Origin of the sequence: Rubellimicrobium roseum (genome assembly GCF_006152145.1) — a bacterium.
Lineage (GTDB): Bacteria > Pseudomonadota > Alphaproteobacteria > Rhodobacterales > Rhodobacteraceae > Rubellimicrobium > Rubellimicrobium roseum.
This window is the reverse complement of record NZ_VDFV01000012.1, coordinates 1-54,304: the sequence shown is the minus strand read 5'-3', so window position 1 is coordinate 54,304 and position 54,304 is coordinate 1. Positions and strand designations below refer to the sequence as shown.

54 protein-coding genes (1 of these 54 cut by a window edge) are annotated in these 54,304 nt (G+C 69.4%); 28 read left to right on the top strand and 26 right to left on the bottom strand.

Annotation, left to right across the window (positions count from 1 at the left end):
- The 4 genes in view from FHG71_RS10760 to FHG71_RS10745 are tightly spaced (at most 59 nt apart) and all read left to right on the top strand, a layout consistent with a single transcriptional unit that may run on beyond the window.
- A protein-coding gene (locus FHG71_RS10760; protein ID WP_139081682.1) for a GNAT family N-acetyltransferase crosses the window boundary here: on the top strand, window positions 1–419 show its 3' portion. 55 nt of this gene lie to the left of the window's left edge; 419 of the gene's 474 nt are visible here — the last part of the coding sequence; its start codon lies beyond the left edge, outside the window; it ends in the stop codon at window positions 417–419.
- Between the two features lie 26 nt (window positions 420–445).
- The gene (locus FHG71_RS10755) at window positions 446–1,126 is read left to right on the top strand and encodes a molecular chaperone DjiA (RefSeq protein ID WP_139081681.1); all 681 of its coding nucleotides are present in this window, start codon (window positions 446–448) and stop codon (window positions 1,124–1,126) included.
- Window positions 1,126–2,130, top strand: a complete 1,005-nt coding sequence (locus tag FHG71_RS10750; RefSeq protein ID WP_139081680.1) for an endonuclease/exonuclease/phosphatase family protein — start codon at window positions 1,126–1,128, stop codon at window positions 2,128–2,130. Before FHG71_RS10755 ends, FHG71_RS10750 begins: the two co-directional genes overlap by 1 nt.
- Window positions 2,131–2,189: 59 nt before the next feature.
- Window positions 2,190–2,573: a hypothetical protein gene (locus FHG71_RS10745; RefSeq protein WP_246045418.1), complete on the top strand. Its 384-nt coding sequence runs from the start codon at window positions 2,190–2,192 to the stop codon at window positions 2,571–2,573.
- 162 nt (window positions 2,574–2,735) lie between these two features.
- Here FHG71_RS10745 and FHG71_RS10740 read toward each other — a convergent pair whose 3' ends face one another.
- The 4 genes from FHG71_RS10740 to FHG71_RS10725 are packed head-to-tail and all read right to left on the bottom strand — an operon-like array spanning window position 2,736 to window position 8,356.
- Window positions 2,736–4,298, bottom strand: coding sequence for a Ppx/GppA family phosphatase (locus FHG71_RS10740; protein ID WP_139081678.1), 1,563 nt, complete (start codon window positions 4,296–4,298; stop codon window positions 2,736–2,738).
- Between the two features lie 60 nt (window positions 4,299–4,358).
- Window positions 4,359–6,521, bottom strand: a complete 2,163-nt coding sequence (locus FHG71_RS10735; protein WP_139081677.1) for an RNA degradosome polyphosphate kinase — start codon at window positions 6,519–6,521, stop codon at window positions 4,359–4,361.
- Between the two features lie 24 nt (window positions 6,522–6,545).
- Window positions 6,546–7,301 (bottom strand): P-loop NTPase family protein, encoded by a 756-nt coding sequence (locus FHG71_RS10730; protein ID WP_139081676.1) that lies wholly within the window; start codon window positions 7,299–7,301, stop codon window positions 6,546–6,548.
- Entirely contained in the window at window positions 7,298–8,356 is a 1,059-nt protein-coding gene (locus FHG71_RS10725) for an AI-2E family transporter (protein ID WP_139081675.1), read from the bottom strand. The genes FHG71_RS10730 and FHG71_RS10725 overlap by 4 nt, the downstream gene beginning before the upstream one ends.
- A gap of 183 nt (window positions 8,357–8,539) precedes the next feature.
- Between FHG71_RS10725 and FHG71_RS10720 the strand changes: the two genes are divergently transcribed.
- Window positions 8,540–8,911: a cupin domain-containing protein gene (locus FHG71_RS10720; protein ID WP_139081674.1), complete on the top strand. Its 372-nt coding sequence runs from the start codon at window positions 8,540–8,542 to the stop codon at window positions 8,909–8,911.
- A gap of 133 nt (window positions 8,912–9,044) precedes the next feature.
- The gene (locus FHG71_RS10715; RefSeq protein WP_139081673.1) at window positions 9,045–9,482 is read left to right on the top strand and encodes a cupin domain-containing protein; all 438 of its coding nucleotides are present in this window, start codon (window positions 9,045–9,047) and stop codon (window positions 9,480–9,482) included.
- Between the two features lie 18 nt (window positions 9,483–9,500).
- On the opposite strand, the gene FHG71_RS10710 is transcribed toward FHG71_RS10715, so the two are convergent.
- Entirely contained in the window at window positions 9,501–10,460 is a 960-nt protein-coding gene (locus FHG71_RS10710) for a LysR family transcriptional regulator (RefSeq protein WP_246045417.1), read from the bottom strand.
- Between the two features lie 96 nt (window positions 10,461–10,556).
- On the opposite strand from FHG71_RS10710, the gene FHG71_RS10705 reads away from it, so the two are divergent.
- The 4 genes from FHG71_RS10705 to FHG71_RS10690 all read left to right on the top strand — a co-directional run bounded on the left by FHG71_RS10705 (window position 10,557) and on the right by FHG71_RS10690 (window position 13,830).
- Window positions 10,557–10,997, top strand: a complete 441-nt coding sequence (locus FHG71_RS10705) for a cupin domain-containing protein (RefSeq protein WP_139081672.1) — start codon at window positions 10,557–10,559, stop codon at window positions 10,995–10,997.
- Between the two features lie 174 nt (window positions 10,998–11,171).
- Window positions 11,172–11,597, top strand: a complete 426-nt coding sequence (locus FHG71_RS10700) for a hypothetical protein (protein ID WP_139081671.1) — start codon at window positions 11,172–11,174, stop codon at window positions 11,595–11,597.
- 106 nt (window positions 11,598–11,703) lie between these two features.
- Entirely contained in the window at window positions 11,704–13,044 is a 1,341-nt protein-coding gene (proS, locus tag FHG71_RS10695) for a proline--tRNA ligase (RefSeq protein WP_139081670.1), read from the top strand.
- A 75-nt stretch (window positions 13,045–13,119) separates the two neighbouring features.
- Window positions 13,120–13,830, top strand: coding sequence for a ThuA domain-containing protein (locus tag FHG71_RS10690; protein WP_139081669.1), 711 nt, complete (start codon window positions 13,120–13,122; stop codon window positions 13,828–13,830).
- A 4-nt stretch (window positions 13,831–13,834) separates the two neighbouring features.
- Here FHG71_RS10690 and FHG71_RS10685 read toward each other — a convergent pair whose 3' ends face one another.
- Complete coding sequence (locus FHG71_RS10685; RefSeq protein WP_139081668.1) at window positions 13,835–14,476, bottom strand: Rho termination factor N-terminal domain-containing protein; 642 nt, start codon at window positions 14,474–14,476, stop codon at window positions 13,835–13,837.
- A gap of 160 nt (window positions 14,477–14,636) precedes the next feature.
- Between FHG71_RS10685 and FHG71_RS10680 the strand changes: the two genes are divergently transcribed.
- The 3 genes from FHG71_RS10680 to FHG71_RS10670 are packed head-to-tail and all read left to right on the top strand — an operon-like array spanning window position 14,637 to window position 17,048.
- Window positions 14,637–15,920 carry a lipoprotein-releasing ABC transporter permease subunit gene (locus FHG71_RS10680; protein ID WP_139081667.1) on the top strand — a complete coding sequence of 428 codons (1,284 nt, stop codon included), beginning with the start codon at window positions 14,637–14,639 and terminating at the stop codon, window positions 15,918–15,920.
- The gene (locus FHG71_RS10675; protein WP_139081666.1) at window positions 15,913–16,593 is read left to right on the top strand and encodes an ABC transporter ATP-binding protein; all 681 of its coding nucleotides are present in this window, start codon (window positions 15,913–15,915) and stop codon (window positions 16,591–16,593) included. Before FHG71_RS10680 ends, FHG71_RS10675 begins: the two co-directional genes overlap by 8 nt.
- A 53-nt stretch (window positions 16,594–16,646) precedes the next feature.
- Window positions 16,647–17,048, top strand: coding sequence for a c-type cytochrome (locus tag FHG71_RS10670; protein ID WP_139081665.1), 402 nt, complete (start codon window positions 16,647–16,649; stop codon window positions 17,046–17,048).
- Here FHG71_RS10670 and FHG71_RS10665 read toward each other — a convergent pair.
- From FHG71_RS10665 to FHG71_RS10655, 3 genes are read right to left on the bottom strand one after another with little or no spacing between them, the layout of a single operon-like run.
- Window positions 17,045–18,196 carry a coiled-coil domain-containing protein gene (locus tag FHG71_RS10665; protein ID WP_139081664.1) on the bottom strand — a complete coding sequence of 384 codons (1,152 nt, stop codon included), beginning with the start codon at window positions 18,194–18,196 and terminating at the stop codon, window positions 17,045–17,047. The genes FHG71_RS10670 and FHG71_RS10665 overlap by 4 nt on opposite strands.
- Before the next feature lie 47 nt (window positions 18,197–18,243).
- Complete coding sequence (locus tag FHG71_RS10660) at window positions 18,244–18,930, bottom strand: hypothetical protein (RefSeq protein WP_139081663.1); 687 nt, start codon at window positions 18,928–18,930, stop codon at window positions 18,244–18,246.
- A 39-nt stretch (window positions 18,931–18,969) separates the two neighbouring features.
- Window positions 18,970–19,662 (bottom strand): winged helix-turn-helix transcriptional regulator, encoded by a 693-nt coding sequence (locus tag FHG71_RS10655; protein WP_218014076.1) that lies wholly within the window; start codon window positions 19,660–19,662, stop codon window positions 18,970–18,972.
- A 132-nt stretch (window positions 19,663–19,794) separates the two neighbouring features.
- On the opposite strand from FHG71_RS10655, the gene FHG71_RS10650 reads away from it, so the two are divergent.
- On the top strand, window positions 19,795–20,943 hold the full coding sequence (locus FHG71_RS10650) for an acyl-CoA dehydrogenase family protein (protein ID WP_139081662.1): 1,149 nt from the start codon (window positions 19,795–19,797) through the stop codon (window positions 20,941–20,943).
- A 652-nt stretch (window positions 20,944–21,595) separates the two neighbouring features.
- Here the strand turns inward: FHG71_RS10650 and parE are convergent.
- The gene (gene parE / locus FHG71_RS10645; RefSeq protein WP_139081661.1) at window positions 21,596–23,548 is read right to left on the bottom strand and encodes a DNA topoisomerase IV subunit B; all 1,953 of its coding nucleotides are present in this window, start codon (window positions 23,546–23,548) and stop codon (window positions 21,596–21,598) included.
- Window positions 23,549–23,625: 77 nt separating this feature from the next.
- Window positions 23,626–24,291, bottom strand: coding sequence for a glutathione S-transferase family protein (locus tag FHG71_RS10640; RefSeq protein ID WP_139081660.1), 666 nt, complete (start codon window positions 24,289–24,291; stop codon window positions 23,626–23,628).
- A gap of 101 nt (window positions 24,292–24,392) precedes the next feature.
- Between FHG71_RS10640 and FHG71_RS10635 the strand changes: the two genes are divergently transcribed.
- The 4 genes from FHG71_RS10635 to FHG71_RS10620 are packed head-to-tail and all read left to right on the top strand — an operon-like array spanning window position 24,393 to window position 27,889.
- The gene (locus FHG71_RS10635; protein WP_139081659.1) at window positions 24,393–25,271 is read left to right on the top strand and encodes an NAD-dependent epimerase/dehydratase family protein; all 879 of its coding nucleotides are present in this window, start codon (window positions 24,393–24,395) and stop codon (window positions 25,269–25,271) included.
- 44 nt (window positions 25,272–25,315) lie between these two features.
- Entirely contained in the window at window positions 25,316–25,837 is a 522-nt protein-coding gene (locus tag FHG71_RS10630; RefSeq protein ID WP_176559374.1) for a P-loop nucleotide/nucleoside kinase family protein, read from the top strand.
- Between the two features lie 56 nt (window positions 25,838–25,893).
- Entirely contained in the window at window positions 25,894–27,279 is a 1,386-nt protein-coding gene (locus FHG71_RS10625; RefSeq protein ID WP_139081658.1) for an MATE family efflux transporter, read from the top strand.
- Between the two features lies 1 nt (window position 27,280).
- A complete protein-coding gene (locus FHG71_RS10620; RefSeq protein WP_139081657.1) occupies window positions 27,281–27,889 on the top strand; it encodes a DedA family protein in 609 nt (202 codons plus the stop codon).
- Here FHG71_RS10620 and FHG71_RS10615 read toward each other — a convergent pair.
- From FHG71_RS10615 to FHG71_RS10605, 3 genes are all read right to left on the bottom strand, one after another.
- Window positions 27,886–28,302 (bottom strand): hypothetical protein, encoded by a 417-nt coding sequence (locus FHG71_RS10615; protein WP_139081656.1) that lies wholly within the window; start codon window positions 28,300–28,302, stop codon window positions 27,886–27,888. The genes FHG71_RS10620 and FHG71_RS10615 overlap by 4 nt on opposite strands.
- Window positions 28,303–28,311: 9 nt before the next feature.
- Window positions 28,312–29,145, bottom strand: coding sequence for a TIGR02587 family membrane protein (locus tag FHG71_RS10610; protein WP_218014075.1), 834 nt, complete (start codon window positions 29,143–29,145; stop codon window positions 28,312–28,314).
- A gap of 71 nt (window positions 29,146–29,216) precedes the next feature.
- Window positions 29,217–30,419: a pyridoxal phosphate-dependent aminotransferase gene (locus tag FHG71_RS10605; RefSeq protein ID WP_139081655.1), complete on the bottom strand. Its 1,203-nt coding sequence runs from the start codon at window positions 30,417–30,419 to the stop codon at window positions 29,217–29,219.
- Between the two features lie 79 nt (window positions 30,420–30,498).
- Here FHG71_RS10605 and FHG71_RS10600 point away from each other — a divergent pair, with 79 nt between their 5' ends.
- Both FHG71_RS10600 and FHG71_RS10595 read left to right on the top strand, forming a co-directional pair.
- Window positions 30,499–30,771, top strand: coding sequence for a succinate dehydrogenase assembly factor 2 (locus FHG71_RS10600; RefSeq protein WP_139081654.1), 273 nt, complete (start codon window positions 30,499–30,501; stop codon window positions 30,769–30,771).
- 96 nt (window positions 30,772–30,867) lie between these two features.
- The gene (locus tag FHG71_RS10595; RefSeq protein WP_139081653.1) at window positions 30,868–31,374 is read left to right on the top strand and encodes a MarR family winged helix-turn-helix transcriptional regulator; all 507 of its coding nucleotides are present in this window, start codon (window positions 30,868–30,870) and stop codon (window positions 31,372–31,374) included.
- Here the strand turns inward: FHG71_RS10595 and FHG71_RS10590 are convergent.
- Genes FHG71_RS10590 through FHG71_RS10575 form a run of 4 tightly spaced genes read right to left on the bottom strand, consistent with a single transcriptional unit; the run spans window position 31,371 to window position 34,946 of the window.
- Window positions 31,371–32,075, bottom strand: coding sequence for a DUF1194 domain-containing protein (locus FHG71_RS10590; RefSeq protein ID WP_342777514.1), 705 nt, complete (start codon window positions 32,073–32,075; stop codon window positions 31,371–31,373). The two genes, FHG71_RS10595 and FHG71_RS10590, sit on opposite strands and share 4 nt — an antisense overlap.
- Window positions 32,072–32,500 (bottom strand): VOC family protein, encoded by a 429-nt coding sequence (locus FHG71_RS10585; RefSeq protein ID WP_139081652.1) that lies wholly within the window; start codon window positions 32,498–32,500, stop codon window positions 32,072–32,074. Before FHG71_RS10585 ends, FHG71_RS10590 begins: the two co-directional genes overlap by 4 nt.
- 57 nt (window positions 32,501–32,557) lie before the next feature.
- Window positions 32,558–33,946 (bottom strand): hypothetical protein, encoded by a 1,389-nt coding sequence (locus FHG71_RS10580; RefSeq protein ID WP_139081651.1) that lies wholly within the window; start codon window positions 33,944–33,946, stop codon window positions 32,558–32,560.
- A complete protein-coding gene (locus FHG71_RS10575; protein ID WP_139081650.1) occupies window positions 33,936–34,946 on the bottom strand; it encodes a thymidylate synthase in 1,011 nt (336 codons plus the stop codon). Before FHG71_RS10575 ends, FHG71_RS10580 begins: the two co-directional genes overlap by 11 nt.
- Before the next feature lie 170 nt (window positions 34,947–35,116).
- On the opposite strand from FHG71_RS10575, the gene thyX reads away from it, so the two are divergent.
- The 3 genes from thyX to FHG71_RS10560 all read left to right on the top strand — a co-directional run bounded on the left by thyX (window position 35,117) and on the right by FHG71_RS10560 (window position 37,595).
- Window positions 35,117–36,022: an FAD-dependent thymidylate synthase gene (gene thyX, locus FHG71_RS10570; protein WP_139081649.1), complete on the top strand. Its 906-nt coding sequence runs from the start codon at window positions 35,117–35,119 to the stop codon at window positions 36,020–36,022.
- Between the two features lie 2 nt (window positions 36,023–36,024).
- Entirely contained in the window at window positions 36,025–36,744 is a 720-nt protein-coding gene (locus tag FHG71_RS10565; RefSeq protein WP_176559373.1) for a DUF3800 domain-containing protein, read from the top strand.
- A gap of 203 nt (window positions 36,745–36,947) precedes the next feature.
- Window positions 36,948–37,595: a CHRD domain-containing protein gene (locus FHG71_RS10560; RefSeq protein WP_139081647.1), complete on the top strand. Its 648-nt coding sequence runs from the start codon at window positions 36,948–36,950 to the stop codon at window positions 37,593–37,595.
- A gap of 557 nt (window positions 37,596–38,152) precedes the next feature.
- Here FHG71_RS10560 and FHG71_RS10555 read toward each other — a convergent pair.
- The 3 genes from FHG71_RS10555 to thrS form a co-directional block, all read right to left on the bottom strand.
- Window positions 38,153–38,359 carry a cold-shock protein gene (locus FHG71_RS10555; RefSeq protein ID WP_139081646.1) on the bottom strand — a complete coding sequence of 69 codons (207 nt, stop codon included), beginning with the start codon at window positions 38,357–38,359 and terminating at the stop codon, window positions 38,153–38,155.
- A 173-nt stretch (window positions 38,360–38,532) separates the two neighbouring features.
- Window positions 38,533–40,176: a YsnF/AvaK domain-containing protein gene (locus FHG71_RS23535; protein ID WP_176559372.1), complete on the bottom strand. Its 1,644-nt coding sequence runs from the start codon at window positions 40,174–40,176 to the stop codon at window positions 38,533–38,535.
- A gap of 101 nt (window positions 40,177–40,277) precedes the next feature.
- The gene (thrS, locus tag FHG71_RS10545) at window positions 40,278–42,224 is read right to left on the bottom strand and encodes a threonine--tRNA ligase (protein WP_139081645.1); all 1,947 of its coding nucleotides are present in this window, start codon (window positions 42,222–42,224) and stop codon (window positions 40,278–40,280) included.
- 127 nt (window positions 42,225–42,351) lie between these two features.
- Here thrS and FHG71_RS10540 point away from each other — a divergent pair, with 127 nt between their 5' ends.
- Together FHG71_RS10540 and FHG71_RS10535 are read left to right on the top strand one after the other, a co-directional pair.
- Window positions 42,352–43,080 (top strand): alpha/beta fold hydrolase, encoded by a 729-nt coding sequence (locus FHG71_RS10540; RefSeq protein WP_139081644.1) that lies wholly within the window; start codon window positions 42,352–42,354, stop codon window positions 43,078–43,080.
- The gene (locus FHG71_RS10535) at window positions 43,077–43,934 is read left to right on the top strand and encodes an alpha/beta hydrolase (protein ID WP_176559371.1); all 858 of its coding nucleotides are present in this window, start codon (window positions 43,077–43,079) and stop codon (window positions 43,932–43,934) included. Before FHG71_RS10540 ends, FHG71_RS10535 begins: the two co-directional genes overlap by 4 nt.
- Here FHG71_RS10535 and phaZ read toward each other — a convergent pair.
- Window positions 43,931–45,223: a polyhydroxyalkanoate depolymerase gene (gene phaZ / locus FHG71_RS10530; RefSeq protein ID WP_139081643.1), complete on the bottom strand. Its 1,293-nt coding sequence runs from the start codon at window positions 45,221–45,223 to the stop codon at window positions 43,931–43,933. The two genes, FHG71_RS10535 and phaZ, sit on opposite strands and share 4 nt — an antisense overlap.
- A 94-nt stretch (window positions 45,224–45,317) precedes the next feature.
- Here phaZ and phaC point away from each other — a divergent pair, with 94 nt between their 5' ends.
- From phaC to phaR, 3 genes are all read left to right on the top strand, one after another.
- Entirely contained in the window at window positions 45,318–47,135 is a 1,818-nt protein-coding gene (gene phaC, locus FHG71_RS10525) for a class I poly(R)-hydroxyalkanoic acid synthase (protein WP_139081642.1), read from the top strand.
- Between the two features lie 147 nt (window positions 47,136–47,282).
- On the top strand, window positions 47,283–47,744 hold the full coding sequence (locus tag FHG71_RS10520) for a Phasin (protein WP_139081641.1): 462 nt from the start codon (window positions 47,283–47,285) through the stop codon (window positions 47,742–47,744).
- Window positions 47,745–47,882: 138 nt separating this feature from the next.
- Window positions 47,883–48,374, top strand: a complete 492-nt coding sequence (gene phaR, locus FHG71_RS10515; protein ID WP_139081640.1) for a polyhydroxyalkanoate synthesis repressor PhaR — start codon at window positions 47,883–47,885, stop codon at window positions 48,372–48,374.
- Between the two features lie 424 nt (window positions 48,375–48,798).
- Here phaR and FHG71_RS10510 read toward each other — a convergent pair whose 3' ends face one another.
- The 4 genes from FHG71_RS10510 to FHG71_RS10495 all read right to left on the bottom strand — a co-directional run bounded on the left by FHG71_RS10510 (window position 48,799) and on the right by FHG71_RS10495 (window position 53,661).
- Complete coding sequence (locus FHG71_RS10510; RefSeq protein ID WP_139081639.1) at window positions 48,799–50,166, bottom strand: aminotransferase; 1,368 nt, start codon at window positions 50,164–50,166, stop codon at window positions 48,799–48,801.
- Window positions 50,167–50,318: 152 nt separating this feature from the next.
- On the bottom strand, window positions 50,319–51,632 hold the full coding sequence (locus FHG71_RS10505) for an NAD(P)/FAD-dependent oxidoreductase (protein WP_139081638.1): 1,314 nt from the start codon (window positions 51,630–51,632) through the stop codon (window positions 50,319–50,321).
- Window positions 51,632–52,981 (bottom strand): glutamine synthetase family protein, encoded by a 1,350-nt coding sequence (locus FHG71_RS10500; RefSeq protein ID WP_139081637.1) that lies wholly within the window; start codon window positions 52,979–52,981, stop codon window positions 51,632–51,634. The genes FHG71_RS10505 and FHG71_RS10500 overlap by 1 nt, the downstream gene beginning before the upstream one ends.
- Window positions 52,978–53,661, bottom strand: coding sequence for a type 1 glutamine amidotransferase (locus FHG71_RS10495; RefSeq protein ID WP_139081636.1), 684 nt, complete (start codon window positions 53,659–53,661; stop codon window positions 52,978–52,980). Before FHG71_RS10495 ends, FHG71_RS10500 begins: the two co-directional genes overlap by 4 nt.
- Between the last annotated feature and the right edge of the window lie 643 nt (window positions 53,662–54,304).

The following is a 54,304-nucleotide window of genomic DNA, read 5'->3' as shown; positions in this document are numbered from 1 at the left end:
CGGTGATCCGCGAGACGACCCACATCTTCCACACCACCGAGCGGACCGAGGCCGAGATCGCCGCCCTGACCGAAGGGACCGACCCCTTCCTCGTCTGGGACGAGGGCGGGCAGATCCTGGGCTTCGCCCGCTGCTTCCCGTTCCGCGCCGGCAACGGCTACACCCACACCGTCGAGCACACGATCCTCCTCGCGCCGCAGGCGCGGGGCCGGGGCGTCGGTCGCGCCCTCATCGACGCGCTCTGCGCCGCCGCAAGCGCCCAAGGCAAGCACACGATGTGGGGCGCCATCAGCGCCGAGAACGCCGGGGGCCTCGCCTTCCACGCCGCCTGCGGCTTTCGGGAATATGGACGCCTGCCCGAGGTGGGCTACAAGTTCGGCCGCTGGCTCGACCTCGTGCTGATGGGCCGCCGGCTATGACCCAGGAACCCCGGAGGCTGCTCCTCATGTCGATCTGGACCCGCGTCACCGACCTCCTGGCCCTCCTGACGCGGAACGAGCCCCTGTCCTCGCTGTTCGAGCGGCTGCGCACCCCGCCGGAGAAGACCGTGGGCTTCGCCATCGCCACCGTGGCGCTGGGGGCCAAGATCGCCAAGGCCGACGGGCTCGTGACCCGCAACGAGGTCGCGGCCTTCCGCGAGGTCTTCATCATCCCCGAAGGCGAGGAGTCGAACGTCGCCCGCGTCTACGACCTCGCCCGGCAGGACGTGGCCGGCTTCGAGGACTACGCCCGCCGCATCCGCGCGATGTTCGGGGACGGGGCCGCGCAGCTTCCCGACCTGCTGGAGGGCCTGTTCCACATCGCGGTGGCCGACGGCGACTACCACCCCGAGGAGAACCGCTTCATCGCCCGCGTGGCCGAGATCTTCCACGTGCCCGAGCACGAGTTCCAGCGCATCCGCGCCGAGTTCGTCCCCGACGCCGAGCGCGACCCCTACGACGTGCTGGGCGTCCCCCACGGCGCCCCTCTGACCCAGGTCCGCGCCGCCTGGCGGGCGCTGGTGCGCGAGACGCATCCCGACCGCCTGATCGCCCATGGTCTCCCCGAGGAGGCCATCCGGCTGGCCGAGAAGCGGCTCATCACCGTCAACCGCGCCTGGGAGCAGATCTCGGACAGGGCGGCCTGATGCGCCTGGCCACCTACAACGTCCAGTGGTTCGACTACCTCTTCGACGACCGGGGGCGGCTGCTTGAGGATGACGGCCGCGGCGGGCGCGAGGGCGTCACGCGGGGCGAGCAGGCGGCGGCCCTGGGCCGGGTCTTCCGCGCGCTCGACGCCGACGCGGTGCTGGTGGTCGAGGCCCCCGACGCCCGCCACCGCTCGCGCGACGGCGCGCTGGCGCTGGCGGGCTTCGCGCGCCGGTTCGACCTGCGGGCGCGCGAGGTGCTGCTGGGCTTCCCCAGCCATTCCCAGCAGGAGATCGCGCTCCTCTACGACCCCGACGCGCTGGAGGCCGGGCACGACCCGCAGGACGACGGGCCGCCCCGCTTCGACGGCACCTTCCGGGTGGATCTCGACGACGACGGCCAGCCCGAGCCCGTCACCTGGTCCAAGCCGCCGCTGGAGGCGGCGCTGCGCACCCGCGCCGGCACGTCCCTCCGCCTCATCGGCGTCCACGCCAAGTCCAAGGCCCCCCACGGCGCGCGGACCGAAGCGCAGGCCCGCCGCATCGCCATCGAGAACCGCCGCAAGCAGCTCGCGCAATGCGTCTGGCTGCGGGCGCGGGTGGACCGCCACCTGGCCGCGGGCGACCCGCTGGTCGTTCTGGGCGACTTCAACGACGGTCCCGGCCTCGACGAGTTCGAGAAGCTGTTCGGCCGCTCAGGGATAGAGATCGTGCTGGGCGAGAACGGCGAGCCCCGCCTCCATGATCCCCACGCCGCGCAGGCGCTCTCGGGGCCGCTCGTCGCCGCGCCCGCCACCGCGCGGTTCCGCGTGCCGCCCGACGGCCGGTGGCTCTCGGCGCTGCTCGACTACGTCATGGTCTCGCCGGACCTTCGGACGCGGGGCGCGCGCTGGCGCATCTGGCACCCTTTCGACGACCCCGCCTGCTGGAAGGACGAACCCCTGCGGGACGCGCTCCTTCACGCCTCGGACCATTTCCCGGTCACGCTCGACCTCGACATCTGACGGCCGGTCGGCGTGGGCCCGGCCCTTCAACAAGGCGGCGGGCGTCCTATATGCGGGACATGAAACCGCTTGTCCCCCTCGCGCTCGCCGCGGCGCTTCTCGCGGCCCCGCTCCACGCCCAGGAGGAAGGCCCGAGCCTTCTCGACCAAGGCCGCGATCTCTTTCTCCGCGGCCTGACCGAGGAGATCGCCCCGCAGATCGAGGGGCTGTCGGGCATCGCCGCCGAATACCTCCCGACCTTCACCCTTCTCGCGCGCGAGATGGGCCCCGCCTTCGTCGAGGTCTTCGGCCGGATCGATGCGATCGGCAACTACGAGCCGCCCGAGATCCTGCCCAACGGCGACATCCTCCTGCGCCGCAGCCCCGACGCCCCCGAGTGGACGCCGCCCGAGGCCGATCCCGGCGCCGTGCCCGACCCCGAGGCTCCGCAGGTCGAGCTCTAGGGCGGGCTCCGGCCCGCTTTCCGGGGTGTTGCGCGAACCGGCCCCCCACCGTTCGGTGGTGTCAGGTTTCGTTAACTCCTCTGCGGCACCCTGATTCCATGCGCCCCTGATGTTGGGGGCCTCGGAGGATTAGGACCCATGAAGGCGGAAGGACGCGCCCGTTCAGTCGTCGGTGAAGGCGACCTTGCCCGTCGCGCCCATGGCCTGCGCCAGCGCGTCGAAGCGCGCCTTGGCCACCTCCCCGAACAGGGGCCGCGCCCGCGCCTCGACGGTCAGCGTCAGCGCCTTCTTCTCGGGCTTCCAGCGGAAGGACCCCGGCGCGTCATGTGCGCCCAGCCAGAGCATCGCCCCCAGCCGCAGGGCGCGGCCCAGCACCTCGGCCTCGCGCGCGTCCTCGTCCGACAGGAGCCCGAACAGCGCGTCGAACCGCGTCCCCTCGCGCCGCGACGAATAGCGGAACATGAGCGCGAGCCCCAGGTAGACGCGCTCCTCGTGCTTGATGCCGCCCAGGTTGGCGCGGGTCGCCGCGTCCACGCAGGTCTCGGCCCGGTAGTCGGGATGCGCGCGCCAGTTGACGTCGTGCAGCAGGCAGGCCGCCTCGATGATGCGCCGCCGCTGCCAGTCCGCATCCGGGAACAGCGGCAGCACGAAGGTGTGCAGCACCCGCCCGAAGCCCGGCAGCCGCGCGTCGCGCCGCTCCTGGAACCGGCAGGCCTCCAGCAGCGGGTCGCGCTCGCGCAGGGCGGGGGGCATCCGCTCGTAGAGCATGCCTTCGCGGATGCCGTAGGACGACACGGCGATGTCCTTGGGCCGGAAGACCCGGCACAGTTCGTCCAGCACCTGCACCGCCACGGGCACCAGCGCGATCCGGTCGGCCGAGATGCCCAGCCGCTTGCCCAGGCCGCCCACCTCGTTCGCCTCGATGAAGGCGCGCGTGGCCGACACGGCGGCGGGCGTCATGCGGTATTCGTGCAGCACGGTCAGCGGCCAGCCGCGCCGCTCCATGTCGATGCGGGCGATGGCGCGCCAGGAGCCGCCGACCAGGAACAGCCGCATCCCCGTCTCGCGGTCCATCTGGTCGTGGAGCCGCGCCATGACCTCCTGGATATGCTTGGTCAGCGCCTTGGGCCCGCCCTTCACCTCCTGGAGCTTGAGGCCCCCCAGGGGCGAGGTCACGCGCCGGCCCACCCGCCCGTTGGCGATGTCGGCCAGCTCCATCGAGGCGCCGCCGATGTCGCAGACCAGCCCGAAGCTGCGCGGCCAGCCCAGCAGCACCCCCTGCGCCGAAAGCCGCGCCTCCTCGTCGCCGGGGATGACGTCCAGCCGCAGCCCGGTCCGGCGCTCGACCTCGGCCACGAACTCGGGCCCGTCCTCGGCCTCGCGCACGGCGGCGGTGGCTACCGCCATCATGGTCTGGAGCCCCATCCCGCGCGCCAGCGCGGCAAAGCGGCACAGCGCGTCCATCGCCCGCAGCCGCCCCTTGGGGTTGAGCCGCCCCGTGTCGGACAGGCCCGAGCCCAGGGCGCACATGATCTTCTCGTTGTAGAAATAGGCGGGGCTGCGGGCCGCGCCGTCGAACACGACGAAGCGCACCGAGTTCGAGCCGACGTCCACCACCCCGACATGCAGGGTCTGGGCGGCGCTGTCGTCGAACATCGGCCGGCTGTCCTCCCAGGAGGGCGGCGCCGCGCCGGCGAAAAGGTCGGTGTCGGGGGCGCTGGTCATGGGCGTCCGGCTCCTGCTGCGGGCCAAGGTGGGGCAGAGGCCGCACCGGTCAACGCCGGCTCACGCCTCATGGGTCAACTGGCGCACGTCCGCCGCCCCCTTGGAGCCCCGCCCCGAGAGCGAGGGGTTCTCCATGAAGAAGCGGTGGCACGAAAAGCCGCCGTCCTCGGGCTGGCGCGCGCGGGCGAAGCTGCCGTCCGGGGCCATGACCCAGCTCTGCGCCACGTCCGCGAGGTTCGCGGCCATGATCTGGTCCACGATCTGCGCCTTGACGGTGGGGTTCATCGCCTCGACCAGAGTCTCGACGCGGCGGCTCATGTTGCGCCCCATCCAGTCGGCCGAGGACAGGAACACCCGCGCCCGCCGCGCGGGCAGGCCGTAGCCGTTGCCGAAGCAGACGATGCGCGAATGCTCCAGGAACCGGCCGATGATGGACTTCACCCGGATGTTCTCGCTCAGCCCCGCGATGCCGGGGCGCAGCCCGCAGATGCCCCGCACGATCAGGCTGATCCGCACCCCCGCCTGGCTCGCGGCATAGAGCGCGTCGATCAGGTCCTCCTCGATGAGCGAGTTCATCTTGGCCCAGATCGCGGCGGGCTTGCCGGCGCGCGCGTGGTCGGCCTCGGCCGCGATCATCTCCAGGAGCCGCCCCTTGAGCGACAGGGGCGAAATGGCGAGGTTCTCCAGCCCCTCGGGCCGGGCGTAGCCGCCCACGTAGTTGAAGAGCTTGGTCGCGTCCCGCCCCAGCCGCGCGTCGGTCGAGAAGAGCGACAGGTCTGTGTAGATGCGCGCGGTGATCGGGTGGTAGTTGCCCGTCCCGAAATGGGTGTAGGTCACGAGCCTGTCGCCCTCGCGCCGCACGACGATGCTGACCTTGGCATGGGTCTTGAGCGCGGTGAAGCCATAGACGACATGCGCGCCCGCCCGCTCCAGCCGGCGGCTCTGGCGGATGTTGGCGGCCTCGTCGAAGCGGGCCTTCAGCTCCACCAGCGCGGTGACGGACTTTCCATCCTCGGCCGCCTCGCAGAGCGCGTCCACGATGGGCGAGTTGCGCGAGGTGCGGTAGAGCGTCTGCTTGATCGCCACCACGTCCGGGTCCCGCGCCGCCTGCTGGAGGAAGCGGATCACCGAATCGAAGCTCTCGTAGGGGTGGTGCAGAAGCATGTCCTTCTGCCGGATCGCGGCGAACATGTCGCCGTTGTGGTCCTGCACCCGTTCGGGCACGCGCGGCTGGAAGGGAGGCCAGAGCAGGTCGGGCCGTTCGTCCAGCACCAGCTCGGACAGGTTGCCGATGCCCAGCAGCCGGTCGATCTCCACGACCTCGCCGGGCTCGACGTGCAGGTTGTCCATCACCAGCGCTCGCAGGCTGGGCGGTGCCCCGGTTGTGATCTTGAGCCGCACGACCTCGCCGCGCCGCCGCCGCTTCAGCGCCGTCTCGAACTCGCGCACCAGGTCCTCGGCCTCGTCCTCCACCTCCAGGTCGCTGTCGCGCAGCACCCGGAACGCGCAGGAGCCGGTCAGGCGGTAGCCGGGGAACAGCCGGTCGAGATGCAGGAGAAGCAGCTCCTCCATCGGCAGGAAGCGGTGCGCGCCCTCGGTGGGCAGCGGGATGAAGCGCTCGATCTGCGAGGGCACCGGCAGCAGCGCCCGAAGGCTGCGCCGCTCGCCCTGCCGCTCCAGCGCCAGCGCCAGCGCGAAGCCCTCGTTGGGGATGAAGGGAAAGGGGTGGGCAGGGTCGATCGCCAGGGGCGACAGGATCGGGAAGACCCGGTTGAGGAAGAACTCCTCCAGGAAGGGCCGGTCCTCGTCGGGCACCTCGGCGCGCGTGAGCAGGGTGATCCGCTCCTGCGCGAGCTTGGTCTTGAGCACCTCCCAGGTCGCCTGCTGACGCGCGATGAGCCGCCGCGCCTCCGCGTCGATGAGCTGGAGCTGCCGCGCCGGGATCAGCCCGTCGGGCGAGGGCGTGACGTTCCCCGCCCGCGCGAGCTCCCTCAACCCCGCGACCCGCACGGTGTAGAACTCGTCGAGGTTGGTGGCCGAGATCGACAGGAAGCGCAGCCGTTCGAGGAGCGGCACGCGCGGGTTCTGCGCCTCCTCCAGCACGCGCCAGTTGAAGCCGAGCCAGCTCAGCTCGCGGTTGAAGAAGCGCGCGGGCCCGGCCATGTCGGCCGGCGGCGCGACGGGGTCGGCGAAGGGCGCCTTGAGGAAGTCGGCGTCGGGCATCGGGAATCTCCTGGCGCCGGCAGGCTAGGGCGCGCTGTCGGCGCTGTCGAGGACCCGGCGGGCGAGAGCGAGGCTCACGCGGCGTCCCTCGGACAGGCTGGCGCGGTCGAGCGCGGCCACTGCGGCGGCGGCGGCGGCGTGCGACCGCTCGATGCGGCGGGCGACAAAGGCCAGCACGCCCGGCGCGGGAAAAAGCTGCCGGTCGGCGAACTGCTTGGCGATCAGCGCCTCCAGCAGCATGTCGTCGGGGGGCTCCAGCCGCACGACCGTCGTGGCCTGCATCCGCGAGGCGAGGTCCGGCAGCCGCACCCCCCAGCGCGCGGGCGGCCGGTCCGAGGTCAGCAAGAGCCGTCCCCCCGTCGCCAGCAGGTGGTTGTGCAGGTGGAACAGCGCCGTCTCGGATTCGCGGGGCAGGGCCTCCAGATCCTCCACGGCGACCATCGAGCCGGGCGCGGGAAGATCGGGCGACAGCTCGCGCGCGTCGCGCCGCTCGGCCCCGGCCAGGCCCTGCCAGATGCGCACCAGATGCGTCTTGCCCGATCCTTCCGGCCCCACGAGCGCGAGCTTGCCCTCGGGCCAGCGCAGGCCGCCTGCGACCATCGCATGGGCGTCCATGTTGGAGTCCGAGACGAAGAAGTCCTCGGGTCCCAGCGCCACGGGCAGGTCCCAGTCGAAGGGAAGCTGCTCGGCGTCGATCGCGGGGGCGGTGGTGCGGGTCGTCCGGCGCGGCTTCTCGGGCCAGTCCTCGCCCGCGAAGAGGCTGAGCTGTTCGTCGTTCATGCGGAGGGAGAGCCCTGGTAGAGGCGGCTTTCCTTGTACTTGGTGATGGCGAAGCGCGCGAGCACGCCCAGCACGGCCGCCACCGGCACCGCCACCACCACGCCCAGGAAGCCGAAGAGCGCCCCGAAGGCCGAGAGCGCGAAGAGGAGCCACACCGGGTGCACGCCTACCCGCTCGCCCACGAGCTTCGGCGTCAGGAAGTTGCCCTCAACGAACTGGCCCGACTGGAAGATCGCCCACACGGCGATGACCCAGGCCCACTCGCCCCAGAACTGGTAAAGCGCGAGCCCGATGGCCAGGAGCCCGCCCACCAGAGCGCCCACGTAGGGGATGAAGGTCAGCACCCCGGCGATGGCCCCCACCACCAGACCGAAGCTCAGCCCCACCGCTGCCAGCGCCACCGCGTAGTAGGTGCCCAGGATGAGGCAGACGAGGCCCTGCCCGCGGATGAAGGCCGCGAGCCGTTCGTCGCATTCGCGCAGGAGCGCGCGGATCGTGGGGGCGTGCTCGCGCGGCAGGAGGTCGTCGATCCGGGCCACCATCGCGTCCCAGTCGAGGAGCAGGTAGAAGGTCACCACGGGCACGACGACGATGAGCAGCAGCCAGTTCAGCACTCCCACCGCCGAGGTGATGAGCGTGTTCAGAAGTTGCCCGCCCCGCGCCTGGAGCCCCTGCGCGATCTCGGTGACCTGCCGGCGCAGGGCGCTGCTCTCGTCGGCCAGCTCGGGGAACCATTCGAGGAGCTTCGCGCTCAACTGCTCGCCCAGCGTGGGGGCGATCTGCACGAGCGCGGTGGCTTGGTTCACCAGCGTCGGGATGACCAGCAGCACCGCCAGCACCATGGCCAGCACGGCCGACAGGGTGATGATGACGACCGCCCAGGTGCGCGGCATCCCGGCCCGCTCCAAGCGGTCGGCGACGGGGTCGAGCAGATAGGCCAGGATCGCGCCCAGGACGAAGGGCAGGAGCACGTTCCCCAGGAACCACAGGAGCAGGAAGAAGACGAGGGCGGTCACGCCCCAGATCCTCGCCTGCTGCCCGACCGTCACCGCCATGCCGGCCCGTCTCCCCTTCCGTGCGGCCCAGATGTGACCGAGCCCTTCGGGCTTGGCAAGCTTGGCCCAAAGGGCGGCGCTCCGCCGGGTGGGGATATCCCGACTGGAGCGGGGTCCGGCCCGGGCCTAGGCTCGCGGACATTGAGCCTTTTTCACGGTCCCATTCCTCTTCCGGAGTTTCCGATGAACGCCTTGCTTCGCGATCTCGCCCCCGTTCTTCCCGCCGCCATGGCCCGCGACCTCATGGGCGCAGCCGGGCCCTTGCCCTCCCGGATCACCTATCACGCCATGCTCTCCTCCCGCGACACCGGCGCCCTGGGCGTCACGGACTGCACGACCCCGGCCGAGACCCTCGTGCCCGCCCACAGCCACGCCGAGGAGGACGAGCTCTGCATCGTGCTCTCGGGCCTTCTGGAGTTCCGGCTGCCCGGCCGCATCCTGCGCCGCCGGGCGGGCGAGTCGCTCTTCATCCCCCGCGGCACCGAGCACGAGGTCCGCGCCCTGACCGAGTCCCGGCACATTGCCGTCCTGACGCGCCGCAGCCTCGAGTCCTGACGGACCCGGATCCGCCGGAGCCCATCCTGCGCCGGACTCTGGCGCGCGGCCGATGCCCCGCGTCGCCGGCCCGCCTTCCACTGCCCGCGGCCCCGCGAAGCCGCCGGGTTCCCCCTTTCCCTTGGAGACGACCATGAAGGACCTTCCCGACCCTGCCGCCCCTTCGCTCGACTGGAACGGCACGACCTACCGCACGATCCTGTCCACCTCCCAGACGAGCGGCGCGATGTGCATCGTCGACAGCACCTCGCCCGCCCTGTCAGGCCCCCCGCGCCACGTCCACGCCGCCGAGGACGAATGCTTCGTCGTCCTCACCGGCGAGGTCGAGTTCTGGGTTGCCGGGGCGATCTTCCGCAAGGGCCCGGGCGAGGCCGCCTTCATCCCCCGCGGCACCGAGCACACCTACCGCTCGGTCACCGAGTCGCGCCACCTCGTGATCCTGACCCCCGGCGGCTTCGAGGGCTTCTTCGCCGAGATGGCGCGGAACGCCTACCGCATCCCCGAGGACATGGGACCGGTCCTGGAAAGCGCCGCGCGCCATAACCTCAGCTTCACCGGCCCGCCGCTCTGAGGCTCCGGGCGGGCCGCCTCAGAGCGGCGGGCCGCCCTCGTCCAGCAGCGCCAGGATCTCCGCGATCCGCCCCCGCATCCAGCGATGGGCGGGCGCGGCCGCGTCGCGCCGATGCCAGACCATCGCGATGGGCACGGGCGGCAGCTCGACCGGCGGGACATGGGCGCGGAGCGTTCCCCGCCCGATCCCCGCCCGCGCCGCGTGGCCGGGCACCAGCGCCACGAGGTCGCTCGCCTCCACCACCCGGCAGACGCCCGAGAAGTTGGGCAGCGTCATTGCGACATGGCGGGCGCGCCCCAGCCGGGCCAGCGCGGCGTCGCCCATCCCCTGCATCCGCCCGTCGGGCGAAGCCAGCACGTGCCGCAGCCCGCAGAACAGATCGAGCGGCACCTCCGCGCCGGCGGCGAGCCCCGCCAGCTCCGGGTGCCCGCTCCGGGCGATCATCGTCAGGCGGGACACGAAGACGCGCCGGCCCTCGGCCCAAGGGGGCAGGTCCATCTCGGGCAGGATCGCCAGGTCCGCGTCGTCCCGCTCCAGTCGGTCCAGGAACCCCGGGGTCCCCAGCTCCAGCAGTTGCAGCTGGATGCCGGGCGCCACCCCGGCCAACTCGGCCGCGAGGCGCGGCATCAGCAGGTCCGCCTGCGACTCGCTGCCCGAGATGCGAAAGGTCATCTCCGCTCGCCCCGGGTCCCAGTCCTCGGGCCCCGCCAGCACGGCGCGCAACCTGTCCAGCGCCTCGCGCAGCGGTCCGGCAAGGCCGCGCGCGTAGTCGGTCGGCACCAGCCTTTGCCCCTGCCGCACCAGGAGCGGGTCCCCCAACGCGTGCCGCAGCCGCCCCAGTGCCGCCGAGACGGCGGGCTGCGACAGGCCCACCCGCTCGCCCGCCCGCACGGTCGAGCCCGTCTCGAGCAGCGCTTCGAGCACGCGCAGGAGATTGAGGTCGAGCGACTGGAAATTCATGGAACGAATAGATGCCATACCATCAATCAATTTTCCATATGCCCGCGCCTCGTGGCAGGACAGGCGCAACGGCCAGGGCCGGGATTTTCATCAACTCATCGAAAGGCGAAGATCATGAAGGACATCGTTGAACGGCCGCGCCGCGGCTCGGTCGGCCCCTCGCAGGTAAGCATCCTCGCCACCGCCGAGGAGACCGGCGGCCGTCTGGGACTCGTGGAGATCATCAGCCCGCCCCTGGCCGGACCGCCCCGCCACACCCACGCGAACGAGGACGAGGTGATTGCCGTGCTCGACGGCGCCATCGAGGTCTGGACGCCCGCGGGCCTGACCACGCTGGGTGCCGGCGAGTCGGTCTTCGTCCCGCGAGGGGTGGAGCACGCCTTTCGCGTCCTTGGCGAAGGCCCGGCGCGGATCCTCGCGGTGCTCACCCCCGGCGGCTTCGAAGGCTATTTTCAGGGCCTCCTCGCAGGGCAACTCCAGATGCCCCGCGACCGCGACGCCATCGCCGCCCTGGGCGCGCGCTTCGGACAGGTCATCACCGGCGGCCCGCTCTGACAGGGAGGTCAGGTATTCCTGACCTCCCCCCTGCGGCGGCTTGACGCAAGTCGCCGGGCTGGTCATCAATTCCTTCAGAACGGGCCGCATTTCGCATCCCATTTCACGGAGCCGGCACATTCATCCGGCTCCGATCATGAATTTAGACGCCGTGCCATTCGAAAGGATCGCCTCATGCGCGACATTGCATTCGTATTCTTCCTCGCCGCCGCGCTCTGTGTCACGGGCGGCATGATCTGGGGCCTCCAGATGTCGGCCACCCACGATCATGCCATGTCCGGGGCCCATGCCCATCTCAACCTCGTGGGCTGGGTCACGCTGGCGCTCTTCGCGGTCTACTACCGCCTGACGCCCCAGGCCGCGCGCGGCTGGCTGCCCAGGGTCCACGCCGCGCTCGCCATCCCCGGCGTTGCCCTCATGGTGCCCGGCATCGCCATCGCCATCGCGGGCGGCGCGCCTCTGCTGGCCATCGTCGGCTCATTCCTGACCTTCGGCTCGATGCTCGTCTTCCTCTTCACGGTGATCCGCCACGGCTTCGGCGCGGCCCCGGCCGACGCCCGCGGCAACCGGATGGACGCGCTCCTGACGCCCGCGGAGTAACCAGTGCGGTTGTGACCAGTGCGGCCGGGCAGCCCTTGGCTTGCCCGGCCCGTTGCCTTGCCCTAACACGGCGCGGCCCAAGAAACCCGCCGCGAAGGACACGCGAATGCGCCTGACCCGCTACTTCCTCCCCGTGCTCAAGGAAAATCCGGCGGAGGCGCAGATCGTGTCGCACCGCTACATGCTGCGCGCGGGCATGATCAAGCAGCAGGCGGCGGGGATCTATTCCTGGCTCCCGCTCGGCCTCAAGGTGCTGCGCCGGATCGAGCAGATCGTCCACGAGGAGCAGCAGAAGGCGGGGCACATCCCGCTCCTGATGCCCACGCTGCAACCGGCGGACCTGTGGCGCGAGTCGGGGCGCTACGACGACTACGGCCAGGAGATGCTGCGCATCCGCGACCGTCAGGATCGCGAGATGCTCTATGGCCCCACGAACGAGGAGATGATCACCGACATCTTCCGCAGCCACGTGACCAGCTACAAGGAACTGCCGCTCACGCTCTACCACATCCAGTGGAAGTTCCGGGACGAGATGCGCCCCCGCTTCGGCGTCATGCGAGGGCGCGAGTTCCTGATGAAGGACGGGTACAACTTCGACGTGGACAAGGAATCGGCGATCCACGCCTACAACCGCCACATGGTCAGCTACCTGCGCACCTACGAGCGGATGGGCCTGACCGCGATCCCGATGCGCGCGGCCTCGGGCCCCATCGGCGGCGACAACACGCACGAGTTTCTGGTGCTCGCCTCGACCGGCGAATCCGAGGTCTTCTACGACGAGGCGGTGACGACGCTGCGCCTCGGCGGCATCGACATCGACTACCACGACCGAGAGCAGGTCGCGGGCATCGTCCAGAAGTTCACCAGCTTCTACGCCCGCACCGACGAGACGCACGATCCCAAGGCGTTCGAGGACGTTCTTGAGGTGCATCGCAAGGTCGGCCGCGGCATCGAGGTCGGACAGATCTTCTACTTCGGCACCAAGTATTCCGAATCCATGGGTGCCACCGTCACCACTGCCGACGGCCGCAAGGTGCCGGTGGAGATGGGCTCGCACGGGATCGGCGTGAGCCGCCTCCTCGGCGCGATCATCGAGGCGTCGCACGACGACAAGGGCATCATCTGGCCCGAGGGCGTGACCCCCTTCCACGCGGCCATCGTCAACCTCAAGCAGGGCGACAGCGAGGCGGACGCCGCCTGCGAGGCGATCTACAAGGGGCTCCAGGCGCGCGGCCTCGACCCGCTCTACGACGACCGCGACGCGCGGGCGGGCGAGAAGTTCGCGACCACCGACCTGATCGGCCTGCCGTGGCGGATCACCGTGGGCCCGCGCGGGCTCAAGAACGGCGTGGTGGAGCTGACCTCGCGCCGCACCGGCGAGTCCGAGGAGATGTCGCCCGAGGCCGCGATCGACCGCGTGGCGCAGATCTACGCGGCCCATCCCTGACCCGGGCTCGGCCGGGGTGGCTTGACCCTCCCGGCCGAATCCTGTCCCGTCCCCCAGGCCAAGGGAGGACGACACATGAAGGCACTCATCACCTGGGGCGGCTGGCCCGGCCACGAGCCCGACCGCGTGGCCGAGATCTTCCGGCGGATGCTGGAGGCCGAGGGCATGGAGGTCACCGTGACCGACTCCCTCGACGCCTTCGACGACGCCGAGGGGCTGCGCGCCCTCGACCTCATCGTCCCTGTCTGGACCATGAGCGAGCTTTCGCGCGAGCGGGCGACGAACGTCTCCGAGGCGGTGGCGCGGGGCACCGGCATCGCCGGCTGCCACGGCGGCATGTGCGACGCCTTCCGGGGCAACCCGCTCTGGCAGTTCATCACCGGCGGCCAGTGGGTTGCGCATCCGGGCGGCGACGGCCAGCGCTACGCCGTCCGCATCACCCGCCCCGAGGACGCGCTGGTGCGGGACATCCCGGATTTCGAGGTCGAGACCGAGCAATACTACCTGCACGTCGACCCGGCGAACACGATCCTCGCCACCACGCGCTTCCCGACCGTCACCTGGTACCACTCGCCCAACGGAGAGGTGGAGATGCCCGTCGCCTGGACGCGGCACTGGGGCCTTGGCCGCGTCTACTACAACGCGCTGGGGCACAAGGCGAACGTCATCGCGGAGGGCGCCCCCTACGAGATGCTGCGCCGTGGCATGATCTGGGCGGCCCAGGGCAAGGGGCTCGCGGCGGGGCAGGGGGTGGACCAGTTCCAGAGCCCCGGCAGCCACTGGTAGGGGCTCAGCCCCCCAGCGCCCGCACGAGGTCGTCCTTCGACATCCTCGAGCGCCCCTCAAGGCCGCGCTCCTTGGCCATGCCCAGGAGGTCCGCCTTGGTCATCGCGCCCAGCGCTCCGGCCCCGCCCTTGGCGCGGCCGTTCGCGTCGGTCGTGGCCCCAATGGACTTGAGCAGGGCCTCCTTGCTCATGGAGCCGCGCCCCTCGATGCCCAGTTCCGCCGCGCGCTCCTCCAGCATCTCCTTGGTCGGCCCGTCATCTCGGATGCGCGACACCTTCTCGCGGACATCCTTGGGCTGGTCCACGAACTGCTCCCTGGCTCCCCGTTTCCTGCGCGTCGTGCGGGCGTATTCGTCCTCTGTCAGCAGCATGCGCACCTCGCGCGGCAGGTAGCGCTCGCCCGTCTCGCCGCTCTCGCCGCCCGACTTCGTGCCCCAGTCCTCCTCGGTCCAGTGGTGCAGCGAGGTGTCCTCCTTCTTCGGCCCCTTCGTCTCGTCGTAGCCGCCACCGCGCTTCTTGTACTCCTGAACGGCCATCTGCGCCTTGCGGGCCGACCACTCGCCCGGGTCGCCTCCCTTGTCGCCCTTGGTCACCTCGGCCTTCACCTTCTCCCACAGGTCCGGGTTCGTCCGCTTCGCGTTCGCCATGTCACGCTCCTTCCGGCTGACGAGACCGGAACGCAGCGAGCCGCAGGACGGTTGCGCCGCAGGTCAGACGGTCACCGGAACGCGACGCCCCGTCAGCGGCCCTCGCGTTGACCTTCCCTGCCACCCTCGCCATGGTCCGCGCGACCCGGAAGGACCCCTCATGGCCCGCACGACCCCCTTCGCCCCGTATGAATGGATGATCGCCTGGCGCTACCTGCGCGCCAAGAGGGCCGAGGGCGGCGTTTCCGTGATGACCTGGATCAGCCTCGTCGGCGTGACGCTCGCCGTTTTCGCGCTGATCGCGACGCTCGCCGTGCGCTCGGGCTTCCGCGAGGAGTTCGTGGACACGATCCTGGGCGCCAACGCCCATGTCACCGTCTACGTCACGCCCGAGCTGGGCCCGCAGGGCCAGGAGACGCGCACCATCCCCGACGCCCCCGATATGGCGCAGCGCATCGCCCAGGTTCCGGGCGTCACCCGCGCGGCTCCCTTGGTGCGCGGGCAGGTCATGGCGACCTTCCAGGGCCGGAACGCGGGCGTCGAGATCTTCGGTATCGCGCCCGAGGACCTTCAGGACATCCCCCGCATCGCGGCGCCCGAGGTCTTCGACGGCGACCTCGCCCGCTTCCCCCAAGGGATCGCCATCGGCTCGGGTCTGGCACGGGAACTGGGGGTCGCGGTGGGCGACCGCCTCCGCCTGATCTCGCCCGACGGCGCGCGCACGCCGCTGGGCGTGAGCCCCCGCGTCTCGGCCTACGAGGTGACCTACATCTTCACCGCCGGGCGCTGGGACATCGACCGCACCCGCGCCTACCTGCCGCTTCCCGCCGCCCAGACCTTCTTCAACCGAGAGGGCGTGGCCGACGAGATCGAGGTGCTGGTCGCCGACCCCGACACCGTCGAGGCGCAGGTGCCCGCCATCCTCGAGGCCGCCGGTCCCCGTGCCTATGCCTGGACCTGGAAGGATTCCTCGGGCGCGTTCCTGTCCGCGCTCACTGTCGAGGATAACGTGATGTTCGTGATCCTTTCGGTCCTCGTGCTGATCGCGTCGATGAACATCATCTCGGGCCTCATCATGCTGGTGAAGAACAAGGGCCGCGACATCGGCATCCTGCGCACCATGGGCCTGACGGAGGGTGCGATCCTGCGCGTCTTCTTCCTGTGCGGCGCCTCCATCGGCACCATCGGCACGATCCTCGGCGTCCTCCTCGGCTGCGCCTTCGCCATCTGGATCGACCCCATCTTCGCCGCCGTGAACTACCTGTCGGGCGGGGGCGTCTGGGACCCGCAGATCCGGGGCATCTACCGCCTCCCGGCGAAGCTGGAATGGGCGGACGTCCTTTCCGCGGTGACCCTTTCGCTGGTCCTCTCCTGGGTCGTCACGCTCTTCCCGGCCCGCCGCGCCGCCCGCATGAACCCCGTCGAGGCCCTGCGCTATGAGTGAGGCCCTGGCCCTTCGGGGCATCCGAAAGACCTACAACCCCGGCAAGCCCTCGGCCGTCGAGGTGCTGCGCGGCGTGGACCTCTCGCTCGCCCCCGGCGAGGTCGTGGCCCTCGTCGCCCCCTCGGGCGCGGGCAAGTCGACGCTGCTGCACATCGCGGGCCTCCTCGACTCGGCCGACGAGGGGCAGGTGATCCTGGGCGGCACCGACATGACGCGGCTCGGGGACCGGCAGCGCACGCTCGCCCGCCGCGACCTCGTGGGCTTCGTCTACCAATTCCACCACCTCCTGCCCGAGTTCACGGCGCTGGAGAACATCGTCCTCCCGCAACTCGCCCATGGCACCGCGCGCAAGGCCGCCGAGGCGCGCGCGCTCGACCTCATGGACCGCGTCGGCGTCCGGCCCCGTGCATCGCATCGCCCCGCCCAGCTCTCGGGCGGCGAACAGCAGCGCGTGGCCTTCTGCCGGGCGCTGGCCAACGCGCCGCGCCTGCTGCTGGCCGACGAGCCCACCGGCAACCTCGATCCGGATACCTCCGACCTCGTCTTCGACGCGCTCATGGTCCTCGTCCGCTCCACCGGCCTTTCGGCGCTCATCGCCACGCACAACCTCGCGCTCGCCGCGCGCATGGACCGCGTGCTGCGTCTCGACGGGGGGCGGGTGGTTCCGGCATGATCGGGGCCAAGGCGACTCAGACGCGCCATCCCGGGACAGAGCAGGAGCCCCCCATGCGTCATCTTCTTCTCCTCGCGCCCTTCGCGCTGATGGCCTGCGTGCCGGCCGACCCGCATGAAGGCATCTCGGGCCGCAACGCCTTCCTCGAATCCTGCGCCTCCTGCCACGGCGTGGACGGCACCGGGAACGGTGCGATGGCCGGGGGGCTCGACCCCCGCCCGGCCGACCTCACGACCATCGCGGCCCGCAACGGCGGCACCTTCCCCCGCGACTACGTCATGAGCGTCATCGACGGCTACCGGCGCGGCTCGCACTTCAGCCCCGCCATGCCCGAGTTCGGCGCCACCGACCTGGGCGACACCATCATCGTGGAGAACCCGGACGGTACGGGCACGCCGGTGCCCGCCACGCTCCTCGCCCTTGCAGACTACCTGGAAAGCATTCAGGCGCCCTAGCTCGTCGCCAGCTCGCGCGAGACGTCGAGGAATCGCTGGAACATCTCGTCGTCGCCCAAGGGCAGCAGCTCGGGCGGCGCGATCTCCATCAGGCTCTCGAACTCCTCGGACGACCACAGCATCTGCGACTGGAGCGACACCGCCGCCTCCAGCGTCCGCAGGGTGTTCAGCGCCACGTCCGCGTCCTTGCGCGCGACCTCTAGCCCGTCGCGCGTCAGCCCCTCGCGCCCGTCCAGCATGGCACGGTAGGCATCGATCACCTCGTCCACCTGCCGCTGCACCTCCAGGTTGCCCTGGTAGGCCTCGCGCCGCCCGGCTTCGGCGGTGGAAAGCGCGGCCTCCGTGTCGGCCATCAGCCGGTCGTTGCGCGCCTCGATCTCCGCGAGCTTGGGCAGCCACTCCTCCTCGTAGTCCCGCAGGTGCCGTTCATAGAGCCGCACCACCAGAAGGCGCGTCACCGCCGCCACCGCATAGTAGCGCCGCAGCACGGCTTCCTCGTCCGTGGCGGCCCGGATCTCGCGCAGACGCTCCTCGATCCGGGCGATCACCTCGAAGACCACCGCCGACTCCACGATGGTCGAGCCGTTCACCTGATACAGTGCCGCCTCGGCCTCCTCCCGCGTGATCTCCACGCCGTAGACCGTCCGCAGCTCCCCGGCGAAGCGGTCGAGCAGCGCCACCCGCCGCGTCTCCAACTCCTTCAGTTGGGCCTCCCGCGTGGCGATCTCTTCGTCGATGGCCTCGATCGAGCCCGGCGCGGGCCGCCCCAGCGTCCGGTCCCAGACCCCGACCGCGTCCTCGCTGCGGGGCGCCGTGATGCGCTCGATCCGCAGCTCGGCGATGCGCGCCCGCACCGCCTCGGCCTCCTCGTCCAGCGCGAACAGCGCCGCGCGGCTCTCGGGATACAGGTCGCCCAGCACCAGCCCCAGCACCCGGTCGAGCTGCCGGTTCAGGTCGTCCCGAAAGTCCTCCTTGTCCGCGCGGAAGGGCAGGGCGCTCTCGGGGGCCTCATCCATGTCGGCGATGATGCCCCGGATCGCGTCGAGGTCCTCCTCGATCTCCGCGATGACCGGTCCCACGTCGCGCCCCTGGGCCCCCAGCGGGGTGCCCGCGACCAGCGCGGCGGCCAGCAGCAGTCGTTTCGGCATCGAACCTCTCCCGATCCACGCCCCGAATCTAGGCGCGCCCGACCCGTTCAGGAAGGCGCCCCGTCGCAGATCCCTTCGACCTCCACCCCGTCCCAGGGCAACGCGACCCATTCGCTCAGCGGCTCGTCGAGCGGCTTCAACGGGAACACCTCCGACAGCATCGCATGGAGCCGCGCCGTCCGGTCGGCCTCGGGCGCAAGCGTCCGGCAGCAGACGTATTCCTCCATGATCGCGCCCTGCTGCTCGTAGCCGTAATCGAGGTAACGCGCGCTCGTGTCGAGGTCGAAGAGATAGGGGTCCGCCTCCCGCGCGTGCTCGAACGCCGCCTTGAGCGGGTGATAGCCCGTGACGTGCCGGTTCTGCCACTGCCAGGCATGGACCATCTCATGCGCGAGCAGCATCGCATCCGCGAGCGGCAGCACCTCGGGCCAGCCCTCCACCATGTCCTCGCGATACAGGTCGCGGCGGAAGTAGATGTTCTCGAAGATCGAGATCGCCCCCGTATGCACCCGGATCGTCTCGCCCCTCGGCGGCGGGAAGATCCTCGACTGGCAGGTGAGCCGGGGCGGCGCGGGCACGGTCCGGGGGGAGCCGAGCTGGATGCCATCATGGAGCCGCACTCGGTCCATGTCCAGCGCGGGCCCGTGCAGCCCCTTCAGGAAAGCCACCTCGCCCGGCGTGAGCGGCCGTCCGCAGGCGGCGAGAAGCAGGAGGGCGAGGAGGGCGCGGCGCATCCCGCGATCAGGCCATGCCCCGCGCCGGAGGGCAAGGGCTCAGGCCGCCGGCGCCCGCCGCATCGGCGCGAAGGTCGACAGCCCCAGCCAGACCGGCATTGCCGCCACCAGCGCGGGCGGCCCCTCGACCTCCAGCGCGCCGCGCGCCATCTCGCTCCGCAGGCTCGTGTAGCCCATCCAGACCGAGGTCATGACCCGCAGGGACCCGCGCACGAAGACGTCGACCTCGTGCCCCGGATCGGTCAGGCACAGGTCCACCGTCCCGCGCTCCACCACCAGCCACCAGTCCTGCCGCGCTTCGTCCAGCTCGGGGTAGTGAAACTGAACCACCGTCCGGCCTGCGGGAAAAGGGCCGGGATCGACTCGCCGCCGCATGTCCCACATCAGCAGCGACGGATCGAGGTTCCGCAAGGACAGCGAGGTCTCGACCCAGTTCTGCCCCCAGTCGCCCAGGGTCATGACCAGCGGGCGCAGCTCCTCGCCCGCCCGCGTCAGGCGGTAGTCGTTGACGCCCGGCGTCCCCGTGGGCTCGGCCCGCACGATGCCCGCCTGCTCCAGTTCCTTGAGCCGCTTGGACAGCAGCGCCGGCGACATGCGCGGCACGCCCCGCCGCAGGTCGTTGAAGCGCGTGGACCCGCAGAGAAGCTCCCGGATCACCAGCACGGTCCAGCGCGAGCAGACGACCTCGGCCGCCATGGAGACCGGGCAGAACTGCCCGTACGAGGTGCTCATGACCGCCCCTCCTGCACACCAACACTGGTCCGAGACTGCGACCAATGTCGGGGTTCGTCCAGTACAGTTTCCATACTGGACCGATTCGTTCCCCAGGGCGCAGGATGCCCGTCATTGAAACGGAGCATCCCCATGACCAGACTTGAGACCATTTCCATCGACCCCTCCCAGACCCTCCTGGAAAAGGCCGAAGCCCTCGGCCCCCTCTTCGCCGCCCGCGCCGAAGAGGCCGACGAGGACGCCTTCGTCGCGCAGAACTTCGCCGACCTGAAGGCTGCGGGCTTCCTCGAAGCCGGCGTCCCGGTCGAGCTCGGGGGAGGGGGCGCCGACATCCCCGAGCTGTCCCTCATGCTGCGCACGCTCGCCCGCCATTGCGGCTCCACGGCATTGGCGCTCGCCATGCACACGCACCAGGTCGCCATTCCCGCCTGGCGCTGGCGCCACCAGCAGGTCGCCGCCGTCGAGCCGCTGCTCAAGCGCGTCGCGGCCGAACGTCTCGTCCTCGTCTCGACCGGCGGTGCCGACTGGGTTGGCGGCAGCGGCGAAGCGGTGCCGGTCGAGGACGGCTACCGCATCCACGCCCGCAAGGCCTTCTCCTCGGCCTCGCCGGTGGGCGACCTCCTGATGACCGGCGCGGTCCTGAAGGGCGACGAGACTGGCCCCGGCGAGGTCCTGCACTTCGCCGTGCCGCTGGCCTCGCCGCAGGTGCAGGTGCTCGACACATGGCGCGCGCTGGGGATGCGTGGCACGGGCTCGCACGACGTGCTGATCGACGGCCACGTGGTCCCGGCGGGGGCCGTCTCGCTCCGCCGCCGCGCGGGCGAGTGGCACCCGATGTTTCAGGTCGTCGCCACCATCGCCTTCCCGCTGATCTACTCGGCCTACCTGGGCGTCGCCGAGGCCGCCCGCGACATCGCCGTGGCCCTCGCCGCCCGCAAGCCCACGCCCCACACGATCACGGCCGTGGGCCGCCTCGACACCGAGCTCATGGCCGCGCGCCTCGCGGTCGGGGGGATGCTGGCGGTGGTGGCCGAGAACGCCCCCTCCGCCGACACGGTGAACCGGATCATGATGGGCCGCACGCTCGCCGCCCGCCATGCGCTGGCCGTGGGCGAACTGGCGCTGGAGGCCGCCGGCGGCGCAGGCTTCCACCGCAAGGCCGGCCTAGAGCGGAGGTTCCGTGACCTCCAGGGCGCCCGGTTCCACCCGATGCAGCCGGGGCCTCAGGCGGAGTACACCGGGCGCATGGCGCTGGGGATGCCGGTGGAACGGGTGTTCTGAGAAGACGAGTCCCAACAGGGCGATCAGGCTGACAGCTTAAGCACTGCTATACTGTTCAACCTATTGCTTAAACGCAAACAACTCCGCAGTTGCCTCAGGGAAGGACCGCTACCCGCATGGGCCGAGTTCGTTGTGCTTAGGCGGTATGCAGCACAATGTCGAAGGGCATTGACTTCGAGGAACCTTAGTAGAACATAAGGGCATGAATCTACAACAGGTACACCTACTCCAACCTTACGCCCTACGATTGAGCCGCCTCTTGGATGGAAGCATCCCTCCCGAGAACCTAGGTCAGTCGAGACTAATTAGCATTTATCGAAGTAGGATCGGAGCAAAGACTCGCTTTGAGAGAGCTGTTCTGGCTTGGGTCATCGCTGGCCGACCAGATTTCAGTCGCTCTGCTGACTGCGTAGTCTCAAAAGGAAAGAGGCCGCATAGAGGAAAGGGAATGTCTGTCGCGGCAGCCAAAGCGGAGCCGAAACCCAAGCATACGAAGCGAGAGATCGAACTCACGCATTTGATCTCGGGTTTCGGCCGAAACATTAGGATAGTCTCTGGTGGTGGCTTCAATCCGAAGTAATAGCAAAGTTCACTTTTTCTGCCTTGGAACGCAACAACGCACCACTCATGTTGCCACTATCTTCTAGCTCCCTCAAACATCCAGCTCTTCCACAAACCTTGCGTTCTCCTGGATGAACTGGAACCGCATCTCCGGCTTCTTGCCCATCAGGCGCTCCACGAGGTCCTCGGTCTCGCCCGGCTCGTCGTCCTGCAAGGACACCCGGATCAGCCGCCGCGTCGCGGGGTCCATGGTCGTGTCCTTGAGGTCCTTGGCGTCCATCTCGCCCAAGCCCTTGAAGCGCTGGACGTCGATCTTGCCCTTGCTGCCGATGCCCTTGGCCATCCACTTCGCCTTCTCGGCGTCGTCGGCCACATAAAGCCGCTTCTGGCCCTGCGTGAGCCGGTAGAGCGGCGGGCAGGCCAGATACAGGTGCCCCTTGTCGATCAGGGGCCGCATCTGCGTGAAGAAGAACGTCATCAGAAGCGACGCGATGTGCGCCCCGTCCACGTCGGCGTCGGTCATGATGATGACCTTGTCGTAGCGCAGGTCGTCGATGTTGAACTTCGACCCCAGTCCCACGCCCAGCGCCTGCGCGAGGTCCGCGATCTCCTGGTTGCTGCCGAGCTTGGAGGACGCCGCCCCCAGCACGTTCAGGATCTTGCCCCGCAGCGGCAGCAGCGCCTGCGTCCGCCGGTCCCGCGCCATCTTGGCACTGCCGCCCGCCGAGTCGCCCTCGACGATGAACAGCTCCGTCCCGTCCCGCGCCGTGGCCGAGCAGTCCACGAGCTTGCCGGGCAGCCGCAGCTTGCGCGTGGCCGACTTGCGCGCCGTCTCCTTCTCCTGCCGCCGGCGCAGCCGCTCCTCGGCCCGCAGGATCAGGAAATCGAGGATCGCTCCCGCCGACTTGGTGTTCGCCGCCAGCCAGTGGTCGAAGTGGTCGCGCACCGCGCCCTCGACCAGCCGCGCGGCGTCCGTGGTCGCCAGCCGGTCCTTGGTCTGGCCCACGAACTCCGGCTCGCGGATGAAGCAGGACACCAGCGCGCAGCCGCCCGTCAGCAGGTCCTCGCGCGTGATCTCCTGCGCCTTGCGGTTCTTGGCCAACTCCCCATAGGCCTTGAGGCCCTTCAGGATCGCCGCCCAGAAGCCCGTCTCGTGCGTGCCGCCCTCGGGAGTCGGGATCGTGTTGCAGTAGGACTGGATGAAGCCGTCCCGCGCGGGCGTCCAGTTGACCGCCCATTCCACCTTGCCCGGAACGCCGAACTTCTCCTGGAACGACACGAGGCCCGCGAAGGGCTTCTCGGCATAGGTGCTGGCGCCGCCAAGCGTCTCGGTCAGGTAATCCGACAGGCCGCCGGGGAAGCGGAACGTCGCCTCCGTCGGCGTGTCGCCTTCCTCGATCTCGGACCTCCAGCGGATCTCGACGCCCGAGAACAGGTAGGCCTTGGACCGCACCATCTTGAACAGCCGCGACGGCCGCAGCTTGTGATGCCCGAAGATTTCCGCATCCGGGTGGAACGTGGACGACGTCCCCCGCCGGTTCGGCGCCGCCCCCAGCACCTGCAACGGCTCCAGCGGAATCCCGCGCGAGAAGCGCTGCTCGTAGAGCACCTTGTTCCGCGCCACCTGCACGACGAGGCTGTCCGACAGCGCGTTCACCACGGACGCGCCCACGCCGTGCAGGCCTCCGCTCGTCTCGTAGGCCTTGCCCGAGAACTTGCCCCCTGCGTGCAGGGTGCAGTGGATCACCTCCAGCGCGCTCTTGCCGGGGAACTTGGGATGCGGGTCGATGGGCATGCCGCGCCCGTTGTCGCGGATCGTGATCGAGCCGTCCGCCAGCAGTTCCACCTCGATGCGGTTGGCATGCCCCGCCACCGCCTCGTCCATGGAGTTGTCGAGGATCTCGGCCACGAGGTGGTGGAGCGCGTGCTCGTCCGTGCCCCCGATATACATGCCGGGGCGCTTGCGGACGGGCTCGAGCCCTTCCAGCACCTCGATCGAGGAGGCGTCATAGGTGTCGGCGGCAGCCAGGAGATCGTCGGGCATGGGCGTCATGTTCTCGTTGTGTTCTTCCCAACTAGTCATTTCCGTCCCTTTTCGCAACGTTCTCGGTGCCGCAGGCGTCAGAGCCACATGGGCTCGGCCGCGCGCCGGTCCCACATGGCCCGGAAGGCCGGCCGGGCCTGACAGGCCCGCAGCCATCCGTCAACCGCCGGATACTCGGCCAGGAGCGGCTCGTGGCTCTGGGCATAGCGCAGGATCTCGGCCACGTTGATGTCGGCGACCGTGAAGCGCCCGCCCACCATGTGGCCGTCGCGCCCCAGGTGTCCCTCCAGCACCCGCAGCGGCCGGCCCAGCGCTTCGACCTTGTCGGCGATCTCGCCACGCCCCGCCTCGCTGTCGGCCCGGCCATAGGTGTGGACGTTCTGGATGGCCAGCCCCGGCCCTTCCATCGCCGTCGCGGCGAACAGGGTCCACTGGGTCATCAGCGCGTTCTCCGCCTCGTCGCGCGGCCCCAGGTCGCCGCCGTAGCGGCGCGCGAGATACAGGTTGATCGCCAGCGACTCGGCCAGCACCAGATCGCCGTCCACCAGCACGGGAATCGCCCCCATGGGCGACAGCGACAGGAACCCGCGCGACCGCGTATTGAACGGCGCGTCGGGCGCGTCGGGCTTGTCGAGCCGGTACGCCTGCCACACCTGCCTCAACTCCAGTTCCAGCCCGATCTCGCCCGCGAGCCAAAGGTTGCGGGTCGCGCGGCTGCGATAAGAACCGTAGAGCACGGGCATGGACGGGGCCTCCTGTTCCGATCTCCTTGCTAGTGCGCCCCGCGCGGCCTTGAAAGCCGGGACCGGGCAGGCTTCACTCCGCCGCGACAAAGGAGGAACACATGCGCGTCTTCTTCACCGGGGGCGCCGGCAAGGCCGGCCGCCACGCCATCCCTCATCTGGTCGAGCAGGGCCACCGCGTCACCAATATCGATCTCGTGAAGCTCAACCATCCGAACGTCCCCGACCTCCGGGTGGACCTCACCGACGGCCATCAGGTCTTCAATGCCATGGCCTCGCCCGCCTCCGGAGCCGAACTGGACGAGCCCCCCGCGCCCTACGACGCGGTCGTCCACTTCGCGGCCATCCCCTCGATGTTCCTGACCGCGGACAGCGAGACTTATCGCGTCAACGTCCTCTCGACCTTCAACATTCTCGACGCGGCCACCAAGCTCGGCATCAGGAAGATCATCATCGCCTCGAGCGAGACGACCTACGGCGTCTGCTTCGCGCAAGGAGAGATCCGCCCCGACTACATCCCCGTGGACGAGGAGCACCCCACGGTGCCCCAGGACAGCTACGCCATGTCCAAGGTCTGCAACGAGGCGACGGCCCGCAGCTTCCAGGCCCGCACCGGCTTCGACATCTACGCGCTCCGCATCAACAACGTCATCGAGCCGCACGAATACCTGGGCCACGCCAAGGCCTGGCGCGAGACGCCCGAGGTCCGCCGCCGCAACATCTTCGCCTACATCGACGCGCGCGACCTCGGCCACATGGTGGACCGCTGCCTGAGAACGGACGGGCTGGGCTATCAGGTCTTCAATGTCTCCAACGACGACTCGTCCGTCGGGATGCCCTCGGCCGAGGTCATCGACCGCTTCTACAAGGGCGTCCCCCTCAAGCGTCCCCTGGGCGAGCACGAGACGTTCTACAGCAACGCCAAGGCCAAGCGGCTCCTGAATTACGCCCCCAGCCACGGCTGGCGCGACCTGCCCTGACCCGTCCGGGGGCTGCGGCCCCCGCACCATCGAAGGCCCCCCGAGTGACCACTCTCCACCTCGTCTGCGGCGCGGCGGGCGCCGGCAAGACCACCCACGCGCTCCGGCTCTGCGAGGAGCTGGGCGCGCTCCATCTGTCCATCGATGACTGGATGGTGACGCTCTTCGGCCCCGACGCGCCCCAGCCGCCGCAATGGCCCTGGATCGCCGAGCGCGTCGCCCGCTGCGAGGCGCAGATCCTCAGGACCGCCGTCGCCTGCGCCCGCCGGGGCCTGCCCGTCGTGCTCGACCTCAGCTTCCTGCGGGCCGACCAGCGCGCCCGCGCCGCGCAGGCCGCGCGCGAGGCCGGCCTCGACCTGCGCCTCCACCTTCTCGACCCCGGTCCCGAGGAGCGCTGGCGCCGCGTCGAGGCGCGCAACGCCGCCCAGGGCGAGACCTACCGTGTCACCGTCACCCGCCCGATGTTCGACTTCATCGAAAGCCTCTGGCAGCGGCCCAGCCCCGAAGAGATGGCCGCCCTGAACGGCCACGACGTTCGCGCGCTGCACGATTCGGCGCCGATCTGACCGTTCGCTGACCGCTGCGCTGGATTCTGGCGCCGCTCCGGCCTAAGTGCGGCGCCATGACCCAGGTTCCTGCCTTCACGCCGGCCCGTTCGGGCTGGGGCGGCCATGCGCGTGGCCTCATCGGCCTCGCGGTGCCGCTCATCGGCTCCAACCTCGCGGGCTTCGCCATCCATCTCACGGACATCGTGCTGATGGGCTGGTACGGCGTGACCGAGCTCGCGGCCATCACGCTGGCCTCGTCGCTCTGGTACATCGTCTTCCTGATGGGCTCGGGCTTCGGCATCGCCGTCATGCCGCTCGCCGCCACCGCGCGCGAGGCGGGCGACCTGCGCGAGGTGCGCCGCGTCACCCGGATGGGGCTGTGGCTGTCCATGGGCTACGCGGCGCTGTTCCTTCCGGTCCTGCTCTGGTCCGGGCTGATCTTCTCGCATCTGGGGCAGGAGCCCGCCATCGCCGACCTCGCGGGGCGCTACCTCGCCATCGCGGGCTGGGGCATCTTCCCGACGATGATGATCGCCGTCCTGCGCTCGTTCCTCTCGGCGCTGGAGCGGGCCGGGGTGCTGATGTGGTCGACCGTCGCCGCGGCGCTCCTCAACGCCGTCCTGGGCTACGGGCTGATCTTCGGCGCCTGGGGCCTGCCCGAGATGGGGATCGAGGGCGCGGCCTGGGCGGCGCTGGGCACGCAGACGCTGACGGCGGCGATCCTCTGGGCCTATGCGCTGGGCTGGCTGCCCGACTACCGGCTCCTCCAGCGCTGGTGGGTCCCGGACTGGGCGGCGATGGGGCGCGTCTACCGCCTGGGCTGGCCCATCGGCGGGCAGCTCCTGGCCGAGGTCGGGCTCTTCGCCGGCTCCTCCGTCCTGATGGGCTGGCTGGGCGAGATCGCGCTGGCCGCGCACGGCGTGGCGCTCCAGATGGCTTCGGCCACCTTCATGCTCCACCTCGGCCTCAGCCAGGCCGTGACCGTGCGGGCGGGGCAGGCGCTGGGCCGGGCCGACCGCGAGGGGCTGCGCCAGGGCGCGCTCGTCGCCATCGCGCTCTCCGCGGGCTTCGCGGCGCTGGCCTCGCTCGTGTTCCTCCTCGTGCCGGGGCCGCTCCTGTCGCTCTTCCTCGACGCCGCCGACCCTGCCGCGCCGCAGGTGCTGGCGCTGGGCGTGGGCCTCCTCGCCTTCGCCGCCCTCTTCCAGGTCTTCGACGGGATGCAGGTCCTCGCCATGGGCCTCTTGCGGGGATTGCAGGACACGACCGTGCCGATGGTGCTCGCCGCGCTCTCCTACTGGGCCCTCGGGCTTCCGGTGGCCTATCTCCTGGGCTTCGTCCTGGGCTGGGGCGCCTCGGGCGTCTGGCTGGGGCTGGTGACGTCCCTCGTTGCGGCCTCCGCGCTTCTCATGGCACGGTTCTGGCGCCGCGCCTCGCGCCCCCTTTCAGGACTGCACGCCTAGAATGTTCGACTTCATCACCGGCTGGATCGAGCAGGGGGGCCTCCTCGCGGTGGGCCTCCTCATGATCCTGGAAAACGTCTTCCCCCCGATCCCCTCCGAGCTGATCGTCCCCCTCGCGGGCTTCAAGGCGGCCGAGGGGACCTTCAGCCTCACCGGCCTCCTGATCGTCGCCACGCTGGGCTCGGTCCTGGGCACGCTCTTCTGGTACGCCCTCGCGCGCCTCTGGGGACGCGAGCGTTTCCTGCGCTTCCTCGACCGCCACGGCGTCTGGCTCACCATGTCGCGCGAGGAGGCCATCGACGCCATGGACTGGTTCCACCGCTACGGGCCGGCGGCCGTGTTCCTCGGCCGCCTCGTGCCGACGGCGCGGACGCTGATCTCGGTCCCCGCCGGGCTGTCCGGAATGTCCTTCCCGTCCTTCCTGGCCTACACGGCCGCCGGCAGCGCCATCTGGATCGCGCTCCTGGCCGGGGCGGGCTACCTGCTGGAGGACAACTACGCGGCGGTCGAGCACTGGGTGAACCCCGTCTCGACTCTCGTCGTCGTCCTGATCGTGGGCCTCTACCTGTACCGCGTCGCCCGCGGCCTGCTCCGCCGCCGCCGGGCCTAGGGCTCCGCGAAGCCCAGCGCCCTCAGGTCGAGGTCGTATCGGCGCGGGTCCTGCGCGAAGTAGAGCCCCGCCCGCCGCTCCGACCGGCCGGGCACGTGGTCGAGCGTGACCCGGCTGGTCTCGACCGCCGTTCCGTCCCGGCGCAGCACGCCCTCGATCTCCACCGCCGCCGCCGTCGCGGCCGCCAGGTTCACCGCCGTCACCTCGACCACGAAGCCTTCCGCCGCTTCCGTCACCGCCCCTTCGGCCACGACGATTACCGGCGGCTCGTCGGTCCGCAGCCAGGCCTGCCATCCCAGGAAGGCCAGCAGCCCCAGCGTCAGCCCCGCGCCGACCCCGGCGGCGATCCATTCCAGCGCGGGCGTGCCCGACGGCTCCTCGTCCCGCTCCGGCCCATCCTCCCGCCCGTCCATCCCGCGCCCTCAGACCACGAGCCGCGCCAGCGCGGCCCCCAGCGCCGCCGGAAAGCCCAGCACCACCGTCATCATCGCCACGAGGCCGGGCTCCGTCCCGTCCGTCCGCCCGAAAGTCCAGAGCACGTAAAGGCTCACCAGCACCGCGATGCCGTAGCCCGCGACGCTGAAGCCGAAGAAGCTCCGCCTGAAGCCGCCATCTCCCGGCAGCCTCTCCTGCCCCGAGAAGTCGAGCGAATAGACAAAGGCGTGCAGCACCGCGACCGACAGGCCCACCAGCAGCATCCCCTGCCAGGGCTCCATCTGCAGGGCGATCAGGACCATCTCCTCCGTGGGCGCGACGTTGAAGGCCAGGAACAACGCCCCCGCCAGCATCAGGACAAGCTGTCCCTGGTAGCTGGGCGGGGCCTCGCCCCCGTCATCGTCGCCCAACTGGCGCCGCGCGGCCATGGCGCCGACGCTGGCCGGGACCGACTGGACCGCCACCTTGCCCAGCAGCTCGTCCCAGCCCATGCCCGGCCCGATCAGCCCGAAGGCCGCCAGCATCGCCGCCGCCGCGAGGACGCCCACCCCGGCGGCCGCGAAGGCGTCGAGCGCGTCCTCCTTGAGGTCGAAGGCGGTGCGAAAGCCCGCGTAGTAGGACAGGCCCAGCAGCAGCACGAGGTTCAGCGCCAGGAACAGCAAAAGCCGCAGCCGGTCCATGTAGAACCCCAGCCACCACATCTCCATCGTCATCACGAGGGGGAAGGCGAAGAGGATGGCGCCCCCGAAGGCCCGCATCAGGTCCACCGCATAGGCGCGGTTGCCGGTGGCGGTCGAGGGGGTCGCGGGCCCTGTCGGCAAAGGGCGGATCCTCCCCCGGTGTCGGACGGGGCCTCAACCGGCCCCGCCCGTCGCGGGTTCCTTGCCGGGCCTCAGCCGAGTCCGGCGCAGAAGTCCTGGATGCGCGCGCAGGCCTCGCGCAACTGGGCGTCCGAGGTGGCATAGCTCACCCGGAAGGCGGGGCTCAGCCCGAAGGCCGCGCCGAACACCACCGCCACCCCCGTCTCGTCGAGAAGGGCGGTGGCGAAGTCCTCGTCCGTCTCGATCGCCGTGCCGCCCCGGCTCACCTTGCCGATGCAGCCCGAGATGTCGGGATAGACGTAGAAGGCGCCCTCGGGCTTGGGGCAGCGGACGCCCGCCGCCTCGTTCAGCATCCCCACGACCAGGTCGCGCCGCCCCTGGAACAGCGCGCGGTTGGGGCCGAGGAAGTCCTGCGGCCCCGTCAGCGCCTCCACGGCGGCCCATTGGCTGATCGAGCAGGGGTTCGACGTGCTCTGCGACTGGATCTTGCCCATGGCGCGGATCAGCGGCACCGGCCCGGCGGCATAGCCGATCCGCCAGCCCGTCATCGCATAGGCCTTGCTGACCCCGTTCACGGTCAGCGTCCGCTCGTAGAGCGCGGGCTCCACCTGCGCCGGCGTGGCAAAGCGGAAGTCGTCGAAGACCAGATGCTCGTACATGTCGTCCGCCATCACCCAGACCTGCGGGTGGCGCAGCAGCACGTCCGTCAGTCCCTTGATCTCGGCGGCGGTGTAGCCCGCGCCCGTGGGATTGGACGGCGAGTTGAAGATCAGCCACTTGGTGCGCGGCGTGATCGCGGCCTCCAGCTGCTCCGGCGTGATCTTGAACCCCGCCTCGGGCCCCGCGGCCACGAAGACCGGCACGCCCCCGGCCAGCAGCACCATGTCGGGATAGCTCACCCAGTAGGGCGCGGGGATGATGACCTCGTCGCCCAGGTTCAGCGTCGCCATCAGCGCGTTGTAGAGCACCTGCTTGCCGCCCGTGCCCACCGTGACCTGCGCCGGCTGGTACACGAGCCCGTTCTCGCGGTCGAACTTCTGGCAGATCGCGCGCTTCAGCTCCGGGATGCCGTCCACCGCCGTGTAGCGGGTCTTTCCTTCCCGGATGGCGCGAATGCCCGCCTCGCGGATGTTCTCCGGCGTGTCGAAGTCGGGCTCGCCCGCGCCCAGCCCGATCACGTCGCGGCCCATGGCCTTCAGCTCCTGCGCGCGGGTGGTGACGGCGATGGTCGGGGACGGCTTGACGCGGTCGAGCGTGGCGGACAGGAAGGGCATCGGGGCATCTCTCGGGCAGGGGATCCATCCGCCTTTAGGCCCCGGTCCGGCCACTCACAAGCGCCAAGGGGGGCGAGCCATGACAGAGACGCACGAGGCGCGGCTCGGCCGCCTGAAGACCCGCTCCATGTGGCGCGGCATCCGCGAGATGGACCTGATCCTGCGCGACTTCGCCGGGCGCGAGCTGGCGGCCATGCCGCCCGCCGATCTCGACCTTTACGAAGCGATGCTGGCCGAGAACGACCACGACCTCCTCGCCTGGATCATCGGCTCGGCGCCCACGCCGCCCCGCTTCGCGCCCCTGATCGACCGCATCCGCGCGGGCGCCGTGGGCCTCACGCGCCCTGACTGAATCGCTCGAATTCGAGGCATTCGGGCGCGGTTGCTTAACCCGATCTTGGCGATTTTCCCGGCAAGCTGACGCAGATGCGCCAGATCGGAGCCTGCCATGAACGCCCGGACCCCCGTTGATTCGCCGCTGCCCGCGCGGGATGCGGCCTTCATGCGCAGCTACCTCGACGCCCTCACGCTGGTGGAGCGTCTTCACCGCCTCCTCCTCGACGTCATCAAGGACGAGTTCGAGCGGCTGCACATCCTGGACGTGAACCCCGTGCAGGCGCTCCTGATCTTCCACGTCGCCGACCACGAGGTGACGGCCGGCGAGCTCAAGACCCGCGGCTACTACCAGGGCTCGAACGTCAGCTACAACCTCAAGAAGCTGGTGGAGCTGGGCTACCTCCATCACCAGCGCAGCGAGATCGACCGCCGTTCCGTCCGCGTGCGCCTGACCGACAAGGGCCGCAAGCTGCGCGAGGTGGTGGCCCGCCTCTTCGCCACCCATGCCGAGGGGCTGACTTCCCGCGCCATCCTCGACGCCGACGCCATGGACGAGATCACGCGCGCGCTGCGCCGGATGGAGCGCTACTGGACCGACCAGATCCGCTACATCTACTAGCCCGCGTCGTCGCCCTCGGGCGTCCCGCTCACCGCGGGCAGCCCCAGCTCCCGCAAGAGCTTGCGCTCCATCGCCCGCGCGTAGTCGCCATAGCCCTCCGCCACCTCGACAAAGGCGCCCGGTCCCCGCATGACTTCCGCCTCGAACCAGCGGACCAGCTCCGCCTCGAAATCGGACCCGCCGATGACCAGCGCGTTGACGGTCACGCCCGTGAAGGGGAACTCCCGATAGGCAAGGTCGGGCCCGAAGCCTTCGTTGTGGAAGCCGTCCCCCGCGACGTCGATGGTCCGCGCCCGGCAGTCCGGCCCGTCGCGCAGCGCGATGGCCCCCCGCGCCAGCGCCGCGCCGACCGCGGTGGGCAGCTCGTCCGTGCTGCGCGGGCTCCCGGCGATGGTCGCGGCCAGCCGCTCCAGCGTGGGCTCGTCCTCGACCATCACCCAGCCGGGCCAGAACGGCACCTGCGTCCGCTGCCCCGACCATTCGAAGGCATGGAGCGCCACCGGATCGCCGGCAAGGAACGCCCGCACGACCTCTGGCGCCAGCAAAGCCCGCGCCAGCCCCTCGCGCTGGAGACGGTCCTCCTCGGCATCCACCGAGGAGGAGACGTCGATGGCCAGCACCAGCGCCAGCCGGCATCCGTCCGCCCCCGCCGGCCCCGCCAGGGCCGACGCGGCCAGCAGGGCAGGGGGGACGAGCCTCACCAGTGGCCCGTGTTGGGCATCGAGGCCCAGGGCTCGGCCGGCTCCTTGCGCCCGCCCTTCTGGAGCAGCTCCACCGACACGTTGTCCGGCGAGCGCACAAAGGCCATGTGCCCGTCGCGCGGCGGCCGGTTGATGGTGATGCCCGAGTCCATCAGCGACTGGCACATCGCGTAGATGTCGTCGACCTCGTAGGCGAGGTGCCCGAAATGCCGCGAATCCGACGGCAGGCCCTCGTCGCCGTCCCAGTTCCAGGTCAGCTCCACCGGGCATTCCTCCTGCCCCGGAGGCGCCATGAAGACGAGGCTGAAGCGCCCGCCCTCGTTGTCGATGCGCCGGACCTCCTTCAGGCCCAGCTTCTCGAAGAATGCCATGGATTTTTCCAGGTCCAGAACCCGGACCATCGTATGCAGATAACGGATCGTCATGCCGTCCCTCCTTTGCGAGGGCGAAGGTAGCAGCGCCCCGGCGCCGCGCCAGCCCCGTCAGAAGGTCGAGCGGATGGCGACGCCCAGGCCCAGGTTGTCGCTGTCGAACCGGCCGACGTTGCTTTCGGTGCGGCTGGCCTCCAGCGTCGCGACCGGGATGAAGCCCGCGTAGTCCCAGGCGGCGAAGGCGGCCTCCAGCGTGACCGACAGCGTCCGGTCCTGCCGCCCGCCCGGCACCGGGAAGACCACGGCATAATCCTCGTAATCCGACCAGAGCGCCCGGACGTCCACCCCCAGCCGCGCCGGTCCGACGGCGCGGCCCAGGTCATAGCTCGCCCGTGCCCCCCACGAGGTCTGGGCGGCGTTGACGTTGTCGCTGCGCACCTGGCCCCGCGACAGCGCCAGGGTCAGCCGGTCCCGCCCGAAGGCGCGCGTGCTCCAGGCGCCTTCGGCCCCCAGACGCAGCTCGGCCCGGTCTCCGTCGTCGTCCCAGCGCGGCTCGACGAAGCCCGAGACGCGGACCTGCCGCCCTTCGCCCAGCGGCCGGCTCGCGTCGCCCGCCAGCCGCAGCGTCCGCCGGTAAAGCTCGTCCCCCGACCAGGTGGAGCCCAGCGACAGGTCGGCCCCCACCCGCGCGCCCGCGAGCGCCCGGTCCTGCCGCAGCCGCAGCTCGACCGAGCGGAACGCGAAGTCCGCCCCCGTGATCGGCGGGTCGCCAGGGTCCGTCTCCTGCTCGATTAGGTCCTTCGCTTCCTGTGACAGGGCCACGCCCCGGGCATAGGCGCGCACCGACAGGACCGTGCGCTGCCGCTCGCTTTCCGACAGGCGCCGGCTCACCCGCAGGTCGAGCGTGCCCTCATAGCCCGCCAGAGCGCGCCCATCGACGCTGATGACCCCCACGAAGGGCAGGCCATCGACCAGATTGAAGGCCGATTCCGACCCGCCGTTCACGTTGTCGGACGGGGCGAAGGACAACTCCACGTCCACCCGCCAAGGGTTCAGCGTCCTCACCCGGCCGGCATCGCGTCGCGTGCGCGCCTCCTGCTCGGCGTCGGGCGCCACGTTGAGCGCGCGCCGCAGCCAGAACTCGGCCAGGAAGAACCGCCTCTCGGCCAGCGCAGCCGCCGCCGCCAGCCGTGCCGCCTCGTGCCGCTGGGCGTCCGTACGCGACAGCCGCCAAGCCCGCGCGGCCGCCAGCCGGCCTTGCGCCGGGCGCCCCAGCGCCGGCTCGGCGGAGGCCAGCACCACCAGCGCGGCCCGGTCGTCCGGATTCCCGGCCAGCAGCCCCGCCGCGATCTCGCGCGCCAGGGCGGCGTCGCCCGACAGCACCGCCTGCCGTGCGATCGCGCGCGCCTCGGGCAGGGTCATGTCCAGCCGGGCTGGCTGTGCCGCCGCCATGCCGCCCCAAGCGAGGGCGAGAACGGCGGCGAGAGTCTTAATTCTCAACGTCCGGCTCGACCCGGTTGCAGACGTCGGCTGTGCTCTGCTCTCCGCATCTGTCCAGGACGAAGAGGCCATACTCCTGCTCGTTCTCGACCTCGGCGATGAAGTCGCCTTCCAGGCGCACGCCGCCGGCCACCGCCGTCGCGCCGGTCCCACCGAAGACCCCGCCATAGCTGCCGATGGCAGTGCCGATCTCGTTGTCCGGCTCGACCTGACCCTCAAAGCGACCATTCTCGCCGATGTCGGCGGGCGTCAGGGCAAGATCCTTGAGCGTGAGGTCACCCGGCAAAGCATCGACAGCCTCGCGGTTGTAGATGGCACCGTTCACGGCATTATCGGCAAAGTCGGCATTCAGGAACACGTCGCCTTGGACCCGGATCGCCTGACCCGGCAACAGGGCGGGGTCCGTCCCCGCCGGGACATCCAGGGCCTCGTTCGGGCGTGGTACGGGGCCGTTGAGCATCCCCACATAGGCCCCGGCGTAGCTGACCAGCCCATTGTCCGGCTGGTCGGGCACATGGGGCGAATAGGCGCCGTTCCGGCCATAGTTCACGCCGCCGAAATAGGTGTTGAACTGGCCGCCATCGACCACGACCGTGCCTTCGACCGATCCGTCCCGGCTCTGCCGCGCGAGGCCGATGAAGAAGCGGTCCAGCGGGTCCTCCTGCATCGTGTAGGCGACGTAGCCGTCCTCGACCGCCTCCCCGTCGGAGCAGGCGCCGTCGTCGCACACGTCCAGGACGGTACGGCGCCGGTACGCCGCCTCGACCGGCGTCGTGTCCAGCGACGCGATCTCGACCACCAGCCGCCCGTTGTCGTCCCCCGAGGGCGGCGTGTAGGTCGCCCCGTTCAGGTTGCCGCGGATATCCTCCGGCACCCCGTTGTCTGTCGGGTCCTCGGGGCCGGGGACGGGCTCCGTCGGATTGCCGAACTCGAAGGGCTGCCCGTCGCTGCAGGCAGACAGGCTGGCCAGCAGGCCCAGCACGAGAAGGGAGCGGTTCATCACAGGGGCCTGTCCGTTGCAGGGGGTCGTCCGGCGCAGCGTCGCCGCAAACCCGCCCATGGGTCAACCGCGCCCCGGCGGCAAGGCTGCGGGTGTCACGCCCGCGCCACGTCTTTCCCTTGACCCATGGGCGGCCCTATGACGAGGCGCACCCAGGCCAGGAGACCGCCATGCCCCTCACGCCCGAGCAGGAGGCCGAGATCGCGGCCCTCCGCGACGCGCCCCGCCCCACGCTCCGCCCCGTCGCGGACGGCATGGAGCGCCACCTCCACCTCGTCCACCCGGTGCTCGACCACGGCTTCGTCCGCGTCGTGGACTACATGGGCGACGACGCCGCCATCTGTCAGGCCGCCCGCGTCAGCTACGGCAAGGGCACCAAGTCCGTGCAGACCGACGAGGGCCTGATCCGCTACCTCATGCGCCACTGGCACTCGACCCCCTTCGAGATGTGCGAGATCAAGCTCCACGTGAAGCTGCCCGTCTTCGTCGCGCGCCAGTGGATCCGCCACCGCACGGCCTCCGTCAACGAATACAGCGCCCGCTACTCGATCCTGGATCGGGAGTTCTACATCCCCGCGCCCGAGGCCCTGGCCGCCCAGTCCTCGGTCAACAACCAGGGCAGGGGCGAGACGCTGTCCGACGACGAGGCCCAGCGTGTCCTGGGCTGGCTGCGCGAGGACGCGACGCAGGCCTACGACCACTACGAATCGATGATCTCGCAGGAGGGGCAGCAGGGCCTCGCGCGGGAACTCGCGCGGATGAACCTGCCCATGAACGTCTACACCCAGTGGTACTGGAAGACGAACCTGCACAACCTGTTCAACTTCATCCGCCTGCGCGCCGATTCGCACGCCCAGTACGAGATCCGCGTCTACGCCGACGCCATCGGCCGCATCACCGAGGACTGGGTCCCCTTCGCCTGGAAGGCCTTCGCCGACTTCCGCCTCGGCGGCACGACGCTCTCCGCCCGCGGCGTCGAGGTCCTGAAGCGGAGGCTCGCCGGCGAGGTGGTCACGCAGGAGACCTCGGGCATGAGTAAGGGGGAATGGAGGGAGTTCGAGGGGGTGTGGGGGTAGAAGTGTTTCTATTCTACTACGATGAGGTTAAGTTGCATCCGCCTAACCAGAAGTCGTTCTGGTTGGGCGGCATAGGTGTACGTGAAGAATTGGTGCTGGATCTTGAGGAGCAGATAGGAGTTCTAGCAGACGATGTGTTCAAGTCGCGCAAGCTGGAACGCGGAACGGAGTTCCACGGAAAGGAGATCTTCTTCGGCAAGGGTGCATTCAAGGGGCGTAAATTCGAAGACCGTTTATTGATCTTGGAGCGACTTCTAGGGATATGTGCAGCGCCAGGGCTGGTTCGCTTTTTCATTAGGATCAACCCGGAAAACTACGTTGTTCGCCAAGAGACGGAAAGCGTAGCTTTCATGATGCTTGTGGAGCAGATTGACGAATTTTTGAAGAAGCAGGGCAGTTTGGGGATGATATTTGGTGACTTCGATGATCCCGCAATAGGCCCATCCGTTGCCGCATTGTCTGCTTACAGGAAAGATGGAACCCAGTGGCGGAATGGCCGAAAGATAGGCAATATCATTGACACGGTTCACTTCGCAAAGTCGCACCACAGTCGCTTGATTCAGCTTGCTGACGTTTTCCTATATGCGAAGCAGTTCTACTCGTATTATGATGAAAACACATGGCGTCAAAGGTTCAACGAAGTGATTGCCGCTTCGGGCGTCTTAAAATGCACCTTCGCAAAGAATTGGCCTAGTTCAAAAAGTTGGCAAAGAGGAACCTAGCAAATCTAAGGCCCGAAGCTAAGCGTCTTGGCGCCGGTTCACGCAGCCAATGCGACCACCTTGGACACAGGCCCTTGCGTCCCGAACGGCCACGCATCCGCCCTTCGATCCCCATCCACCCAACCCAGCCGTGACTCACGACCCAACTCACCTACTTGACGTAGCGTCGCACTCCTGCGGCCACGAAAAGGGAGGAACCAACCGTGAGACCACTTGCCCATACGACCTTGGCGCTCGCCATGGCCGGCCTGATGCCGGCGATCGCCGGCGCGGCCACGATCGGCGCGGACAGCTATTTCGCCACCCTCAAGCCCCTCAACGACTCGGGCGTAAGAGGCCGGGCCGAGCTGACGCTCGACGGCAACCTGCTCACCGTGCACCTCATGGTCCGGGGGCTGGAGCCCGACATCATCCACATCCAGCACATCCACGGCCGCTCGGACGAGAACGGGAACCCGATCGACTCGGTCGTCCCGCCGCCCTCGGCCGACACGGACGGCGACGGCTTCGTCGAGGTGGGCGAGGGCGCGCCCTTCTACGGTCCGGTGCTGCTCAACCTCGTCGATGCGGGCGGCCAGTTCCCGACCGCGCCGGGCGGCGTCATCGACTTCACGAACACCTTCGACATCTCGACGATCGCCGGGATCACCCCCCTCGACCTGCGCGAGATCGTGGTCCACGGCCTGACCGTGCCCGCGGGCGTCGATCCCAACGTCCCGGATGGCGGCTACTCGGTCAGCCTCCCGGTGGCGGCGGGCGAGATCGCCCCCGTGCCGGTCCCGGCGGCGGGCGTGCTCCTGGTCGGCGCGCTGGGCGGCCTCGGCCTCCTGCGCTTGCGTCGCCGGGCCTGACCTCCGGCGGTGGTCCCCTGTTGCGCGAATCGGGGGACCACCGTTCGGTGCTGTAACGGCCCGTTAACCTCGGCCTGCGACGCTCCTCTCCACGAGATCAGGAGCGGCACCCTCCGCCCCGACGCCGGCCCCCGGACCACCCGCACGGGTGCAGGGCCGCGCCGGCGCACGGAGGGCACGGGAAGGCCGCTCCCCTCCGGGCCGCCTCGGGATGGCAGGCGGCCTGCGACGGCTCGGCAGAATGCTGTCCATGCCCGGGACCGGCGTCCCCGGGCGAGAGGCTCTTTGGGGGGCGGGAGGATGGCGGGGATCGCGCGAGGCGCGGCCCGCCCCTCCGGTCGGACGCCGCGCCCCACTGGCACAGCTCCCCCGGAGCCCCGGCCAGCCGCCGCGCGTCGTGGACGCGCCCTCCGCGCCCTGGGACCGGCCTCCCCGGCGCGGCCTCCGGGTCCGACGCCCGCGTGCCCCCAGGCGCAGGCGTGACCGCCCGGACCCCCCGACGCGGAAACGGCCGGAGCAACCGCCCCGGCCGTTCTCCGCGAAGACTCGATCCCTTCCTACGGCTTGCGCAGGTTCCCCGCCATCTGCCGCCCGTCGCGGCCGCTGATGAGGTCGAATTCGATCGGCTGGTTGTCGGCCAGCCCGGTCAGCCCCGACTGCTCCACCGCCGAGATGTGAACAAAGATGTCCTTTCCACCGTCTTCAGGGGCGATGAAGCCATAGCCCTTCGTCGTGTTGAACCATTTCACGGTGCCCTTGGGCATAGTCGGTCTCTCCATCGCGTCCTCCGGCCGCGCGGCCGGGTCTCCTGGCGGATGATCTAGGCGAGCCGCCGGACCGGGCAACGTGTCGAGATGGCGAAAATGTGGCGATCCCTCAATGGCAACGGCCCCGGGCGCGTGGCGCCCGGGGCCTGCCGAAAGATCAGGCAGCCGCCTCAGAAGCGGTCGCGATCGGTCCCGGTCGTGCCGCCCGTCAGGCCGGTGCGGTCGCCGGTGCGCTCGTCCTCGATCTCGACCTCGGTCTTGCGCACGGTGTCCTGGATGTGCTGGTGCTGCACCTCGGTCTCCTGCCGCAGGCCGATCTCCTCGACCACGCGGGCCTCCTTGGCGACCACGGGCTGCTCCATGTGCTCGCGGGCCTCCAGGACCTGGTCGGTCATGGCCACGTCGCCGGGGTTCACCGCGCGATCCACCGGGCGGCGCTCGACATGGACGCGGGTCGCCCGAAGGTCGACGTCGGCCTCGACCGGAACCTCCCGGACATACGAGCGCACGCGGACGCGCCCGCCCTCGACCTCACGCTTGCCGACGTTCAGCCGCTCCTCGATGACCTTGACGGTGCCGTCCTCGTTGTACTCCTGCCCGGTGTAGCCCGAGGAGCCGAAGGCGGCGTCGCTGGTGCCCGTCGACTGCGACATGGAGCCCGAGGAGGCGTAGCCCGCCTGCTGGCTGCCCAGGTCGGCCTGGCTGCGACGGCCCATGTCGGCGGCCATCTGCGTGCTGCGGTCCTGCATCCCGTCGTCATAGATCGTGCCGCGGGTGTTCATGTCGACGCCGGTCGCCGCTGCGCTCATGCCGGCCGCGCCGCTCGCGTACTGGCCCGAATGGCCGCCCGCCATGCCGCTCGTGCCCGAGATGTCGCCGTCGCCGCGGTAGCCCGAGGCGCCCTCGTAGCCCGTCCAGCCCGACGACCGCCACTCGTTCTCGCGCGCCTCGAGGTCGACCGAGCCCTCGTCGTCGAGGATGTCGACGATGGTGTCGTGCATCGACGAGTCAAAGCCCGAGACCACCACCATGTGCGAGCCGCGGGTCAGGCCCTCGGCATAGGCGTAGCGGTCGTCCTCGGGGAAGAAGAAGTCCGCGAGCGAGTCGAAGAAGCCCTTGTGCTGGTCGCGGTAGGTCGTGTCGTTGTAGTCGTACGAACCCGTGGTGCTCGTCGACTGCGAGGTGCTCGTCGACTGGGAGCCCTGGGTGTGGCGGATCTGGCTGTCCGGGATGCCCGCCGACCGCAGCCGCGCGATGGCGCGCTCGGCCTCGGCGGAGTTGTCGAACATCGCGGTGACGGTTCGGGTGCCGTTGTACATGTCGTCCATCATTGGGGTTGCTCCTGGATGGATGTCTGTCGATGGGTTGAGTTCGTCCAACGGGGGCAGGCGTTCCACTTCGGCCACCTGGCGGCGGATCTCCACGGGCATCTCGACCTCGCGGGACCGCGCCTGACGGCGGACATGGACCTCCTCGACGAGAAACAGCCGCTTCTCGACAACGAGGCGCTCCTCGTAAACTGGCAGGATGGTGACGTCGCCTTCGCGGCGCGGGTCCTCGGCCGCCTCGACGAAGCGGCCCACTGGAACGCGCTCCACCTCGACGGTCACGTCATCAAGGATGTCGCGAAGGGTTTCGGTGCTGACCTCGGTCCGCGTGGAGACGCGTACGCCCCCCTGGTCGATGACGCGCTTGGCGATGACCGCCCGCTCCTCGACACGTTCGATGAACCCGTCCGAAGGGAGCCGCACCGCATCGCGGAGCCGCTCCTCCTCGGTCGAGGAGAGGATGGGATCGTTCTCGGGGTTCGCCATGAGACCTCGCCGCCTGCCCGTTCCCGTGGGACGGGATGCCGGACAAACGGCCGCCGCGCGCGGATCGTTCCGCGCGCGATCCCAATTAAGTGAGGGTCGGCTCAGCCCCGCTGATCGGGGGCCTTCGCCTCCTGCGCGAGCAGGGTGATCGCCTCGCCCAGGCTCATCACCTTCTGCCCGTCCTCGCCGAGCCGGCGCATCGACACGGTCCGCACCTCGACCTCCTTCATGCCCAGCGCCAGGATCACCGGCACCTTGCCGACCGAATGCTCGCGGACCTTGTAGTTGATCTTCTCGTTCCGCGTATCGGCCTCCGCGCGCAGGCCCGCCGCTTGCAGCGCCTCCGTGACCTCGCGGACATAGTCGTCCGCGTCCGACACGATGGAGGCGACCACCACCTGCCGTGGCGCGAGCCAGAAGGGGAACCGGCCCGCGTAGTTCTCGATCAGGATGCCGATGAACCGCTCGAAGCTGCCCAGGATCGCGCGGTGGAGCATGACAGGCCGGTGCTTGGCCCCATCCTCGCCCACGTACTCGGCGTCGAGCCGGACCGGCAGGTTGAAGTCGGCCTGGAAGGTCCCGCACTGCCACTCGCGCCCGATGGCGTCGGTGAGCTTGAAGTCGAGCTTGGGCCCGTAGAAGGCCCCGTCGCCGGGCGCGATCTCGTAGTCGTTGCGGACCTTCTTGATCGCGCTTTCCAACGCGCCCTCAGCCTTGTCCCAGACCTCGTCCGAGCCCACCCGCACCTCGGGCCTCGTCGACAGCTTGATGTCGAACTTCTGGAAGCCCAGGTCGCGGTAGACCGAGGTCAGCAGCTCCAGAAAGCCTGCGCATTCCGCCTCGATCTGGTCCTCGGTGCAGAAGATGTGGGCGTCATCCTGCACGAAGCCGCGCACGCGCATGAGCCCGTGCATCGAGCCCGACGACTCGTAGCGGTGGCACGACCCAAACTCCGCGAGCCGCAGGGGCAGGTCACGATAGGACTTCAGGCCCTGGTTGAAGACTTGGACGTGGCAGGGGCAGTTCATCGGCTTGAGCGCGTTGATGCGCTTCTCCTTGGCCCCTTCCTCGTCCACCTCCACGATGAACATGTTCTCGCGGTAGGCTTCCCAGTGACCCGACTTCTCCCACAGGACGCGGTCGAGCACCTGGGGCGTGCGGATCTCCCGGTAGCCCGCCTTGCGCAGCCGCCGCCGCATGTAGTCTTCGAGGGTGCGATAGAGCGTCCAGCCATTCGGGTGCCAGAACACCATCCCCGGGGCCTCTTCCTGCATGTGGAAGAGCTCCATCTCGCGCCCGAGCTTGCGGTGGTCGCGCTTGGCGGCCTCTTCCAGCATCGTCAGGTGCGCCTTGAGGTCGTCGCGGTTGCGGAACGCGACCCCCGTGATCCGCTGGAGCTGCGGCCGGTTCACGTCACCGAACCAGTAGGCCCCCGACACGCCCATGAGCCGGAAGGCGTCGCCCGGAAGCTGCCCGGTGTTCTGCAGGTGCGGCCCCCGGCACAGGTCCTGCCAGTCGCCGTGCCAGTACATCCGGATGGGCTGCCCCTCGGGGATGCGGTTGATGAGCTCCACCTTGAAGGGCTCGTTCGTCGCCTCGTAGTGGGCGATGGCGCGGGCGCGGTCCCAGACCTCGGTCCGCACCGGGTCCTTCGCGCCGATGATGCGGCGCATCTCGGCCTCGATGGCCCCCAGGTCCTCGGGGGTGAAGGGCTCGCGGCGGTCGAAGTCGTAGAACCAGCCCGTCTCGGTCACGGGGCCGATCGTCACCTTCACATCGGGCCAGAGCGCCTGCACCGCCCGCGCCATGACATGGGCGAGGTCGTGCCGGATCAGCTCCAGCCCCTCGGCGTCCTTGAGCGTCTTGATGGCGAGCGCGCCGTCCCGCTCGATGGGCCAGGCCAGATCCCAGTGCTGGCCGTCGAAGGTGGCGGAGACGGCGGCCTTGGCGAGCGACGGGGCGATGGACTGCGCGACCTGCGCGGCCGTCACGCCCGTTTCGTACTGGCGCGAGTTGCCATCGGGAAAGGTCAGGGAGATGGAGGCCATGGCCTGCTCCTCGTCGGTTTGGCGCCCACGATTGCGCCCGGTTGCGGGTCCGGGGGTTCTGCCCCCCGCTTGCGAAGGCGTCAAGGCCCGCGCACCATGGCAACCGAGCCGAAGCAGGAGACCCGCCATGGAGACCATCGCCACGCCCCAGGGCCGACGCCTCGCCGTCATGCGGCAGGCGGGGCAGGGGCCCCACGTGATCTTCCTGGGAGGCTTCCGCTCCGACATGACCGGGACCAAGGCCGCCTGGCTCGACGACTGGGCCAAGGCCCATGGCCGCGCCTTCATCCGGTTCGACTACTCGGGCCACGGCCAGAGCGAAGGCACCTTCGAGGAGGGCACCATCGGCCGCTGGGCCGAGGACGCCGAGGCGGTGCTCGACCTCGCGCCCGGGCCGGTGGTGCTGGTGGGCTCCTCGATGGGCGGATGGATCTCGCTCCTCCTCGCGCGTCGCGCGCCGGAACGGATCGCGGGCCTCGTGACCATCGCAGCGGCCCCCGACTTCACCGAGGACGGCTACTGGGCCCAGGCCACCGAGGCGCAGCGCCGGGACCTGTCCGAGACAGGCGTTCTTCACGTTCCCTCCGACTACGGCGCGCCTTATCCGATCACGCGGGGGCTCATCGAGGATGGGCGGGATCACCTCGTGCTGCGCGCGCCCCTGCATCTGCCCATGCCCGTTCGGATGCTCCAGGGCACGGCCGACCGCGACGTGCCTCCCGCAACCGCGACGCGCCTTCTCGATCACGTGACCGGGCCGGACATCCGGCTGACGCTCGTCAAGGACGCCGACCACCGCTTCTCCTCGCCCCGCTGCCTCAAGCTCATCTCGCAGGCGGTCGAGGAGGTCTCGTGACCCTGCCGCCGCTTACGGAGATCGATGGCTGGCTTGCCGAGCGGGAGGCCGGGGCGCATGCGCTCCGCCCCCGGTGCGAGAAGCGGGTCGGCTGGGCGGAGGGGCCGAAGCGCACCCCTTGGTCGGTCGTCTACATCCACGGCTTCTCCGCAAGCCGCCGGGAGCTTTCGCCCTATCCCGAACGAGTGGCCGAGGAACTGGGCGCCAACTTCTACGGAATGCGCCTGACTGGCCACGGACAGGATGGCGCGGCCATGGCGCAGGCCAGCCTGACGGCCTGGCGCGCCGACCTGTCCGAGGCGCTGGCCATCGGGCGGGCCCTCGGGGACCGAGTCCTTGCCATATCCTGCTCCACCGGAGGCACGTTGCTCACGCTGGCGCTTGCGGGGGGCGAGGAGGTCGCGGCCGCGGTGATGGTTTCGCCCAACTACGGCGTGAAGGCGCGCCGCCTCCAGGCCATGCTGGATGCGCCGCTGGCCAGCCGCTGGGCGCCTCTGGTCATGCGGGGCGAGGTCGGTGGCCCGATGGAGGCTGATGCCTCGGGCATCTGGACGCCCCGCTACCCCGTCCGCGCCTATGCGCCCATGGCCGAGGCCGTGCGGGCGGTCCGCCGCGCCGACCTCGACGCGATCCGCGCGCCCGCGCTTTTCGCCTATTCCGAGGCGGACCAGATCGTGGATGCGGGCCTGACGACGGCCGTCATGCGCCGATGGAGCGGACCCGTGCGGCGCGTCATCCTGCATCCCGGGCCCGGCGACGACCCCAAGGCCCATGTCATGGCCGGTGACGTCAAGAGTCCGGGCCAGACCGCCCGCCTCGTGCGGCAGACGGTGGACTGGGCGCGCGCGCTCTAGTCGACCTGGGCGGCGACGGTGGGCAGGACCGCGACGGGACGCAGGCGCCGGTCGGTCCGACCGCCATTCTCGTCCATGAAGGTCAGCACCAGGGGGCGGATGTTGTCGCGCCAGCTCTTGCCGGCGAAGATGCCGTAATGCCCCGCACCGGGCTCCAGATGCGCGGCCTTCTTGGCCTTGGGCAACCCCGTGAGCAGGTCGAGCGCCGCGAGGCACTGGCCGGGGGCCGAGATGTCGTCCTTCTCGCCCTCGACGACCATGACGGCCACCGTGCTGATCCGCCCGATGTCCACGAGGCGCCCGTTCACCTCGAAGGCGTTCCGCGCGATCTCGCGACCCTTGAAGACGCGCTCGACGGTCGACAGGTAGAACTCGGCGGTCATGTCCATGACGGCGAGATATTCGTCGTAGAAGGCGTTGTGCTTGTCGTGGTCCGACGACTGACCCTTGGCGCTGCGGAAGATCTGGTCCACGAAGCTCTGGGTGTGGGTCTGCGCGTTCATCGACATGAAGGACGCGAGCTGCAGGAGGCCCGGATAGACCATTCGGCCGACGCCCCGGTACTTGAAGCCCACCTGCTGGATCACGAGCTGCTCGAGCTGGCCCATGGTGATGCGCCGGCCGAAGTCGGTGACGTCCGTGGCGTTCGCGTCGGGATCGATCGGCCCGCCCACGAGGATGAGCGAGCGCGGCTGCGCCTCGGGCTGCTCCTCGGCCAAGAGGGCGGTCGCGGCGAGCACCAGGGGTGCCGGCTGGCAGATCGCCATCACGTGGAGGTCGGGCCCCAGGTGCCGCATGAACTCGGCCACGTAGACCGTGTAGTCCTCGACGTCGAACCGGCCCTCGGACACGGGGATGTCGCGGGCGTTGTGCCAGTCGGTGATGAAGACCTCGCAATCCGGCAGGAGCGAGATCACCGTCTTGCGGAGCAGCGTGGCGTAATGCCCCGACATGGGCGCCACCAGCAGCACGCGGCGGCTCCGGGGCACTCGGCCCGGCACGCGGAAGTGGATGAGGTTGCCGAAGGGCTTGGCCACCAGCGTCTCGATCCGCACCGTGTGGTCGCGCCCGTCATCCCCCGTGACGGCCGAGATGCCCCAGTCGGGCTTGACCACCATGCGGGCGAAGGTTCTCTCGGTCACGTCGCCCCAGGCCTTGATCCATTCCACCCAGGGATTACCGGTGGCCGCCATGCCCGGATAGGCCCCGATCGCGCGCGCCGTCGCCCCCAGCCATTGGTTGGTGTTGCGCACGCTTTCCATCAGGTCGTAGGTCAACATATACTTCACGTCAGGGTCTCCGTGTCGTGCGGACAGGGTCGCGCCAGAGACCTTGCCAACGCCTTGATGCTGCAACTGCGAAACATACAGCGGGGTTCCGCGCATGACAACCGAGCGGGCAGATGGCAACGACAAGGTGGAGCAAAAGGGACGCAACCTTGAGCTTTTCGAGGCGAACCTCAAGAAGATCGACGCGCTGACCAAGCGGCTCGTGGCTGTGATGGCCAAGCGCAAGCCGGTGCCGCCGGCGCTCCAGGGCCCGTCGCAGGAACTCTATCTCAAGGCCGCCACCGCCTGGATGACCGAGGCGATGCAACATCCGGCGAAGCTCATCGAACTCCAGGCCGGCTATTGGGGCAAGACGCTCGCACACTTCGCCGAGGCTCAGGCGGCGCTGGCCAAGGGACCGTTCAAGGCCCCGGAGGACCCTGGCCCGAGCGACCGGCGCTTCGCCAACCCGCTCTGGGACCGGCATCCCTGGTTCAACTTCGTCAAGCAGCAGTACCTCATCAACGCCGAGGCCATCCAGAAGGCGGTGGAGCAGACGGAGCATCTTGCCCCGCGCGAGAAGAAGCGGCTCCAGTACTTCACCCGGCAGATCGTGGACATGCTGGCGCCCACGAACTTCCTGGCGACCAATCCCGACGCGCTGGAGCGGGCAATCGAGACCGACGGGCTGAGCCTTGTTCAAGGGCTCGAGAACCTCGTCGCCGACCTGGAGCGCAACGACGGCGAACTGATCGTGCGCCTCGCCGACGAGAGCGCCTTCCGGGTGGGCGAGAACCTGGCCACCACGCCGGGCGAGGTGGTCTTCCGCAACCGCATGTTCGAGCTGATCCAGTACCGGCCCACGACCGCCGAGGTGCGCGAGATCCCCCTGGTGATTTTCCCGCCCTGGATCAACAAGTTCTACATCCTCGACCTCAAGGCGCAGAACAGTCTCATCAAGTGGGTCGTGGACCAGGGCTTCACGCTCTTCGTCGTGTCCTGGGTGAACCCGGACGCGTCCTACAAGGACGTGTCGATGGACGACTATGTCGAGGAGGGCTACCTGGCCGCGCTGCGCGAGGTGAAGGCCATCTGCGGGACCGACCGGGTCAACACCGTCGGTTACTGCATCGCAGGGACGACGCTGGCCCTGACGCTCGCGCTCTTGGAGAAGCGGGGCGACACGAGCGTGAACTCCGCCACGTTCTTCACCACGCTGACCGATTTCTCGGACCAGGGGGAGGTCGGAGTCTTCCTCGATGACGACTTCGTGGACGGCATCGAGCGCGAGGCCACGCAGAAGGGCGTCCTTGAGTCCTTCTACATGGCGCGGACCTTCAGCTACCTGCGCTCCAACGACCTGATCTATCAGCCAGCCATCCGGTCCTACATGATGGGCCAGACGCCACCGGCCTTCGACCTGCTCTACTGGAACGGAGACGGGACCAACCTGCCGGCGAAGATGGCGGTCGAGTACCTCCGCGGGCTCTGCCAGAAGGATCGCTTCGCCACGACCGGCTTCCCGATCTGCGGAGAGACTGTCCATATCTCCGGCGTGACCGTGCCGCTCTGCGCCGTCGCCTGCGAGACCGACCACATCGCCGCCTGGAAATCCTCCTACAACGGCATCCGCAGCATGGGATCGGAGGACAAGACCTTTTTCCTCTCCGAGTCGGGCCACATCGCCGGGATCGTCAATCCGCCCACCAAGAAGAAGTACGGCCACTGGACCGGGCAAGACCTGTCCCTGTCGCCCGAGGACTGGTTCAGCGTCGCCGAGAAGAACGAGGGAAGCTGGTGGCCGCGCTGGGGCGAGTGGCTCGTCCAGAGATCGGGCAAGCTGATTCCGGCGCGCGAGCCCGGGGACGCGATGCATCCGCCGCTGGCCCCTGCTCCGGGGTCCTATGTGGCGGCTGCTCCCAAGGCGGCGTGACCCTGCGGCAATCCGGCGCGCCGAAAAGTGCCGCTCGCCTCGCTGCGACGCAGAATCTTCCCTTGCGTCGCTGCAGTGCAGCATCCATATTTGGCTCATCAGCACGGGGGCGGCGCCGTCGCCTCCTTTCTTGAAAAGGACCTCGATATGGCCTCGACCGACTACACCCAGATGATGAAGGACATGATGAGCAACTTCCCCATGGATACCTCCTCGTTCGAGAGCCTGGCGAAGTCGCAGGCCGCCCTGGCCGAGAAGATGTCCGCCGTCGCCATCGAAGCCGCGCAGAAGTCGACCGACCTCTCGGCGAAGTGGATGCAGGACACGCTGTCCAAGCTCTCGAACATGACCACGGCCAAGGCCGAGCCCGCAGACTACGCCAAGGCGATGACCGACTTCGTCTCGTCCTCGGCCGAGTCCACCGCCGAGCACATGGCGGCCTTCGCCGATATCGCCAAGCGCGTGCAGACCGAAACGCTGGAACTGATGCTGGCCGCTGGCAAGGACATGTCCGAGGACATGACCGCCGCTGCTCGCAAGGCGACCAACGACTTCGCCGCCGCGGCCAAGAACGGCGCCCAGGTGACCTCGACCTCGACCAACGTCTGATCCCTTAGGGGACCTGACGGCCGATCCGTCCAAGTCTCCCTGCCGGATCGTGGACTGGGGCGGGCCCATGCGGGTCCGCCCTTTCTTTTTCCCCGGACGGGGCTTAGGCTTTGTGCATCTGCAGCACCGGAGCCGTTCATGCCCGAGACCGACAAGCCGCTCCTCATCAAACGCTACGCGAGCCGCCGCCTCTACAACACGGAGACGAGCGACTACGTGACGCTCGAGGATATCGCGGCCTTCATCCGGCAGGGCCGGGACGTGCAGATCGTGGACCTCAAGTCCGGCGACGACCTGACGCGCCAATATCTTCTCCAGATCATCGCCGAGCACGAGAGCCGGGGCGAGAACGTGCTACCCACGGACGTGCTCACCTCGCTCGTGCGGACCTACACGACGCAGGCGGCGAGCGTCATGCCGCAGTTTCTTGCGGCAAGCTTCGAGATGATGCGCGAAAGCCAGTCGAAGATGCTGGAGCAGATGACCAAAGGCAACCCGATGACGAAGCTGCCCGGCTTCGAGGCGATCCGCGCACAGCAGGAGGCCTTCTTCAAGGCGATGACCGGCGGGCTGATGCCCGGAGCGTCCTCGGGACCCGCGAAGGACGAGGACGACGAACAGAAACGGTGACTAAGGAGACGCGATCCTGCGCCCGGTGGGCGTGCTCGTTCTCCCGTTCGCGGACTTGATGAGCGCCTCGGCCATCGCGCCGAATGCGCCCGAACCAGAAACGTTGAAGGCCATGTTACTGACGGACGTCGGCCATTGCGACGGGATCCGCTGAGGCAGCCGGGGCGACACCGACTAGGCCTGCGGAGCAACTACTTTGGCTTCTCCCTCGACCATCTGGGCTGGCGCTGGGACCAGAACCGCAAGTGTTCGGCGGAATAGTCGTGGTACGCGTGCGAGACCACGTCGGCGCGCGTACCAAGGCCGACCGGAGGCCGGTCGGGATACAGGTCCTGATCTGCCGAGCTTATAGCCCTTCATCGGACCCGAGACAGAACAGGGTGGAAACCTGCTGAGAGGGCATTGAGCCCTCCCGTTGTTCCGCTCAGGCGACCTCGGCGAAGACCCTGTCGAGGGCGCGGCCGAGCTTGGTGAACATCTCGTCCATCTGGTCCTCGGTCATGATGAAGGGCGGCGCGAGGACAATGGCCTGACCCAGGGGGCGACAGATCAGGCCCTGGTCGGTCGAGGCGTTGGCGATGCGCTCGGACACCGAGAGCCTGCCGTCGAAGGGCCGCTTGGTGGCCTTGTCGGCCACGGCCTCCAGCGCGCCCATCAGGCCCACGCCGCGCCATTCGCCGATGTTGGGGTGCTCGGCCAGCTTGGCCATGCCCGCCTGGAACAGGGTGGTGAGGCGCTTCACGTTGTCGGCCAGCCCTTCGTTCATCACGACGTCAATGGCCTTGAGCGCAATCGCGCAGCCCACCGGGTGGCCCGAGGCCGTGAAGCCGTGGGGAAACTCCTCAATGGCGTCGCTCGCACGCTGGAGCCGGTCGGTCAGCTCGGACCCGAGGATCACGGCGCCCATGGGGAAGAAGCCGGCCGTCAGGTTCTTCGACGAGATGATGGCGTCGGGCATGAAGTCGAAGGTCTCGCAGCCCCAGGTGTTGCCGGTGCGACCGAAACCGCAGATTACCTCGTCCGAGATGAGCGGGATGCCGTGCTTCTTGAGGATGGGCTGGATCGCCTGGAAGTAGCCCCTGGACGGGACGATCACGCCGCCCGCACCCATGACCGGCTCGGCCACCATGCCTGCGATGGTGTCGGCGCCCTCGCGCGCGATGACCTCTTCCAGTTCGGCGGCCATGCGGCTCGTGAACTGCTCCTCGGTCTCGCTCTCCTGGCCGTTGCGCCAGTAATGGGGGCAGGTGAGATGGATGAAGCCGGGCAGCGGCAGGCCGAAGACCGAGTTGTAGGGCTTGCCGGTCATGGAGGCCGAGACGGCGGTCACGCCGTGGTAGGCATTGACGCGGGTCAGGATCTTGCGCCGCTGCGGCTGGCCCTCTGCCGCCCAGAGGAACCAGAGCATCTTGACCAGGGTGTCGTTCGCCTCGGACCCGGAGTTGGTGTAGAACACCTTGCCGCTTTCGAAGGGCGAGACCTCCACCAGCTTCTCGGACAGCATCACCGTCTGGTCGGACAGGCGTCCGAAGAAGGCGTGATAGCCGGGGAATCGGGCGTACTGCTCCTGCGCGGCGGCGATCAGGCCGGCGTGGTCGAAGCCCGCCACCATGTTCCAGAGGCCCGAGTTGGCGTCGAGGTATTCACGTCCGTGGACATCGTAGATGTAGGGACCCTTGCCATGGGTCAGGACCACAGCCCCTCGCTCCCTGACGCTCGGCAGGTCGGTAAAGCCATAGAAGGTGGCAGCGTCGGCGCGCATCTCCCAGGAGTTCGGGCTCTGGTCGTTCATGGCGGCTCTCCCTTGTGGTCGTCCCTGCTTAACCCAGGCGTCACGCTGCGAACAATGCGAGGCGGAACGGCCCTTGTCGGAATCCGCGCACGATTCCCGCGCGGATCTGCTGAAGTGTCGGATCGACTTGCGATCGCGTGGGCGTGAGTGGTTCAGACGCCCAGTCTGTCGCGCAGGGCGTACCAGGTCATGGCCAGTGTCAGCAGCGGCCCCCGTGCCATCGCGCCTCCGGGGAAGCGCGGGGTGGGCAGCGTGGCCAGCGCGTCGAAGCGGCCGGCCTGACCGAGGATCGCCTCGGCCATCGCGCGGCCGGCGATGCCCGAGAGGGCGACCCCGTGCCCCGAGAAGCCACCACCCGACAGGATATTGGGCGCGACCCGCAGGAGCAACGGCAGGCGGGTCATGGTGATGCCGAGCGTGCCGCCCCAGACATGCTCGATCCGCGCGCCGGAGAGCTGGGGGAAGAGATCGGCGAGGCGCTTGCGGAGTGGGCCGCCGATGTCCTTGGGGAAGCCCAGCCCGTAGCTTTCGCGCCCGCCGAAGAGGAAGCGGCGGTCTTCGCTGAACCGGAAGTAGTTCACCACGAACTTGGAGTCGGCCACCGCGATGTCCTGGGCCAGCACGTCCTGCCAGTGGTCGGGCAGGGGCTCGGTCGCGCCGATGAAGCTGTTGATCGGCATGACGCGGGCGGCGACCTGTGGCTCCAGGTCCGGCATGTAGCCGTTGCCGGCGAGGATGACGTGGTCTGCCTTCAGCTCGCCGTCCTTGGTGCGCAGCGTCGCGGGCTGGCCCTTGTCAATGCCGAGGACGATGGAGCCTTCGTGGATCACGGCGCCCGCGCGCTCGGCGGCCCGTGCCAAGGCCAAGGCATAGCGCAGCGGGTGGACGTGGCCCGCACCACGGTCGAGCACGCCGCCCACATAGCGCGGCGACTTGACGAGCGCGCGGAAGGCGTCGCGGTCCAGGACCTCGACCTGGTTGTAGCCGTAGTGGGTAGCGAGGTGCTCGGCGTTCTTGCGCGACTCGCGCGCCTCGGCGGCGGAGTATTCGCCGTGAGCGACGCCGGGGAGGTAGCGCGCATCCGGCGCCTCGGCGGCGATGAAGTCGCGAAGCTGGCGCTTGCCGTCCTCGCAGATGTCCCAGACGGCGCGGGCGGCGTCGCGGCCGATGCGCGCTTCGAGTTGCTTCTGGTGCCAGTTGGTACCGGAGCCCACTTGGCCGCCGTTGCGGCCCGAGGCGCCCCAGCCCACGCGATGGGCCTCCAGCACGACTGGCTTGAGGCCCCTCTCGGCGAGGGTCTTGGCGGCCCAGAGGCCGGTGTAGCCCGCGCCCACGATGGCCACGTCGGCGCGGTGCGACCCCTTCAGGGAACCACGCGCCTCGGAGACCTGCGCGGAGGCCGCGTACCACGAGGCCGGATAGGCTCCGGGGACTGGGTCGTTCCGGGTGAGCGGATCGCGCGGCATCAGACGTTCAGCAGGAGATGCTCCCGCTCCCAGGGGCTGATGACCTGGAGGAACTCGTCGTTCTCGGTCCGCTTCACGATGGAGTAGACGCGGGAGAAGTCCTCGCCCAGCACGGCATGCAGGTCCTTGGCCTCTTCGAAGAGGTCGAGCGCATCCGACAGCGAGTAGGGGATCTCGGCGTCGGACTGGTAGGCGTCGCCCTCGAAGATCGGGCCGGCGGGGGTCTGCTGGATCATGCCGAGGTAGCCGCAGGCCAGTGAGGCCGCGATGCAGAGATAGGGGTTGCAGTCCATCCCCGGAAGGCGGTTCTCGATCCGCCGCGCCTCGGGCGAGGAGACGGGGACGCGCAGCCCGGTGGTGCGGTTGTCGCGGCCCCATTCGAGGTTGATGGGCGCGGCGTGGTTGCGGACGTAGCGGCGGTAGCTGTTCACGTAAGGCGCCATCACCGCGATGGCGGCCGGCATGTGCCGCTGGAGGCCCCCTACGAAGTTCAGGAATTCGGGCGTTTCCTCTCCGTCCCGGCCGCAGAAGATGTTGCGGCCCGAGGCGTCGAGAATCGAGTGGTGGACGTGCATCGCGCTGCCCGGCTCGCCTTCGATGGGCTTGGCCATGAAGGTGGCGAAGCAGTCGTGCTTGAGCGCGGCCTCGCGGATCAGGCGTTTGAAGTAGAAGACGTCGTCGGCGAGGCGGATCGGGTCGCCGTGGCGGAGGTTGATCTCCAGTTGCCCGGCGCCGCCCTCCTGCGTGATGCCGTCGATCTCGATGCCCTGGATCTCGGCGTATTCGTAGATGTCGTCGATGACGGGGCCGTATTCGTCCACGGCGGTCATGGAATAGGCCTGGCGGGCGGCGGCGGGGCGGCCCGTCCGGCCCATCATGGGCGTGATCTCCTTGGCCGGGTCCACGTTCTTGCCGACGAGGTAGAACTCCATCTCGGGGGCGACGATGGGAGTCCAGCCGCGCGCCTGGTAGAGGGCGACCACCCGTCGGAGAACGTTGCGGGGAGCCATGCCGACGGGGTTGCCCTGCATGTCATAGGCGTCGTGGATGACTTGGAGCGTCCCGTCCGCCGCCCAGGGCGCGGCGGTGGCGGTGTCCATATCGGGGCGCAGGATCATGTCGGGCTCGGTGAAGCCGTCAGTCGCGGCCTCGGCCCAGTCGCCGGTGATGGTCTGGAAGAAGATGGAGTTCGGCAGGTGGAAGTACTGCTGCCGTTCCCATTTGGCGGCCGGCACGGCCTTGCCGCGGGCGATGCCGGGGAAATCGGCGATGACGCATTCGACCTCGTCCAGGCGGTTCCGGTCGAGATAGCTGCGCGCGGCGGGGGGGATGCGGTCCATCCAGCTCATGCGGCGGCCCTTTCGGTGAAGAAGCGGGCGATGCGGGAGGCCAGGGCGGCGGCGTCCACCGGGCGGTCGAGGCTGGCCTGGGCCGCGTCGAGCAGCGCGTCGGGGACGAGGCCGCGCCCGCGCTGGTCGATCAGGTCCTTGAGGAAGGCGCCCGTGAACTCGGGGTGGGCCTGCACGGTGAAGATACGGTCGCCATAGGCGAGCGCCGCGTTGGCGCAGAAGGGGGAAGACGCCACGACCTGAGCGCCTTCGGGGCGTTCGACCACCTGATCCTGGTGCCAGGCGTTCAGCGCGACCGGCTGGCCCTCGAAGTCGTATTCGGTGCGGCCCACGGACCAGCCGCCCGGATGTTTCTCGACCCGGCCGCCCAGGGCCTGCGCGATGATCTGGTGGCCGAAGCAGATGCCGACGAGCGGAACGCCGGCGGCATGGATGTCACGGATGAGGGCTTCGAGCGGGGGAATCCAGGGGAGGTCCTCGTAGGCGCCGTGGCGCGAGCCGGTGATGAGCCAGCCTTCGGCCGCTTGGGGGCCTTCGGGGAAGTCGCCGTCCACCACCGACCAGGTGCGGAAGTCGAGGCCGCGGTCGGCGAGGAGGCGCTGGAAGAGGTCGGGATAGTCGCCATGAGTGGGCCGGAGCGCGTCGGGCGCGTGGCCGGTCTGCAATATGCCGATGAGCATGGGGGTCTCGTGTTGAGGTGCCCTAGGCCTACTTCCGCCCCCCGGGGGGTCGTCAACCCCCCAAGGGGCGGGATGGGTGGGGGTCGGGACGTCACGTCAGCGTGGACGTCGTTCCCGATGGCTGACCGCGGGACGCCACTCCGGCGGGCAGGGGGCGCGTCCTCGACGCGCGGCGGCGGGCATGGCACCCGTGGACCCCGCCCGGGGACCTCAAAGAGCGGATCACCCGGCGGGGCGGTTTCCATCGATCCTGAGGATCGGGCGCCGGGGGCGCGGGGCGGAGCCTGTGGTTCGGTGCCCGTCGCGAGGACCAGGGTGGCGGACAAGGATTAACGCTTCCTTACACCACCGAACGGTCCTCTCCCGGTTCGCGCAACATCGCGACAGCGGAGTGGTGAGGACGCGAATCGATGCGTCGAAAGCGCCCTCTTAAATCCGGAATGGGCCTTTCCGGTTTCCCGGATCGGTGCAATTTCCAATTGAGGCGCGAGTGGCTCTGCAACGCGCCGTTGAGGTGCCGGATTATCTCAATAAAAATGTTTTCTGTTGTCTTCAAATTGTCTGGAAATTGTCTACGCTCAGGACTCATAGCCAGAACATGACGGTTGCGGCCAAGGCGATGGCCGAGAGAAAGACCTTGGGG

What these genes read in the sequence shown, in the direction of transcription:
- FHG71_RS10755 (WP_139081681.1), top strand. Translation starts at nt 446, where the DNA reads ATGTCGATCTGGACCCGCGTCACCGACCTCCTGGCCCTCCTGACGCGG.
- FHG71_RS10750 (WP_139081680.1), top strand. Translation starts at nt 1,126, where the DNA reads ATGCGCCTGGCCACCTACAACGTCCAGTGGTTCGACTACCTCTTCGAC.
- FHG71_RS10745 (WP_246045418.1), top strand. Translation starts at nt 2,190, where the DNA reads ATGAAACCGCTTGTCCCCCTCGCGCTCGCCGCGGCGCTTCTCGCGGCC.
- FHG71_RS10740 (WP_139081678.1), bottom strand. Translation starts at nt 4,298, where the DNA reads ATGACCAGCGCCCCCGACACCGACCTTTTCGCCGGCGCGGCGCCGCCC.
- FHG71_RS10735 (WP_139081677.1), bottom strand. Translation starts at nt 6,521, where the DNA reads ATGCCCGACGCCGACTTCCTCAAGGCGCCCTTCGCCGACCCCGTCGCG.
- FHG71_RS10730 (WP_139081676.1), bottom strand. Translation starts at nt 7,301, where the DNA reads ATGAACGACGAACAGCTCAGCCTCTTCGCGGGCGAGGACTGGCCCGAG.
- FHG71_RS10725 (WP_139081675.1), bottom strand. Translation starts at nt 8,356, where the DNA reads ATGGCGGTGACGGTCGGGCAGCAGGCGAGGATCTGGGGCGTGACCGCC.
- FHG71_RS10720 (WP_139081674.1), top strand. Translation starts at nt 8,540, where the DNA reads ATGAACGCCTTGCTTCGCGATCTCGCCCCCGTTCTTCCCGCCGCCATG.
- FHG71_RS10715 (WP_139081673.1), top strand. Translation starts at nt 9,045, where the DNA reads ATGAAGGACCTTCCCGACCCTGCCGCCCCTTCGCTCGACTGGAACGGC.
- FHG71_RS10710 (WP_246045417.1), bottom strand. Translation starts at nt 10,460, where the DNA reads ATGGCATCTATTCGTTCCATGAATTTCCAGTCGCTCGACCTCAATCTC.
- FHG71_RS10705 (WP_139081672.1), top strand. Translation starts at nt 10,557, where the DNA reads ATGAAGGACATCGTTGAACGGCCGCGCCGCGGCTCGGTCGGCCCCTCG.
- FHG71_RS10700 (WP_139081671.1), top strand. Translation starts at nt 11,172, where the DNA reads ATGCGCGACATTGCATTCGTATTCTTCCTCGCCGCCGCGCTCTGTGTC.
- proS (WP_139081670.1), top strand. Translation starts at nt 11,704, where the DNA reads ATGCGCCTGACCCGCTACTTCCTCCCCGTGCTCAAGGAAAATCCGGCG.
- FHG71_RS10690 (WP_139081669.1), top strand. Translation starts at nt 13,120, where the DNA reads ATGAAGGCACTCATCACCTGGGGCGGCTGGCCCGGCCACGAGCCCGAC.
- FHG71_RS10685 (WP_139081668.1), bottom strand. Translation starts at nt 14,476, where the DNA reads ATGGCGAACGCGAAGCGGACGAACCCGGACCTGTGGGAGAAGGTGAAG.
- FHG71_RS10680 (WP_139081667.1), top strand. Translation starts at nt 14,637, where the DNA reads ATGGCCCGCACGACCCCCTTCGCCCCGTATGAATGGATGATCGCCTGG.
- FHG71_RS10675 (WP_139081666.1), top strand. Translation starts at nt 15,913, where the DNA reads ATGAGTGAGGCCCTGGCCCTTCGGGGCATCCGAAAGACCTACAACCCC.
- FHG71_RS10670 (WP_139081665.1), top strand. Translation starts at nt 16,647, where the DNA reads ATGCGTCATCTTCTTCTCCTCGCGCCCTTCGCGCTGATGGCCTGCGTG.
- FHG71_RS10665 (WP_139081664.1), bottom strand. Translation starts at nt 18,196, where the DNA reads ATGCCGAAACGACTGCTGCTGGCCGCCGCGCTGGTCGCGGGCACCCCG.
- FHG71_RS10660 (WP_139081663.1), bottom strand. Translation starts at nt 18,930, where the DNA reads ATGCGCCGCGCCCTCCTCGCCCTCCTGCTTCTCGCCGCCTGCGGACGG.
- FHG71_RS10655 (WP_218014076.1), bottom strand. Translation starts at nt 19,662, where the DNA reads ATGAGCACCTCGTACGGGCAGTTCTGCCCGGTCTCCATGGCGGCCGAG.
- FHG71_RS10650 (WP_139081662.1), top strand. Translation starts at nt 19,795, where the DNA reads ATGACCAGACTTGAGACCATTTCCATCGACCCCTCCCAGACCCTCCTG.
- parE (WP_139081661.1), bottom strand. Translation starts at nt 23,548, where the DNA reads ATGCCCGACGATCTCCTGGCTGCCGCCGACACCTATGACGCCTCCTCG.
- FHG71_RS10640 (WP_139081660.1), bottom strand. Translation starts at nt 24,291, where the DNA reads ATGCCCGTGCTCTACGGTTCTTATCGCAGCCGCGCGACCCGCAACCTT.
- FHG71_RS10635 (WP_139081659.1), top strand. Translation starts at nt 24,393, where the DNA reads ATGCGCGTCTTCTTCACCGGGGGCGCCGGCAAGGCCGGCCGCCACGCC.
- FHG71_RS10625 (WP_139081658.1), top strand. Translation starts at nt 25,894, where the DNA reads ATGACCCAGGTTCCTGCCTTCACGCCGGCCCGTTCGGGCTGGGGCGGC.
- FHG71_RS10620 (WP_139081657.1), top strand. Translation starts at nt 27,281, where the DNA reads ATGTTCGACTTCATCACCGGCTGGATCGAGCAGGGGGGCCTCCTCGCG.
- FHG71_RS10615 (WP_139081656.1), bottom strand. Translation starts at nt 28,302, where the DNA reads ATGGACGGGCGGGAGGATGGGCCGGAGCGGGACGAGGAGCCGTCGGGC.
- FHG71_RS10605 (WP_139081655.1), bottom strand. Translation starts at nt 30,419, where the DNA reads ATGCCCTTCCTGTCCGCCACGCTCGACCGCGTCAAGCCGTCCCCGACC.
- FHG71_RS10600 (WP_139081654.1), top strand. Translation starts at nt 30,499, where the DNA reads ATGACAGAGACGCACGAGGCGCGGCTCGGCCGCCTGAAGACCCGCTCC.
- FHG71_RS10595 (WP_139081653.1), top strand. Translation starts at nt 30,868, where the DNA reads ATGAACGCCCGGACCCCCGTTGATTCGCCGCTGCCCGCGCGGGATGCG.
- FHG71_RS10585 (WP_139081652.1), bottom strand. Translation starts at nt 32,500, where the DNA reads ATGACGATCCGTTATCTGCATACGATGGTCCGGGTTCTGGACCTGGAA.
- FHG71_RS10575 (WP_139081650.1), bottom strand. Translation starts at nt 34,946, where the DNA reads ATGAACCGCTCCCTTCTCGTGCTGGGCCTGCTGGCCAGCCTGTCTGCC.
- thyX (WP_139081649.1), top strand. Translation starts at nt 35,117, where the DNA reads ATGCCCCTCACGCCCGAGCAGGAGGCCGAGATCGCGGCCCTCCGCGAC.
- FHG71_RS10555 (WP_139081646.1), bottom strand. Translation starts at nt 38,359, where the DNA reads ATGCCCAAGGGCACCGTGAAATGGTTCAACACGACGAAGGGCTATGGC.
- FHG71_RS23535 (WP_176559372.1), bottom strand. Translation starts at nt 40,176, where the DNA reads ATGGCGAACCCCGAGAACGATCCCATCCTCTCCTCGACCGAGGAGGAG.
- thrS (WP_139081645.1), bottom strand. Translation starts at nt 42,224, where the DNA reads ATGGCCTCCATCTCCCTGACCTTTCCCGATGGCAACTCGCGCCAGTAC.
- FHG71_RS10540 (WP_139081644.1), top strand. Translation starts at nt 42,352, where the DNA reads ATGGAGACCATCGCCACGCCCCAGGGCCGACGCCTCGCCGTCATGCGG.
- phaC (WP_139081642.1), top strand. Translation starts at nt 45,318, where the DNA reads ATGACAACCGAGCGGGCAGATGGCAACGACAAGGTGGAGCAAAAGGGA.
- FHG71_RS10520 (WP_139081641.1), top strand. Translation starts at nt 47,283, where the DNA reads ATGGCCTCGACCGACTACACCCAGATGATGAAGGACATGATGAGCAAC.
- phaR (WP_139081640.1), top strand. Translation starts at nt 47,883, where the DNA reads ATGCCCGAGACCGACAAGCCGCTCCTCATCAAACGCTACGCGAGCCGC.
- FHG71_RS10510 (WP_139081639.1), bottom strand. Translation starts at nt 50,166, where the DNA reads ATGAACGACCAGAGCCCGAACTCCTGGGAGATGCGCGCCGACGCTGCC.
- FHG71_RS10505 (WP_139081638.1), bottom strand. Translation starts at nt 51,632, where the DNA reads ATGCCGCGCGATCCGCTCACCCGGAACGACCCAGTCCCCGGAGCCTAT.
- FHG71_RS10500 (WP_139081637.1), bottom strand. Translation starts at nt 52,981, where the DNA reads ATGAGCTGGATGGACCGCATCCCCCCCGCCGCGCGCAGCTATCTCGAC.
- FHG71_RS10495 (WP_139081636.1), bottom strand. Translation starts at nt 53,661, where the DNA reads ATGCTCATCGGCATATTGCAGACCGGCCACGCGCCCGACGCGCTCCGG.